This window comes from Fructobacillus ficulneus (genome assembly GCF_001047075.2).
Classification (GTDB): Bacteria; Bacillota; Bacilli; order Lactobacillales; family Lactobacillaceae; genus Fructobacillus; species Fructobacillus ficulneus.
On the sequence record NZ_DF968000.1, the window covers coordinates 42,858 to 97,776 of the forward strand.

53 protein-coding genes, 1 tRNA gene and 1 other annotated feature are annotated in these 54,919 nt (G+C 43.7%); of the genes, 43 read left to right on the forward strand and 11 right to left on the reverse strand.

Annotated elements, in window-relative coordinates; all coding sequences use genetic code 11:
* On the forward strand, positions 1–1,411 hold a 1,411-nt coding region (gene uvrA / locus AOQ29_RS07880), incomplete at its 5' end, for an excinuclease ABC subunit UvrA (RefSeq protein ID WP_083989229.1).
* An 86-nt stretch (positions 1,412–1,497) separates the two neighbouring features.
* On the opposite strand, the gene AOQ29_RS02460 is transcribed toward uvrA, so the two are convergent.
* From AOQ29_RS02460 to AOQ29_RS02470, 3 genes are all read right to left on the reverse strand, one after another.
* Positions 1,498–2,169, reverse strand: coding sequence for an HXXEE domain-containing protein (locus AOQ29_RS02460; RefSeq protein ID WP_061992964.1), 672 nt, complete (start codon positions 2,167–2,169; stop codon positions 1,498–1,500).
* A 524-nt stretch (positions 2,170–2,693) separates the two neighbouring features.
* Positions 2,694–3,656 (reverse strand): thymidylate synthase, encoded by a 963-nt coding sequence (locus AOQ29_RS02465; RefSeq protein WP_061992965.1) that lies wholly within the window; start codon positions 3,654–3,656, stop codon positions 2,694–2,696.
* 89 nt (positions 3,657–3,745) lie between these two features.
* Positions 3,746–4,225: a deoxycytidylate deaminase gene (locus AOQ29_RS02470; RefSeq protein ID WP_061992966.1), complete on the reverse strand. Its 480-nt coding sequence runs from the start codon at positions 4,223–4,225 to the stop codon at positions 3,746–3,748.
* A gap of 100 nt (positions 4,226–4,325) precedes the next feature.
* Between AOQ29_RS02470 and AOQ29_RS02475 the strand changes: the two genes are divergently transcribed.
* The 12 genes from AOQ29_RS02475 to AOQ29_RS02530 all read left to right on the forward strand — a co-directional run bounded on the left by AOQ29_RS02475 (position 4,326) and on the right by AOQ29_RS02530 (position 13,676).
* The gene (locus AOQ29_RS02475) at positions 4,326–5,177 is read left to right on the forward strand and encodes a bifunctional 5,10-methylenetetrahydrofolate dehydrogenase/5,10-methenyltetrahydrofolate cyclohydrolase (RefSeq protein ID WP_061992967.1); all 852 of its coding nucleotides are present in this window, start codon (positions 4,326–4,328) and stop codon (positions 5,175–5,177) included.
* Positions 5,178–5,285: 108 nt separating this feature from the next.
* Complete coding sequence (locus AOQ29_RS02480; RefSeq protein ID WP_083989231.1) at positions 5,286–6,236, forward strand: ATPase, T2SS/T4P/T4SS family; 951 nt, start codon at positions 5,286–5,288, stop codon at positions 6,234–6,236.
* Between the two features lie 2 nt (positions 6,237–6,238).
* Positions 6,239–7,270, forward strand: a complete 1,032-nt coding sequence (locus tag AOQ29_RS02485; protein WP_061992968.1) for a type II secretion system F family protein — start codon at positions 6,239–6,241, stop codon at positions 7,268–7,270.
* Positions 7,267–7,587 carry a competence type IV pilus major pilin ComGC gene (gene comGC, locus AOQ29_RS02490; protein ID WP_061992969.1) on the forward strand — a complete coding sequence of 107 codons (321 nt, stop codon included), beginning with the start codon at positions 7,267–7,269 and terminating at the stop codon, positions 7,585–7,587. The genes AOQ29_RS02485 and comGC overlap by 4 nt, the downstream gene beginning before the upstream one ends.
* On the forward strand, positions 7,571–7,969 hold the full coding sequence (locus AOQ29_RS02495) for a type II secretion system protein (RefSeq protein ID WP_061992970.1): 399 nt from the start codon (positions 7,571–7,573) through the stop codon (positions 7,967–7,969). The genes comGC and AOQ29_RS02495 overlap by 17 nt, the downstream gene beginning before the upstream one ends.
* Before the next feature lie 4 nt (positions 7,970–7,973).
* Positions 7,974–8,171, forward strand: coding sequence for a type II secretion system protein (locus tag AOQ29_RS02500; RefSeq protein WP_061992971.1), 198 nt, complete (start codon positions 7,974–7,976; stop codon positions 8,169–8,171).
* 10 nt (positions 8,172–8,181) lie between these two features.
* A complete protein-coding gene (locus tag AOQ29_RS02505) occupies positions 8,182–8,619 on the forward strand; it encodes a hypothetical protein (protein ID WP_061992972.1) in 438 nt (145 codons plus the stop codon).
* The gene (locus tag AOQ29_RS02510) at positions 8,606–8,920 is read left to right on the forward strand and encodes a hypothetical protein (protein WP_148666479.1); all 315 of its coding nucleotides are present in this window, start codon (positions 8,606–8,608) and stop codon (positions 8,918–8,920) included. The genes AOQ29_RS02505 and AOQ29_RS02510 overlap by 14 nt, the downstream gene beginning before the upstream one ends.
* 37 nt (positions 8,921–8,957) lie before the next feature.
* On the forward strand, positions 8,958–9,962 hold the full coding sequence (locus tag AOQ29_RS02515) for a class I SAM-dependent methyltransferase (protein WP_061992974.1): 1,005 nt from the start codon (positions 8,958–8,960) through the stop codon (positions 9,960–9,962).
* A 40-nt stretch (positions 9,963–10,002) separates the two neighbouring features.
* Complete coding sequence (locus tag AOQ29_RS02520) at positions 10,003–11,235, forward strand: acetate/propionate family kinase (protein WP_061992975.1); 1,233 nt, start codon at positions 10,003–10,005, stop codon at positions 11,233–11,235.
* A 164-nt stretch (positions 11,236–11,399) separates the two neighbouring features.
* Positions 11,400–12,611: an endolytic transglycosylase MltG gene (locus AOQ29_RS07885; RefSeq protein ID WP_061992976.1), complete on the forward strand. Its 1,212-nt coding sequence runs from the start codon at positions 11,400–11,402 to the stop codon at positions 12,609–12,611.
* Between the two features lie 120 nt (positions 12,612–12,731).
* Complete coding sequence (locus tag AOQ29_RS02530) at positions 12,732–13,676, forward strand: GRP family sugar transporter (RefSeq protein WP_061992977.1); 945 nt, start codon at positions 12,732–12,734, stop codon at positions 13,674–13,676.
* Positions 13,677–13,925: 249 nt separating this feature from the next.
* On the opposite strand, the gene greA is transcribed toward AOQ29_RS02530, so the two are convergent.
* Together greA and AOQ29_RS02540 are read right to left on the reverse strand one after the other, a co-directional pair.
* Entirely contained in the window at positions 13,926–14,411 is a 486-nt protein-coding gene (gene greA / locus AOQ29_RS02535) for a transcription elongation factor GreA (RefSeq protein ID WP_061992978.1), read from the reverse strand.
* A gap of 87 nt (positions 14,412–14,498) precedes the next feature.
* Positions 14,499–17,087 carry a YfhO family protein gene (locus tag AOQ29_RS02540; RefSeq protein ID WP_061992979.1) on the reverse strand — a complete coding sequence of 863 codons (2,589 nt, stop codon included), beginning with the start codon at positions 17,085–17,087 and terminating at the stop codon, positions 14,499–14,501.
* A gap of 113 nt (positions 17,088–17,200) precedes the next feature.
* Here AOQ29_RS02540 and AOQ29_RS02545 point away from each other — a divergent pair, with 113 nt between their 5' ends.
* Positions 17,201–19,270, forward strand: a complete 2,070-nt coding sequence (locus AOQ29_RS02545) for a peptidoglycan D,D-transpeptidase FtsI family protein (protein WP_061992980.1) — start codon at positions 17,201–17,203, stop codon at positions 19,268–19,270.
* Between the two features lie 81 nt (positions 19,271–19,351).
* Here the strand turns inward: AOQ29_RS02545 and AOQ29_RS02550 are convergent, their stop codons facing one another.
* Entirely contained in the window at positions 19,352–19,750 is a 399-nt protein-coding gene (locus tag AOQ29_RS02550) for a Fur family transcriptional regulator (RefSeq protein WP_061992981.1), read from the reverse strand.
* 131 nt (positions 19,751–19,881) lie between these two features.
* Here AOQ29_RS02550 and AOQ29_RS02555 point away from each other — a divergent pair, with 131 nt between their 5' ends.
* The 5 genes from AOQ29_RS02555 to AOQ29_RS02575 all read left to right on the forward strand — a co-directional run bounded on the left by AOQ29_RS02555 (position 19,882) and on the right by AOQ29_RS02575 (position 24,286).
* The gene (locus AOQ29_RS02555; protein ID WP_061992982.1) at positions 19,882–20,556 is read left to right on the forward strand and encodes a VIT1/CCC1 transporter family protein; all 675 of its coding nucleotides are present in this window, start codon (positions 19,882–19,884) and stop codon (positions 20,554–20,556) included.
* A gap of 12 nt (positions 20,557–20,568) precedes the next feature.
* Positions 20,569–21,285, forward strand: coding sequence for a VIT1/CCC1 transporter family protein (locus AOQ29_RS02560; RefSeq protein WP_242977380.1), 717 nt, complete (start codon positions 20,569–20,571; stop codon positions 21,283–21,285).
* A gap of 123 nt (positions 21,286–21,408) precedes the next feature.
* Positions 21,409–22,770, forward strand: coding sequence for an FAD-dependent oxidoreductase (locus tag AOQ29_RS02565; RefSeq protein ID WP_061992983.1), 1,362 nt, complete (start codon positions 21,409–21,411; stop codon positions 22,768–22,770).
* Between the two features lie 75 nt (positions 22,771–22,845).
* Positions 22,846–23,709 (forward strand): YihY/virulence factor BrkB family protein, encoded by an 864-nt coding sequence (locus AOQ29_RS02570; protein ID WP_061992984.1) that lies wholly within the window; start codon positions 22,846–22,848, stop codon positions 23,707–23,709.
* On the forward strand, positions 23,693–24,286 hold the full coding sequence (locus AOQ29_RS02575; RefSeq protein WP_061992985.1) for a DUF1054 family protein: 594 nt from the start codon (positions 23,693–23,695) through the stop codon (positions 24,284–24,286). Before AOQ29_RS02570 ends, AOQ29_RS02575 begins: the two co-directional genes overlap by 17 nt.
* Positions 24,287–24,358: 72 nt before the next feature.
* On the opposite strand, the gene AOQ29_RS02580 is transcribed toward AOQ29_RS02575, so the two are convergent.
* Entirely contained in the window at positions 24,359–26,431 is a 2,073-nt protein-coding gene (locus AOQ29_RS02580) for a cation:proton antiporter (protein ID WP_061992986.1), read from the reverse strand.
* Positions 26,432–26,619: 188 nt separating this feature from the next.
* Here AOQ29_RS02580 and AOQ29_RS02585 point away from each other — a divergent pair, with 188 nt between their 5' ends.
* Positions 26,620–29,175, forward strand: a complete 2,556-nt coding sequence (locus AOQ29_RS02585; RefSeq protein WP_061992987.1) for a M1 family metallopeptidase — start codon at positions 26,620–26,622, stop codon at positions 29,173–29,175.
* A gap of 90 nt (positions 29,176–29,265) precedes the next feature.
* Here AOQ29_RS02585 and AOQ29_RS02590 read toward each other — a convergent pair whose 3' ends face one another.
* Positions 29,266–30,111 carry a hypothetical protein gene (locus tag AOQ29_RS02590; RefSeq protein WP_061992988.1) on the reverse strand — a complete coding sequence of 282 codons (846 nt, stop codon included), beginning with the start codon at positions 30,109–30,111 and terminating at the stop codon, positions 29,266–29,268.
* A 153-nt stretch (positions 30,112–30,264) separates the two neighbouring features.
* Between AOQ29_RS02590 and AOQ29_RS02595 the strand changes: the two genes are divergently transcribed.
* Positions 30,265–30,822 carry a TetR/AcrR family transcriptional regulator gene (locus AOQ29_RS02595; RefSeq protein WP_061992989.1) on the forward strand — a complete coding sequence of 186 codons (558 nt, stop codon included), beginning with the start codon at positions 30,265–30,267 and terminating at the stop codon, positions 30,820–30,822.
* Positions 30,823–30,855: 33 nt separating this feature from the next.
* Here the strand turns inward: AOQ29_RS02595 and AOQ29_RS02600 are convergent, their stop codons facing one another.
* Positions 30,856–32,202 carry an HD domain-containing protein gene (locus AOQ29_RS02600; RefSeq protein ID WP_061992990.1) on the reverse strand — a complete coding sequence of 449 codons (1,347 nt, stop codon included), beginning with the start codon at positions 32,200–32,202 and terminating at the stop codon, positions 30,856–30,858.
* Between the two features lie 80 nt (positions 32,203–32,282).
* Between AOQ29_RS02600 and AOQ29_RS02605 the strand changes: the two genes are divergently transcribed.
* From AOQ29_RS02605 to AOQ29_RS02615, 3 genes are all read left to right on the forward strand, one after another.
* Positions 32,283–32,723, forward strand: coding sequence for a DUF1934 domain-containing protein (locus AOQ29_RS02605; RefSeq protein ID WP_061992991.1), 441 nt, complete (start codon positions 32,283–32,285; stop codon positions 32,721–32,723).
* Between the two features lie 25 nt (positions 32,724–32,748).
* Positions 32,749–33,312: a DNA-directed RNA polymerase subunit delta gene (gene rpoE, locus AOQ29_RS02610; RefSeq protein WP_061992992.1), complete on the forward strand. Its 564-nt coding sequence runs from the start codon at positions 32,749–32,751 to the stop codon at positions 33,310–33,312.
* Positions 33,313–33,393: 81 nt separating this feature from the next.
* Positions 33,394–33,467: transfer RNA gene (locus tag AOQ29_RS02615), tRNA-Lys, on the forward strand.
* A gap of 145 nt (positions 33,468–33,612) precedes the next feature.
* Here AOQ29_RS02615 and nadE read toward each other — a convergent pair.
* Positions 33,613–34,437, reverse strand: coding sequence for an ammonia-dependent NAD(+) synthetase (gene nadE / locus AOQ29_RS02620; protein WP_061992993.1), 825 nt, complete (start codon positions 34,435–34,437; stop codon positions 33,613–33,615).
* Complete coding sequence (locus tag AOQ29_RS02625; RefSeq protein ID WP_061992994.1) at positions 34,434–35,876, reverse strand: nicotinate phosphoribosyltransferase; 1,443 nt, start codon at positions 35,874–35,876, stop codon at positions 34,434–34,436. The genes nadE and AOQ29_RS02625 overlap by 4 nt, the downstream gene beginning before the upstream one ends.
* A 287-nt stretch (positions 35,877–36,163) precedes the next feature.
* On the opposite strand from AOQ29_RS02625, the gene nrdD reads away from it, so the two are divergent.
* The 19 genes from nrdD to AOQ29_RS08350 all read left to right on the forward strand — a co-directional run bounded on the left by nrdD (position 36,164) and on the right by AOQ29_RS08350 (position 54,810).
* Positions 36,164–38,374, forward strand: coding sequence for an anaerobic ribonucleoside-triphosphate reductase (gene nrdD, locus AOQ29_RS02630; RefSeq protein ID WP_061992995.1), 2,211 nt, complete (start codon positions 36,164–36,166; stop codon positions 38,372–38,374).
* A complete protein-coding gene (gene nrdG / locus AOQ29_RS02635; RefSeq protein WP_061992996.1) occupies positions 38,310–38,891 on the forward strand; it encodes an anaerobic ribonucleoside-triphosphate reductase activating protein in 582 nt (193 codons plus the stop codon). Before nrdD ends, nrdG begins: the two co-directional genes overlap by 65 nt.
* Before the next feature lie 184 nt (positions 38,892–39,075).
* Complete coding sequence (gene sufC / locus AOQ29_RS02640; RefSeq protein WP_061992997.1) at positions 39,076–39,867, forward strand: Fe-S cluster assembly ATPase SufC; 792 nt, start codon at positions 39,076–39,078, stop codon at positions 39,865–39,867.
* A gap of 11 nt (positions 39,868–39,878) precedes the next feature.
* Positions 39,879–41,072, forward strand: a complete 1,194-nt coding sequence (sufD, locus tag AOQ29_RS02645) for a Fe-S cluster assembly protein SufD (RefSeq protein WP_061992998.1) — start codon at positions 39,879–39,881, stop codon at positions 41,070–41,072.
* Entirely contained in the window at positions 41,053–42,273 is a 1,221-nt protein-coding gene (locus tag AOQ29_RS02650; protein ID WP_061992999.1) for a cysteine desulfurase, read from the forward strand. The genes sufD and AOQ29_RS02650 overlap by 20 nt, the downstream gene beginning before the upstream one ends.
* Entirely contained in the window at positions 42,266–42,709 is a 444-nt protein-coding gene (gene sufU / locus AOQ29_RS02655) for a Fe-S cluster assembly sulfur transfer protein SufU (RefSeq protein WP_061993000.1), read from the forward strand. Before AOQ29_RS02650 ends, sufU begins: the two co-directional genes overlap by 8 nt.
* The gene (gene sufB, locus AOQ29_RS02660; RefSeq protein ID WP_061993001.1) at positions 42,710–44,140 is read left to right on the forward strand and encodes a Fe-S cluster assembly protein SufB; all 1,431 of its coding nucleotides are present in this window, start codon (positions 42,710–42,712) and stop codon (positions 44,138–44,140) included.
* Positions 44,137–44,451 carry a metal-sulfur cluster assembly factor gene (locus AOQ29_RS02665; RefSeq protein WP_242977381.1) on the forward strand — a complete coding sequence of 105 codons (315 nt, stop codon included), beginning with the start codon at positions 44,137–44,139 and terminating at the stop codon, positions 44,449–44,451. Before sufB ends, AOQ29_RS02665 begins: the two co-directional genes overlap by 4 nt.
* Before the next feature lie 292 nt (positions 44,452–44,743).
* Entirely contained in the window at positions 44,744–45,913 is a 1,170-nt protein-coding gene (locus tag AOQ29_RS02670; RefSeq protein ID WP_061993002.1) for a 2-isopropylmalate synthase, read from the forward strand.
* Positions 45,913–47,013: a 3-isopropylmalate dehydrogenase gene (gene leuB, locus AOQ29_RS02675; RefSeq protein ID WP_061993003.1), complete on the forward strand. Its 1,101-nt coding sequence runs from the start codon at positions 45,913–45,915 to the stop codon at positions 47,011–47,013. Before AOQ29_RS02670 ends, leuB begins: the two co-directional genes overlap by 1 nt.
* On the forward strand, positions 46,971–48,338 hold the full coding sequence (leuC, locus tag AOQ29_RS02680; protein ID WP_061993004.1) for a 3-isopropylmalate dehydratase large subunit: 1,368 nt from the start codon (positions 46,971–46,973) through the stop codon (positions 48,336–48,338). Before leuB ends, leuC begins: the two co-directional genes overlap by 43 nt.
* Positions 48,339–48,351: 13 nt before the next feature.
* Complete coding sequence (leuD, locus tag AOQ29_RS02685; RefSeq protein ID WP_061993005.1) at positions 48,352–48,936, forward strand: 3-isopropylmalate dehydratase small subunit; 585 nt, start codon at positions 48,352–48,354, stop codon at positions 48,934–48,936.
* 8 nt (positions 48,937–48,944) lie between these two features.
* A complete protein-coding gene (locus AOQ29_RS02690; protein WP_061993006.1) occupies positions 48,945–50,231 on the forward strand; it encodes an MFS transporter in 1,287 nt (428 codons plus the stop codon).
* Positions 50,232–50,285: 54 nt separating this feature from the next.
* Positions 50,286–51,074 carry an L-threonylcarbamoyladenylate synthase gene (locus AOQ29_RS02695; RefSeq protein WP_061993007.1) on the forward strand — a complete coding sequence of 263 codons (789 nt, stop codon included), beginning with the start codon at positions 50,286–50,288 and terminating at the stop codon, positions 51,072–51,074.
* Between the two features lie 87 nt (positions 51,075–51,161).
* A complete protein-coding gene (locus AOQ29_RS02700) occupies positions 51,162–52,184 on the forward strand; it encodes a HoxN/HupN/NixA family nickel/cobalt transporter (RefSeq protein WP_061993008.1) in 1,023 nt (340 codons plus the stop codon).
* A gap of 186 nt (positions 52,185–52,370) precedes the next feature.
* Positions 52,371–52,594 (forward strand) — a binding site (T-box leader).
* A gap of 59 nt (positions 52,595–52,653) precedes the next feature.
* On the forward strand, positions 52,654–54,039 hold the full coding sequence (locus tag AOQ29_RS02705) for an amino acid permease (protein ID WP_061993009.1): 1,386 nt from the start codon (positions 52,654–52,656) through the stop codon (positions 54,037–54,039).
* A 235-nt stretch (positions 54,040–54,274) separates the two neighbouring features.
* The gene (locus AOQ29_RS02710; RefSeq protein ID WP_061993010.1) at positions 54,275–54,469 is read left to right on the forward strand and encodes a hypothetical protein; all 195 of its coding nucleotides are present in this window, start codon (positions 54,275–54,277) and stop codon (positions 54,467–54,469) included.
* Positions 54,470–54,471: 2 nt separating this feature from the next.
* Positions 54,472–54,612, forward strand: coding sequence for a hypothetical protein (locus AOQ29_RS07670; RefSeq protein ID WP_158530739.1), 141 nt, complete (start codon positions 54,472–54,474; stop codon positions 54,610–54,612).
* A gap of 75 nt (positions 54,613–54,687) precedes the next feature.
* Positions 54,688–54,810, forward strand: coding sequence for a hypothetical protein (locus AOQ29_RS08350; protein ID WP_275936573.1), 123 nt, complete (start codon positions 54,688–54,690; stop codon positions 54,808–54,810).
* Positions 54,811–54,919: the final 109 nt, after the last annotated feature.

Consider the following 54,919-nt stretch of genomic DNA (forward strand, 5'->3'; position numbering starts at 1 on the left):
ACGGTCGGCTTCAACTCTTTCTGGTGGGGAATCCCAGCGGATTCGCTTGGCCACTCAAATTGGGTCCAACCTTTCGGGTGTTCTCTATGTCTTGGATGAACCATCAATTGGTTTGCACCAACGTGACAACGATAAGTTGTTGGCCTCGATGCAATCGATGCGAGACCTCGGCAATACCCTGGTCGTCGTCGAACACGATGAAGACACGATGGCCGCGGCCGACTACCTGATTGATGTCGGCCCTGGGGCCGGTGCCTTGGGTGGTAAGATTATGGCCGCTGGGACGCCCAAGGAAGTCGAGGATAACCCGAATTCCTTGACCGGTCAGTACTTGGCCGGTAAACGCTACATTCCGGTACCGAAGACCCGTCGCAAGGGTAACGGCGAGGAAATCGTCATCCGTGGGGCTAAGGAAAACAACTTGAAGAACGTGACGGCTAAGTTCCCATTGGGGAAGTTTGTTGCCGTGACTGGGGTTTCAGGGTCTGGAAAATCAACCTTGGTGAACTCCATCTTGAAGCGGGCCTTGAAGCAAAAGTTGAACAAAAACAGCAACAAGCCCGGGGCCTACCGGGCCATTGAGGGGGTTGAAAACCTCGAACAAGTTGTTGATATCGACCAGTCCCCAATCGGTCGAACACCACGGTCGAACCCGGCCACTTATACCGGGGTCTTCGATGATATCCGTGATTTATTTGCCCAAACGAATGAAGCCAAGTTACGCGGATATTCTAAGGGTCGGTTCTCCTTCAACACCAAGGGCGGTCGCTGTGAAAACTGTCGCGGGGATGGGGTCATCAAGATTGAGATGAACTTCTTGCCCGACCTCTATGTTGCCTGTGAAGTCTGTGGTGGTACTCGCTATAACTCTGAAACCCTGGAAGTGGCCTATAAGGACAAGACGATTGCCGATGTCTTGGATATGACGGCCAAGGAAGCCCTCGACTTCTTTGCCCCAATTCCTAAGATTGCTCGGCGCTTACAAACCATCAATGATGTTGGCCTGGGCTACGTTAAGCTCGGTCAATCAGCGACGACCTTGTCCGGTGGGGAAGCCCAGCGAATGAAGTTGGCCTCTGAATTGCACCGTCGGACGAACGGAAAGACCATCTATATCCTGGATGAACCAACAACCGGTTTGCACACCGACGATATCGCTCGCTTGTTGAGCGTTTTGAACCGCCTGGTTGATGGTGGGAACACCGTTGTCGTCATCGAACACAACTTGGATGTCATTAAGTCGGCCGATTGGTTGATTGATTTAGGTCCAGAAGGTGGTGCTGGTGGTGGAAAGATTTTGGTGACTGGGACACCGGAAAAGGTGGCCAAGAATACCGAGTCTTACACGGCTAAGTATTTGAAGAAAATCATGGACCGGGACTTGGCTCGCCAAGCCCGTGATGAAAAATAAACAGCTGGTTTGAATTCCAAAATTTAGTCCGCTGAACGCAAAAAAAGACTGACATTAATTTGTCAGTCTTTTTGCGTGCATTGATTTTACTTTGTATACCGTTGGAAGTAGAAGCCTTCACGTGGTTCTTGGTCGTAAACGTAAGGAGTGTTGCGGTTAGCAAAGGCCAAGAATGGGAGGGCAAAGCCGAAGATGAAGTAAGCGACAAGGATGCCGACTGTCCACCACCAGGCATTGCCGGTCATCAAGTTGTTGTCGACTAGCTTGTAAATTAAGACAATCCCGAAGGGGGCGAAGAAGACCCAGCTGGTAAAGGACCCGGGGAAGTAAATCGTTTCCTTACCTTGGTCCTTGAACTTCATTAAAGCCATAGTTCCAAAGAGGATGTGGATAACGACTTCGATCATGGCGAAGATGGCAAAAATCATGGCCATCGAAGAAGTGTAGTGCCAGTACAAGAATGGCGCTGAGATAAACATGGCAAAGACATCAACGAAGACTGCTGACAAGCGGTTACCAGGGTAACGGTCAGGCATATCCGAGTTCAAGGCCACGGTATTTTGGCCCCAGACGAAGCCACCGGGGAAACGATATTCTTCGAGTTGGTGAAGACACATTCCAAAGAACAAGACGTAGGCCAGCTGGTGGTCAACGGTCAAGGATGACCATTCCAAGAGCATGAAGCAGGCGGTAACGACAAGTAAGATGACGTCGACGTAAAAGTGGCTCAGTAAGAGCCGTTTGATAAATTTAACCATGATGGTCCTCCAAATGAAAAGCAATAACTAGATTTATTTTACGGTTGTCGGTAATAAAGAGCAAGAAACAGTTCGAGGTTGAGTGTTGGTTAATTACTGAAATTAGAAAGTTAATTTTAGTACGTTTGACCGTCTAATCCTGATGAGGTGCTGAGGTTATGCACCGAGAAAGGAGGTCATAATTTTGAACGTTTTATACATCATTATACAATTGCTTCAAGCTGTGCTGACTGCGGTACTTTCGCACTTGGCAGTAACTTTGTTGCAAAAGTGGCTAGATCATATGAAATAGTCACATGCGCCTCGTTCTACCAAACGGGGCTTTTTAAATAAAAAAGAAAGACCAATTGCCTACCAACAATGGTCTTTCAAGAGAACGTATATAGTTCTATACATCATATCTAATTATAACATGAATTTTACTATTTGTTAAAAATGCAGGAGAAATTTAGATTTAATGAAAAGGACTGCCGACATAAATCTTTGGGACTGTTTTAGTTAGTAAGCCGGGCGATGACTTTAAATTAAACCGCCACAACCGCCTTGATGGCTGGTTCTGATTCATAGTCTAAGACCTTGATGTCATCCATCGTGTAGTCAAAGATTGACTTTACTTCTGGGTTCAACCAGAGCTTTGGCAAGGGATGCATTGGGCGTGAAAGTTGTTCGTTGATTTGGTCGACGTGGTTCTTGTAGATATGGGTATCGCCAATCGTATGAACAAATTCACCAACTTCAAGGCCTGTTTGGGCCGCCAACATGTGGATCAACAAAGAGTAAGAGGCAATGTTGAAGGGCACGCCGAGGAAGAAGTCACCAGACCGTTGGTAGAGTTGGGCTGAGAGCTTCCCGTCGCTGACGTAGTACTGTGACAAAACGTGGCAAGAAGGCAATGGTGCCTGTGGTGTTGTTTCGGCATTCCAGGCGGAAAGGATCATCCGGCGGGAATTGGGGTTATTTTTGATTTGGTCCAAGAGGTTACCAACTTGGTCGGTTGTTTGACCATCGGGCAAGACAGACGCCCATGATCGCCAGAGCTTCCCGTAGACGTCGCCGACGTAACCAAACTTTTCCATGAAGTCGTCATCGTTTAAGATGCGGTCAACGAAGATGGCTTTTTGTTCCAAATACAGTGCCTTGAATTCGGGGTCTGATTCGGCACGAAGGCCAAAGTCGGTCATATCGGGGCCATCATATTCGTCGGATTCAACCCAAGTCTTAAAGGGCCATTCGTCCCAAATATGGTTGTTGTTTTGGAGGAGGAAGCGGATGTTGTTGTCACCGCGCAAGAACCAGAGGAGTTCTGACTTGATTAATTTGAAAAAGACCTTTTTGGTGGTCAAAAGGGGGAAACCTTCTTGCAAATCAAAGTGCATCTGCGTGCCAAAAATAGAGTAAGTTCCCGTTCCTGTCCGGTCATCCTTGTAGTGGCCTTCGTTAATAATTTTGGCGGCCAGGTCTAAGTAGGTTTGTTCATTTTGACTCATGGTTTTTCCTTTTCTTTTTGAAATTACTATCAATTCAGTATAGCAAAAAAGCCGGCTGAGCCGGCTAAAAATTCGATGAGGTTTTTGCCTTAGTCCTGAATGAATTGGGCCAAGTTAATTTGTTCGGCCGTTGCTTCTTCAAAAGGTACTTGGACCAAGTCTACGCCCTTTTGCGCCAGGAGTTCTTCGGCAAAGGGGTCGTTACGGTAGTCACGCATAAAGTTAATTTGGCTGATACCGGCTTGGAGGAGAAGTTTGGTACACTGGATACAAGGAACGTCTGTCACGTAGACTTCGGCACCGGCGACGGCAATGCCCATTGAGGCTGCTTGCATGAGGGCATTTTGTTCGGCATGGACGGCCCGGATGCAGTGTCCGTCAACCAGGTAGTCACCGACTTCGGTACAGTGAGCAGTGCCAGAAACAGCCCCGTTATAGCCCGATGCAATGATGCGGTGGTCCTTAACAACGATGGCACCGACATGACGGCGGGTACAAGTTGACCGAGTTGATAAAATTGCGGCTTGGGCGATAAAGTATTGGTCCCAAGAAATTCGTGTATCTGACATAAAACTGACCTTTCTGTTAACAAAACTCATTATTATTCTGATAAAATAGAATATATCAAATATTTATAACTTAATGTTCGTAAAATCCTAGGAGGATCACATGGGAACGATTTTAGATGGTAAGACCTTAGCAAAAGATTTAAAGGCAGAATTAGGCAAGAAAGTTGCCGATTCCGGCCTTCATCCGAAGTTAGCGGTGGTCTTTGATCCAGAAAACGACGGATCACGTCTCTATGTGGGTATGAAGCAACGTGCTGCTGCCAAAGTTGGCATTGCTACTCAAGACATTGCCGTTCCAGCCGATGTCACGAACGAAGCTGTCTTAAAGATTGTAGCAGATTTAAACGCCGATGACAGTGTCACGGGTATTTTAGTTCAAGCCCCATTGCCAGCAGCGGTTAATGACCAAGAAATTTTTTCAGCCATTGCACCAGCTAAGGATGTTGACGGACTAGGTGCTTATAACCAGGGGATGCTCTTTGGTGACCAGGAGGGTGAATACGCAGTTGCCGCCACACCCCAGGGAGTCATGACTCTCTTGGACCATTATAATATTGATTTGAAAGGCAAGAAGGCCCTCGTGATTGGTCGGTCACAACTCTTTGGTCGGCCAATGTCGGCCTTGCTGAATAACGCTGATGCAACCGTTACAATTGCCCACCGCTATACGCCAGCCGAAATGTTGGCCGCAGAACTTAAGACCGCCGATGTTGTTGTCGTTGGGGTTGGTATTCCAAACTTTATCACGGGGGACCAAATTAAAGACGGGGCCATCTTAGTCGATGTCGGAATGAATGTTGTTGATGGACAGGCTACCGGTGATATCGATTATGACTCAGCTGCTGACAAGGCTAGCTTTATCACCCCAGTTCCGGGTGGGGTTGGTCCGATGACCATTGCCACACTCTTGGAAAGTACTTTCCAAGCAGCCTTAAACCAGGTTGGAAAATAAATAATTTACTGATGAAACAAGCAAACAAAAAAGTTTGCTTTTTTTTTTGATTTTTTTGGATTTTTTGAGGATTTGTTCCGTCTAATTGGGCAACAAGGAGATAAGAATATGGCAAAAGAAATTCGTAATTGGCCAATAAAAAATCGAGCGGATCCGAATGGCTGGTTGACTAAAATTTTAGCCTGGGGTCAAAGCCATCAAGTAAATGATTTTTACTTTTTACCGGGTGCCAATGATTATGTATTGAAGGGACAGGTCAAAGGACGATTGGAGCTTCTTGACCAACTTGATAATGAATTCGCTCAGCGAGTTTTAGCAGTTATCAAGTATCGGGCCGACCTTAATTTAGCAGAAAATCGTCGTCCCCAATTAGGCCGCTTTGATTTTGAAAAAATTTTTGTCCGAGTTTCGACCGTGGGGGACTTTTTAGGGCACGAAAGTGCCGTATTGCGGTTAGTCATCAGCAATTTGTCTCACCTCCGTTGGTTTGATGATGGCCTCTGGCAAGACTTGATTAAGACAAGACCGGGAAGTGGACTATACGTTTTGGCTGGGCCGACTGGGGCTGGGAAAACGTCAACTCTTTACCGGCTCCTAGAAGATTGGTCAGTCGGTCAGGTAGTTTTGACAGTGGAGGACCCCGTGGAAATCTATCGTTCACAGTACTTACAACTGCAAGTCAATGACCAAGCGGGCATTGACTATCAAGCGCTGATTAAGGTTGCCTTGCGCCATCGACCAGATATTTTGGTAATTGGTGAGATTCGGGATTTCAAAACTGCCCAGGCCGCCCTGCAAGCTGCCCTTTCAGGTCACCTCGTCCTAACAACAGTCCACGCTAACTCCGAACTGGCAGTTTTAGATAGGCTAGAGGATTTGGGCTTAGACCGGCAGTTAGTGGGGCAAGCCTTGGTGAAAACGGTTTATCAGCAATTACTAGTAGAGTCAGGCGGCGGATTAGCAGTTGTGGCCGGGGTGGCGAGTTGGCAGGCGGGTCAAGTTGTAAACCACCTGCCATACGAAGACGGTTACGAAAAATTTATCGGAAGGAATCGGTAGGAATGTTGAAAAAACGGGAAAGGTTATCGGAGACTGACCAAGTTTTATTTCTGAGTGAATTGGGCGAGTTAATCGGCTCAGGCTATTCCTTGGGCCTAAGTTTAGATATTATGGCCAGTGCCCACCAAGCATGGGCTGAAAGGTTAGTGACGATTCAAAGGCAACTAAGTCAGGGACAAGGGCTAACAACTAGCTTAGGTAAAATTTTACATCCAGGGGTTAGTGCCTATTTAGAATTAGGCCAAGCGCATGGTCATTTTGATCAAACACTGCAATCCTTAGGACAAAATTTTGACCAAGTTCTGACCTACAAGCGTCAAATTCATCATGTCTTAGCTTATCCGTTATTCTTACTTGTCTTTTTGATTGGCTTGGTTGCGGCCTTAGAGACGTACTTGTACCCGATTTTTACGACATTGGCTGGTGCGGGAAATGACCCAGAACAAAATAACCCAGCCTTGTTTTACCTCCATGGTTTAGCAGTAGTTGCCGGCGGACTATTTTTGACGTGTTTGCTGAGTGGTATTTGGCTGAAAAGGTTAAAACCATTGACTCGAATGACTCTTTTAAGTCGGTTACCACTGGTAGGACGATTAGTGCGAACCTTAATGACTTATTTAATTGCCGAACACTTGGGCATTCTGTTAGCTGCTGGGCTGACATTGCCGGCCATCATTAACAGTTTTGCCCAAACATCGATAGAAAGCCGGCATTCAGCCTTAGTGGTTGAGATGGCCACTTCGGTTCAAAGAGCAATGCAAAGTGGTCGATTACTAAAAGACTGGACTATCCAACAAAAATATTTGAAGCCGACCCTGGCAACCTATTTTGACCGAGGGTTTACTGGTCCAGTTTTGGGAACCTATTTGACCTACTACGCTAAGAATGAAATGACTCAATTTGACCGGCAAATGAAATCGGTACTGGCAATCATTCAACCAGTATTTTTTACCCTAATCGGCTTGACCATCGTCTTGCTTTACTTGGCGATGCTATTGCCTCTTTATAAGAACTTAGGAGGAATGACGATATGAATAATACTAAGAAGATTGGTCAAAAGCAATCAGCCTTTACTCTGATTGAAGCAACAGTTGTTCTCTTTATTATCGGTTTGCTGATGTTGTTGATTTTGCCGAACCTCACGCAGCAAAAAGATAAGGCCCAGCAAACCCATGCTCGGGCGATGGTTGCGACTGTACAAACCCAGGTTGATTTGTTCCTGAACGACCACCCACACCAAGACAAGGTCAGCCTTGATGACTTAGCCAAGGAAAATTATTTAACAAAGGAACAAATCGATAAGGTCAAGGCGTTAAAGATTTCAATCCAGGGCCATGAAGCCAAAATTTAGTGCTTATACGCTAGTCGAATCATTATTCGTCTTGGGAATTACGGCCATTTTATTAACGCTGGCACTTTCATTTCAGCTCCGTCCACCGGGTCAAACAGTCAGTGGCTTTGAAAATCAGTTTACTGCTGTCTTTCAAAAGCAACGCTTGCAGAGTCAAAATACTGGGAAAGACGTTCAACTTGAATTTACCAAACACCGATTGGTTGTTGACCAAGAATCGGTACCGTATCCTGCTGGTTATTCAGCTCAAACAGAGAAAATTGTCGTTATTAAAGCCAGCGGTTACGTAGCCCCGGGCCATATAATTTTTGAAAAGGGAAAAGAAATATTAAAGTTAATATTTCAGTTTGGAGGTGGGTCTTATCGTTTTGAAAAGGAATAAATCAATGGCCTTTACCCTTGTTGAAGGACTAATGGTCTTAACGTTAGTCACAAGTGTGGCTGTGATTGAATTACAAATCTATCAACGTTTTCACCATCAGGAAGAACAGTTAAAACGACGGAATAAGGCTGCTAACCAGGCAAAGAGGCAAGCACTAGAGAGATGGGCAGTCTTCGTTAAGAATTCCGACCATAACCAATAAGGGATTGATTATGAAGCAATATTCTTTCTATCAGACCGGTTTTACGTTATTTGAGTCTTTGTTGTCGTTGCTAGTGGCTGCTTTGATTTTTGAAACTTTAGTAATCCTAGCCCCGCAGTCCCACCGCACTGTTCGAGATGCCGAGTTGGATTTTCAGTCAGCGCTGACCCAAATTAGCCGACAACATTACCAATTAAAAGAAGTATTAGACAATGCCTTAGTGTTGGAAAAGGCAAAGGGGGAAATCGTGTATTTTATGATCAAGCATCACTGTCTCGTTTTAGCTGGTAAGATTCATGGCGAAATTATTTTAATGAAAAATGTCCGATGCATGCACTGCCGAGATTGTCACTCCTATCAAAGTATTACAATCAACAATATTCAAATTGGAAACATCTCCGGAACGATTTTGATTACAAAACAAAAGAATGAAAATGGGGAGGACTAGGCGAATTGGCAAGGGGACTTCAGGGTACCTACTCTTGCCAACTATTATGATTTTGACTGTCATTGGATTTAACTTTTATGTTCAAACCCAAATCATCGATCAAAAAATCAAAAGTATTGTCTTAATTAACCAAACTTTGATTGTTGATCGATGCCAGGTAGACGCCTCCCTTGACTATTACCAAAATCATAAATTATCTGGAACTATTGCTGAGGCTGAATATCAAATTAATTCAGATCAGGGATTAATTGAAATTAAGTATCAAAAACAGGTTTATCAGCGACCACTTTTACTGCCTTAGCCTTGTTAACTCAGGAAAAAGAGTCTAAAATAGCATTATGATAAATCAACGAATTCCTGAATATTTTGAAAAAATTTTTACTGTTACCACTGCAGTCAAAAACAATGAAGAAGCAACATATCGGCAAGCTCTCGTGCAAACATTGGCAACCCTAATTGCTGGTGAACTGAGCCAAGCAGATATCGAACAACTGAGTTCTGATAGTCAGACAGCCTTGTCTGATTTGCAGACAGTCGATTGGTCTTCCTTGTCATTTAGTGACCGTCGTAATATTTTACAATTGTTGGTGTTAAAGGCTGACCGTGAGGATAAAACCCCTGCTAACCAGCAATTAACACCCGACGGTATTGGCTACCTACTGGGTGAACTAATTTACCAAACTACCCAAATCAAAGAAGACGCTCGTGTTACGGATATGGTTGTTGGGACTGGAAACCTCCTATGGACGGTTGAAGAAACACTAAACCGACATGAGCTAAAAATGATCGGAACTGGGATTGATAATGATAACCAGCAATTAGCGCTAGCTTCAGTGACTGGTGAAGCCTTACATGACCAAGAATCTGCTTTGTTTTTAGGGGATGTAGTAGATTTGGCCGCAGATGCTATAACACCTGCACCGATTGTGATTGGTGATTTGCCAATTGGCTATTATCCGCAGGCTGCACCGACAGGGTTTGTTACGTCGCTGTCCAGTGAGGCTGGTAAATCTTATGCCCACTATTTGATGATTGAAAAGTCATTGGACTTGGTAAGTGATGATGGCTGGATTTACTTGGTTGTTCCGGCGGATTTGTTAGCTGGCCCTAATCATGAAGCCATTTTAAAGTTATTATCGCAAAAGGCTCAGTTAAAGGCGTTTTTAGCTTTGCCAAGCGAGTACTTTAAAAATCAAGAACGAGCAAAGGCGCTCTTAGTTTTGAGAAAACCAGGAGTTGGACCAAAAACAGAGGTCTTGATGGGCCAATATCCATCAGTCAAAGACCCACAGGCTTTGCAAGAATTTTTGCAAGATATTGCTGCCTGGGGTAAACTAAAGTAAGTTAGAAATGTGATAAAAAAAGAATAGGTGGATTTTTTTCATGGCAAAGATTATGGCAGTTAACGCCGGTAGTTCTTCATTGAAGTTTCAGCTCTTAGAGATGCCAAAAGAGCAAGTAATCGCTCAAGGTTTGATTGAGCGAATTGGAATGGATGATGCGATTGTAACGATTAAGTTTACAGCAAATGATCAAGCAGCTAAGAACGCAGAAGTCGAAGTTTCTGGTGAAAAGGCGAAATTCAAGACTGTCACAGCAATTAAAGACCACCAAGTGGCCATTAACTTGATGTTAGAAAAGTTGTCAGAATTAGCAATTATTGCTGACTTTAATGAAATTGTGGGTGTCGGACACCGTGTTGTTGCTGGTGGAGAATACTTTGACAAGTCAGTCTTAGTAACACCTGATGTTTTGAAAAAGATTGATGAATTGGCTGATTACGCACCATTGCACAACCCAGCCAATGCTTTGGGAATTCGAGCTTTCCAAGCTTTGTTGCCAAATGCAGTATCCGTTGCTGTCTTTGATACATCATTTCACCAAACAATGCCAAAGGTGAACTACCTTTACTCATTGCCATACGAATACTATCAAAAGTATGGTGCTCGTAAGTATGGTGCCCACGGAACTTCACACCGTTATGTAGCTGGACGTGCTGCTGAAATTTTGGGTAAGGACTTAAGTGAATTAAAGTTGATTACCCTACACCTTGGTGCAGGTGCCTCAATTACTGCCGTTAAGGATGGAAAGTCATTCGATACATCAATGGGCTTCACTCCGTTGGCTGGTGTTACGATGGCAACTCGTTCAGGTGATGTTGATGCATCATTGGTTAACTTTATTCAAACAAAGGAAAACCTTTCGAACGAAGAAATGTTGACTGTCTTGAACAAGCAATCAGGTTTACAAGGAATTTCACAGCTATCAAGCGATATGCGTGATTTGTTGGCTGCTCGTGAAGAAAATGAACAGGCTGATTTGGCTATCAAGATTTTCGTTGATCGTGTTGTTCGTTATGTTGGTCAATACATCGCTGAAATGGGTGGGGCGGACGCCTTGGTCTTTACGGCTGGTATCGGTGAAAATGCTGATTGGGTTCGTGAAGAAGTCATTGATCGCTTAGGTTACTTTGGTATTACTATCGATAAGGCTAAGAACGATGGCTGCCGTGAAGAAGCAGATGTTTCAGCTGCTGATGCGAAGATTAAGACTTTGGTTGTTCCAACTGATGAAGAATTGATGATTGCACGTGACGTTCAATCATTGATGGCATAATTTTGCCGATATTTAGTTAAACCTATTTTTGGACATAGCGAGAATACTCGCTATGTTTTTTTATTAATTTTAAAAAGTAGTATACTAGTAACATAAGTTAACTGATATTGCTAATTAGTCCTGGACTGATTACCAAAGAATAATATGATAGGAAAGTACCTTTGATGGAATTTAAGAAACGACGTCGCCCACAGAAAAAACATAAAAAATGGCCCAGGCGGATTTTTGCGTTATTGTTGATTCTCGTAGTGGCTGCTGCAGGATGGTTTTACTACGATAATTGGACTTACCAAGCTAAGAATCCGAATGACACAACCGTTACGATGGTCACGATTAAGAGCAAAGAAAGTCCTAAAGCAATTGGTCAGCAGTTGAAGCAGGCGGGTCTAATTCGATCAAGCCAGGCCTTTGAAAAGTACGCTAAGCAAAATGGATCAGATTCTTTGCTTGCTGCCACTTATCCAGTTTCGCCTGTCCAGAGTATTGCCCAGATTTATGACGAATTGACGCAAGGATCGGGGGCAACACCAGTTTTGTCGTCTGAATATACCTTTATTTCAAATGATAAGACAGCCGATCAAAGTGCGACAACGTTAGAACGAGCAGCTGGGATTAACAAGGATGCCCTTTTATCTGCGTATACGAATCAAGATTTGATTAAAAAAGCTCAGGCCAAGTATCCAACGCTATTTTTGAATTCAAAGACTGTTAAAACCCTATATGACTTTGTTTATCCAGGTATTTATAAGTTCAAAAAAGAAAAGTCAGCTGATGATTTTGTAATGACCTTGTTGAAGGAGTCAAATAAAAGCTTGCAACCTTATTATGCTGAATTAAAGGCTAATAAGATGCCGGCTTCGACTGCTATCCTATTAGCTGAAAATGGTGGTAAAAAGGAATTTGACCGCCGTCTAGCCTTTATTAAAAAAATTGCGCCATACAGTCAAGAACTTCAAAAGCAATATGGCATCTTAGCATCAATTTCGATTGCTCAAGCTATTCATGAATCAAATTGGGATGATTCTGTTCTATCCTCAAAGTACAACAATTACTATGGAGTCAAAACAGATGATACGACTGCCGGTAAATCGGTTGTCCTTCAAACCCAAGAAGTTGAAAATGGTCAAACGGTAACTAAAAATGCTCGGTTCGCGGCCTATGACTCTTATCAAGATTCAATGAAGGCCCACGCCAAGACAATTGCGAATGGAAATACTTGGAACGCCAACCAGTTCGCTGATGTCTTAGCAGCTAAGACATATCAAGATGCAGCCCAGGCGCTTTCGACAGATGGTTATGCCACAGACCCAAGTTATCCAAAGCTTATTATTCAAATTATTGAAAATTGGAACTTGAGTCAGTATGATCAAAATTAAAAAAAGGCCCGTTTAACGGGCTTTTTTACTAACATGAAATCTTTTTGAAAAAAATGTTGTGTAACCGTTTACATTCGTGTAGAATATAGCTTGTAAGATAAGTGAAAGGAAGTTAATCGAATGAATATTGCACTTGTAATTGCTTTGCTACCAGCTCTCTTCTGGGGGTCTGTTGGTTTAGTTTCAACTAAGATGGGTGGATCAGCTGCCCAACAAACATTCGGAATGTCAATCGGAGCATTAATTTTCGGAATGGTTACGCTTTTTGGCTTTGTTATTCCACAAGGCTTCTATTTAGGACAAGAAATCTGGGTCGTTGGAATTTTATCTGGATTGGTTTGGGCTATGGGAATGGTCTTCCAATTCTTGCTCTTTAAGCAAATGGGTGTTTCATTGGGAATGCCATTGTCAACCGCAGGTCAAATTATTATGAACGCCTTGTTAGCTGCAACACTCCTTGGTGAATGGAGCAACGTAGCAATGTGGATTGTTGGGATTGTTTCGATTGCTTTGGTAGTTACTGGAGCTACATTGATTTCTAAGCCAGACAAGTCAAATGCTGGAGCAGCAAAGATTGATGCTAAGGGAATTTTCTACTTGGTGATGTCAACAGCTGGATTTATGTTGTACTTCGTCTTGCCAAACTTCTTATCAAAGATTGGCTACATCAGTTCAAACATTAAGGAAGCTGGTCATGGTCTGAACTACATGACAGCGATTGTTGGACCACAAGCGATTGGTCAAGTTGTTGGAGCAACAATCATTGTGCTCTTTGTCTTCCGCGAAGGGAAGCAAATGTTTGCTTTACCAACTTGGAAAAACTTGACCACTGGATTGGTTTGGGCTGTTGGAAACATCTTCATGTTTATCTCATCAGCCAACCCTGATGTTGGACAAACAATCGCGACAGCCTTGTCACAGTTGAGCATCGTTGTTGGAACTTTCGGTGGTATCTACATCTTGCACGAAAAGAAGACTTCAACTCAGATGAAGTTTGTTATTGCTGGAACACTTTTCGTTCTTGTTGGGGCCATCCTGATTGGTAATATCCATTCCTTTGCTTAAGTTTTAATCAATATAAAATATACCTAAGGGACGTCATCTTGACGTCTCTTTTTTAGTTAAAATTTTCAGTTTTAATTTACGTCAATCTCGATTATGAAAAGTTGGGGGATAGTTGATTGTTCATTCATAATTCTTGGTGAATAGGTGAATCATGCTTTTAACTAGGGGGTTCTTAATTGGTTCATAGATTAAGCTTTAGTATAAAAGCACAGAAAAAGCGTTCCTGAGTTAATCAGGAACGCTTTTGTCTTACTTAGTCTTTACAGACAAGATTTCAACTTCAATTTCAATATTGTTAGGAAGTGGAACCTTTACAGTTTCACCGACATGCTTACCAATCAAAGCTGCCGCCATTGGTGATTCGTTTGAAATCTTACCGGCCATTGGATCAGCTTCAACTGAGCCAACGATTGTATAAGTTTCAGGTTCTTCATCTGGAAGTTCCTTGAAGGTTACTTCTTTACCAAGAGTAACCTCATCTTCAGCTGAATCGCTAGCTGAAATAATTACAGCGTTTTCAATCATCTTGCGAACGGTAATAATCCGTCCTTCGACAAAGGCTTGTTCGTCCTTTGCTGATTGGTATTCAGAGTTTTCAGATAAATCACCGTAAGAACGAGCGATTTGGATTCGTTTTGTGATTTCTGGACGTTGTTCAGCGATTAGACTATCTAATTCTGCCTGCAACTTATCACGGCCTTCAGCCGTCATTGGAAATGTTTTTTCTTCTGCCATGGGCAATCTTCCTTTCAGTGCCAACCGGCACAAAAAATACAGCAAAATGAATATATCACGGTCCAACCTTTGGTGCAAGGGCTGGCCTTATTTCTTTTTAAAATACCAGGTCAAAACTAGGCTGGTAACTGTCAAGATTGAGATACTAAAGCCTAGTGTAAAGAGAGGTGGTGTATAAGTCAAAACAAGGTGATGATGGCCAGGCTTTGTCTTAACAGCCAGGAGACCGCCAGCAACCGATACAGTCTTAACACGCTTGCCGTCGACCTTAGCATGCCAACCTGGGTCGCTAGGGATGCTAGTCATGATAAGTGATTGGTCAGTTGTTGTGGTTATAGTCCCCTCGATTTTTCGAGAATTTGATTTGGTCATTTTGATTTGATGTTGATGGAGCGTTTTTAGGTCTTGATCGATTACGTCTTGGTTGTATGAATAGAGGCTAAATCCGTCCAAGAATCGTGAGCTGGCACCATCTAGTAGGGTAATAGTTAAGGTTTGTGGGATACCCTTCTGGTTACGAGCAACGTTAAGGGCAACGGTGTTGTTACCAGCGTTGGATTGCGTGAAAGATTTTCCGTTTAGTGAGAAATTAACATTGTCCAAATCAAAGTAGCTACCAATTTTAAGATAGTAAGGATCATTGGTAATTGGAGTGAAAGTTAAGGTTAAGACACCCGGATTGCTATTATTAATTTTGGCAACCGTTCCGGCAAAAATCTTACCGGTCATTGTTAAGTTGTCGAGACTCTTAACAGACATGTCAGCCAAACCAATAATATTTTTGTTTGAATGACCTGCTAAGCCATTTAATAATAACTCTTGGTTAGTGAGTGGATAGTTGGAAGAATACTTCATGGTCAGAGCCTTCGTAGAGCCAGCATAGGCAAGGCCAAGCGCACTAGTGTTTTCTTTTAAAATCCAGTCCGAACCTTGGCTAACGGTTGGTGCTTGCTGGTAGTCGGTTCGGACAGTGCTTTGAGCACCACTTTGGACAGCGGTTGATTTTGCTTGAACAAAGTATTTAAAGCCGAGCAAAGAATCTGTAATGGTTGAACCGTTACTATAAAAGATACGCGAGTCACCATGAATTTGGCCAAGATTTTGATAGAGGAAGGAGTTTTGTGACGAAAGTAGTGATGAAAAGTGGTTACCTGAACTAAAGTTTCCCAAGAACCCGTCATTACTTGTCCGCGTCAAACCCTCATTGATGCGGTACCAGGATTGGTCATGTTTAGATGCCGCCGACTTGATTGCCAAAACGCGGTTAGCCCCCGATTCATATGAATCCTTAGTTAGGTAGGACAAGTGGTCGAGGGTTTTGCTAGCGTTGAAAATTAAGAATGCAACCGTAATGGCTCCCAGAAAAAAGGTCTTAATGACGTTTGCGGGTAAGATGATTAGGAAGAGTAAGGTCAGCAAGTAGGCAAACAAAAATCCTAGGATTTCAAAGCGGTCGAGGTAGGCGGCTGTTGAAATTTTATTGGCTGACCAGCAGGTAATCACAACGATAGCGGCCAAAAAGAGAATTCGTGTAAAGATACCAGGTTTCCATTCGACGTGATAGCTTTTGGCTGCTAATAAGATAAAGAAAAAAGAAATGATAAATGAAAAACGGGCTGGATACCAAACTGGGTATTGGCCACCGTGAAATAAGAGTGTCAAAGGAGCAAAACAAGTCGCCAAGAATAAAATGGCGACAATTAAAAAGGCGAAGGTTCTTTCTGTCCATTTGAACTTCTTACTAGTAAAGTAGCCCCAGAGTGCGATAATGACGATCGGTGCCACCAAGAAGTTAGCTTGACCAAATTTAAGTTGGTCAAAGTCAAAGGAACCTGGAATTAATTTTAAGAAAAGTAAGAGGGGATTATTGTCAAAGTGAAGTGACCAAGATGAATTGTGGGTTGTTTTACCTGCTTTAAGTTGGGCATAGGTTGGGAGCCAGAGCCAGGCGGTTAAGAGAACGCTTACGAGTCCACCTTTGATAAAGTTAAACAAGAGATGGCCGCGGTGATGCTTAGTCATAGGGTCTAGGAAACGCCAGGGAAGGTACATTAATAAGAAGAGACCAATCATCCAGGCGATGTAGTAGTTCGTCAGGATGACGCCGACGAGGGCCAATGTAAATGCCCCCCATCCCTTACCAGCTAATAGTCGTTCCAAAGCAAGAATTAGAAGTGGTAGGAGGGCCGCGGTGTCTAACCACAAAAGATTTAAGTCATTGGCGATGAACCAAGCTGACAATGGATAATTGATGGCAAAAATGGTGATCCAATACCCTTGCTGCCAATTCATTTTCTTAATCAACCAGGCCATTGAAAAGCCAGCGAAACCAAGCTTTAAAACAGTGACTAATAAAATCCAGGCGGGGATGGATTTGGGTGTGGCTAGCAAGAAAATTAAATTGAATGGTGACATCAAGTAGTAGGACCACTCGCCCAACATATTGCCACCAAGCCCGGAAGAAAATGAGTAAAAGAAGGAAGATGGGTCGGAGAGAAGGGTATGCTTGAATTGAACAAAGTAATCCAGGTACTGCTGACCCAGATCAACTGTTAAAATAGTTGATGAACCAAATGGCATCATTTCACGACCGGCAAAGTAAAAAGTCATGATAATGATTGGTAGCCAGAAGGTTAAGGAGACTGGTGATAAGAATAGATTGTGTAGTCGTTTCATCTGTTTTTTCATAACCTAAGAATAACAAATTTCAAATGAAATTTAGTGAAAAACACTCAAATTATGGTAAAGTAAAGAGAATGAAAACTTTGATTTAATGGAAAGAATCCAACATGAAGCGTAATCCTTATTTAGAAGATCGTGATAAAAATGATGCCCGTGCCAACTTGCCAACTCGATTGAAGTTGTTATTGGGTGTCGTCATTGCTATTTGTTTAGCTTTGATTATTCAATTAGCATTTTTAACAATTAAACAAGGAACATCATATTTAGCTGAAGTTAACAAATCAGACCAAACAGTTGAGCAAGGTAATGCTCAACGAGGATTGATTTACGATAGTACTGGTAAGGTCATTACGGGTAATAAACCCCAAACAGCGATTACTTATACTCGTGGAAAAGCAACAACCGCCACGGAAATTGCTGAGGTAGCCAAGACACTCTCGAAGTACTTGACCATCGATACTAGCCGTTTGAGTGACCGTGCCAAGGCAGATTACTTCCTGGTTATGAATCCGAAGGAAGCAACTAAGATTCAAACCAAGTTGCAAAAACAGTATGGTAAGGTTGCTCAGGCTTGGTCAACGTCAACCTTGAGTACCCAGCAAGCTCAATACGTTATGAAGAATAACTTGGATAAGGACGTCGATGCCAACCAGGCAATGATTTTCCAAAAGATGTCTGGAGCCTATGCTCTTTCAACGACGTATATTCAGGAATCCGGTGTCTCTGACAAGGCCCAGGCCGAAATTGGTGAACGACTTTCTGATATGCCAGGTGTTAAGGTCTCAGAATCATTTGCTCGTGATTATCCTGAAGGGGATGATTTTGAACCGATGGTTGGAAAAGTTACCAATGAATCCATTGGTTTGCCAGAAGACCGTCTCCACACATTATTGGCCCAAGGCTATTCACAAAACCAACCAGTTGGTAGTTTTGCCTTGGAAAAGCAGTATGAGTCATTATTGAAGGGAACCCCTTCACAAACGGTTATTTCATCGATGAACGGTTTGAAAACTTCAAGCATTAAATATGAAGGACAAGCTGGAGATTCATTGAAATTAAGTATCAACTCTGCCTTCCAAAAGAAGGTTCAAGAAATCCTGCAAGAGAATGTACCAACTAGTGGAGATTCGCAGGGAGCTTATGCGACTATTATTAATCCTTATACTGGTGCCATTTATGCCATGGGCGGTGTCAACCGTGATAGTAAGACTGGAACAAAGACGGCCAACCCGCTAGGAAATATTAATCAGGCGATTGTCATGGGATCCGTTGTAAAGCCAGCTCTTTTGGCAACAGGGTTCCAGCGAGGAATTGTTACCCCGACGAGTAACACGATGAACGATCAAGCTATTCGTTTGCAAGGAACACCTGTCATTACGTCTTACTGGAACAAGGGTGGTAATCCAGTTGCCATCGATGCACCAACAGCTTTGGAACGGTCATCGAACACGTACTTTATTCAGTTAGGAATGAAGATTGGTGGCCAAACTTATACACCAGGAGCATCATTGCATCTTCGTTCTGATGCCTTCCAAACGATTCGAAATGGTCTTGCTCAATTCGGTTTGGGCACGAAGACTGGAATTGATATTGAAGGTGAAACTGCCGGAGTTCGTGGTCCAACGACGGGTACCAATATCGGTAATTACTTATACGAATCGTTCGGACAGTATGATTCCTATACAACGATGCAATTGGCTCGTTATGTTTCTGTTATTGCTAATGGTGGTTACCTTGTCCAACCGCAACTCGTTAGCTCTGTTTTGCAAAGTGACGTTTCTGGTAAACTGCAAAAGACAGTTTGGACGGCAACACCACAACTGCAAGGTCAAGTTTCACTAACAACTGACGAATGGAATGTTATTAAAAATGGTATGTACCGAGTTGCCAACGGAACTGATCCGAATAACACCGGTTCTGGATTGCACGGTATCACGCCGCAGGTTTACGCTAAGACGGGAACGGCCGAAACAATCACCAATGGCCATACGACATATACCGAATCAATGGTAGCTTATGTACCGGGCCAACCATTTGCGATGTCTTTGGCAATGCCAGGATTGAACTCATACTTGGATGGAACCAACAGTCGAACAGCCAAGGCGATTATTAATGCCTTCTGGGACATTGTGATGAACAAACCAAGTACAAGTACAACGAATACAAGTACAAAATAAAGAATAAATGAATTTTTTAGAAATTTGTTTGTCAATACAAAAAAGCTGAACTACATATTGTAGTTCAGCTTTTTTGCTTGTTCAGGCTTTGGGGTCGATACCGTAAAGGTCAATCCGATATTCTGTGATTTTTAACCCAGTGGCTGATTCAGCAGCCTTAATCAAGGGTGCTGGATCAAAGTTAGCAGCGTCAATAATATCATTGTTTTGCGTATTAATAACGTGGTAGTGGGGATGTGAAGCAGCATCATAGTGACGCTTGCCATCCGAAATACCTTCAATGACCACCACTAGCTTAGCGTTGACGAACTTTTCCAAAGTATTATAAACGGTCGCCAATGAGATATCAGGTAAGTCGTTATGAATCATTTCCGCAGTGGGATGTGTATCATGACTCATCATATATTCAAGTAGAGTCAGTCGTTGATTAGTAGCTTTTAGTTTATGTTCTTGTAACACAGATTTTAATTGTTCTAGCATATCGCCCCTCCTAATGTATCGATTACATTACAATTATAACACCCCTTTTAGAATAACTCAATTTTTCTTGACAAATATTAATAAATTGTTAAACTAAATTAGAACAATTCTTGCTATATAAGGAGAGAAGAATGAAGAAAAAATCGTTAATGGCCCAAAATAATTTGGTCCGTGCCGGTGTCATGGGCGGTAATGATGGCATTTTGTCGGTGGCCGGGATTATTATTGGGGTGGCTGGTGCAAATCAAGGACTGGATAGCGTTATGCTGGCGGGATTTGCTGGAACTTTGGCTGGAATGGTATCGATGGCCATGGGTGAGTATGTCTCGGTCAAGTCCTCTCGAGATGCTCAGGATAAGGCTAGAAAGACTGAGTCAGTCCGATTACAAAATAATTACGACAAAGAATTCGCCTTTGTAAAAGAAAAGTATCAAAATGATGGTATTTCACCAGCTTTGGCTTTACAGGCGACAAAAGAAATGATGGCACAGGACCCGCTTGAAACGGTTGTCCGAGAACGGTATGGCTTTTCACTAAACTCGAAAGTGTCTGCCGGTGGTGCAGCTATCGTCTCTTTTGTCGCCTTCCCAACCGGAGCGGCCTTTCCGATGACTTTGATGGCCCTTGCTAGCGCTCAATGGCGTATCATGGCAACTTTTTTAGCTGTCCTTGTGGCCCTATTACTGACGGGGTATTTAGCGGCTGTTATCAATGGTGCTAACCGAGTTAAGGGAGCAGTAAGAAACCTAGTCTCTGGAATACTGACGATGGCGGTAACGCTCATTATTGGTTCGCTTTTTCGTTAGGAGGAATGGTTGATGAAAAAATTGATGAAAAATGTATCTGTTGATAAACAACACAACCGTAAGCAACAAACGATGGAAGAGCGGTTGAACGCTATTCGCGCTGGAATTTTAGGCTCTAACGATGGAATTTTGACGGTTGTTGGTGTGGTCTTTTCCGTTGCTGCAGCAACCACGAATCGTTTAGTCATCGTCATCGCAGCTCTATCTGATCTACTAGCCTGCGCCCTATCAATGGGTTCAGGAGAATTTGCTGCTGTATCGTCACAAAGTGATAGTGATCGGGTTACGGTGGACCGTGAAGCGGCAATCTTAAAAGAGGACTTTAATGATCAAGTCACAATCGTGGAGGACTATTACCGAGACCGAGGCGTTGCTCAAAACACTGCGAATGCAATTGCACAGGAATTATTAGCTGAAAAGCCATTAGCCACGGTACTTACGGTTAAACATGATTTGACTTTAGACCATTATGTTTCACCAATCTCTGCCGCTTTCGCCTCAACATTTTCAGCTGCCCTAGGTGGGGCCTTTCCTTTAGCGGCGCTACTTCTGGCACCGATGCAGTATGAATACTTAGCCGCAATTTTGGCAACAGTTGTAGCCGTTTCTTTAACAGGGCTGATTTCCGCTCTTTTATCTCGAGGAATGGTTCAACGAGCAGTTATCAGAAATATTGTGATTGGGCTTTTGACAATTGCAGTCCACTTTACCATTGGTAAGCTGTTTTAAAGGGGTATTACAGTCGCTTTTTGTAATGGTATTGCTCATATTTTTTAAAAAAGTCTTGGCCTAAGTGATAAAATGCACTATAATATGAGTGAAAATACTTTTGAACTTTCAGGAGGAAGAAAAATGAAAATTGTTGTTGTTGGTGCTTCACACGGTGGACACGAAGCTGCTCACGAAGCCTTGACCCGGTATGAAAATGCCGAAGTAACTGTCTATGAGGCAGGTGACTTTGTGTCCTTCATGTCATGTGGGATGCAACTATTCTTAGAAGGAAAAGTTACGGACCGTGATGATGTTCGCAATTTTAAGCCAGCTGACTTGGAAAAGTTTGGCGGTAAGGTCTTAACTAAGCATGAAGTGACCGGAATTGATACTGATGCTAAAAAAGTAACAGTTAAGAACTGGGCCACTGGTGAGAGCTTTGAAGATAGCTATGACAAATTAATCATTTCTTCAGGAGTAACTCCAGCAACCATTCCAGTTCCTGGTAATGATTTGGAAAACGTTTACTTGATGCGTGGTCGCGACTGGGCAACCAAGATTAACGATAAGTTGCACGATGACTCTGTTAAGTCAGTTGTCGTTGTTGGAACTGGTTATATTGGAATTGAAGCCGCTGAAGTATTTGCTAAGGCTGGTAAGAAGGTTACGGTCATTGATTTGATCAACCGTCCTTTGGGAAACTATTTGGATGAAGAATTGGCTGATAAGGTCCGCACAGAATTGGAAGCCAATGGCATTAACTTGCACTTGGGTCACACTGTTGCTGCCTTTGAAGGTGAAGGGACTTTGACTGGTGTCAAGGATGATGCTGGTCAAAGCTTTGATGCTGACTTGGCCATTGTTGCTGCCGGAGTTAAGCCAAACACTAAGTACCTCGAAGGAACGATTGATTTGGACCAACGTGGTTGGATTAAGACTGACCCATACTTGCGTACTTCAGCTAAGGATGTTTACGCGATTGGTGATGCGATTTTACCATTGTTTGCTCCAGCCGGCCAACCTGCTCCAATTGCCTTGGCATCAACTGCTCGTCGTGAAGCTCGCTATGTCATCGAAACAATGACAATGGAAAAGCCAGCCCGGTCATTTGCCGGTGTCAACGGTTCATCAGCCTTGCCAGTCTTTGATTACAACTTGGCAACTACGGGTGTTAATGCTAACAATGCTGAAAAGATGAACTTGAAGATTGCTTCTTCTTTGTATCAAGCAACTGTTCGTCCTGAATTTGTGACAAATGGTAATCCTGAAATTTTGATCAAGTTGATTTTTAATCCAGATACGCATGCCATCATGGGTGGTCAAGTCTTGTCAAAGGCTGATGTGACTGCTCATGCAAACACAATTGCCTTGGCTATTAAAGCTAAGATGACATTGGAAGACTTGGCCGAAGCTGACTTCTTCTTCCAACCAGGTTACGATCGCCAATGGTCTGTTTTGAACTTGGCAGCTCAAACTGCTTTGGGTGAAATTCCATCGGTCTAATGTTTCATTTATGATAATTTTAAAAAAGGCCCTGAAAGGGTCTTTTTTTAATAATTCTATGGCATAATTAAAACTATGAAAGAACGAGTTACAAATTATTGGAATCATTTAGACCAGCGTTATCGTGCAAAATCACTGGTTAAATACTTTTCGCGGGCTCAATTTGCTTTTGTTGGGCCAACTTTTGCGTACTATGTTGTTTTGACACTAATTCCACTTTTAATTATGTTTGTCTTAGCAATTTCAGCCATGAATCTGAATACAGCCAGAGTAATTGGTGCTTTGTCGGATCTTCTACCAACATCTATTTCGAATTTTTTAATTCCCTTGGTTGATTCCGTTGCCCATACTAATACGAATTCATACTTGTCATTGTCACTAATTTTTATTGTTTGGTCGCTATCACAAGTTACAGCTGTTTTGCGCCGAGCCTTTAATCATATTGCCGGTGTCGATGAAGTCGGCCTATCATTACTAACCAGGGCCTGGGCCTTTCTATGGATGATAGTGATGCTTGTTGTAACGGTTTCGGTCATGTTCATTGGTAATATTTTTGCGGTCTTTTTCTACGACTGGACGGGAATGTTTTTCCTGATTTCTCCCAACCGCTGGCTGGTCCTCTTTGCTATTTGGATAATCTTAATTTGGTTGAATTATCGAGTGCCAGCACCTGCGGCCCGGCCATCTATTTTGGCTGTTTTGGTTGGAACATTAATCGATGTGATCCTAGTTTCGGGCTTGAATAAAGTTTTTGTTGCCCTTGCCAATGTTCAATTTCATCGTTCAAGTGTTTCCCAATCGCTGGCGTCAATGGCCGTATTTTTGATTTGGTTGAATTTATTAGCGACCATCTTGATAATTGGCTTTGTGTTGATGACTTGGTTGACGGAATTTCCATGGTTTAGAAAAAGGAGTAAAAAAAGTGTTCTCAAAGTCTGATTTTACAATTTTTGATGATCTAACTTTAGATGGTCGAATGGCTAAAATTCGTGAAGTCATCGACCCGAAATTTGAAGCGTTTGCGGCAGAGGCCTTGCCTATTTTGCAAGCTGATGGACAGGATTGGTACGCCCATGTTGCCAAACATAAGATGCGCAAAACGTACGCACCAGATAACACCTGGGTCGCCTTTGCACCTAACAAACGCGGCTATAAAATGCTGCCGCACTTTGAGTTGGGGCTTTGGGCTGACAACCTCTACCTTTATTTGGCGGTTGAAGAAAATATGAAACCGAAAGCCCTGCCTGAAATTGGGCCGAAGCTTGCCCAGGTTAGTGACCTTGTGGCGGCCTTGCCAGCTGAATACTGTCTCTCTTTGAACCACATGGCTAATAAAAATCAACCTTTGCAAGATTACTCATCAGCGGTTGAACGCTATCGAAAAGTAAAAGCGGCCGAAATTTTAATTGGGCTGAAGATTCCAATTGATTCAGAATTGATTGGTTCAGATGACCAGTTTCCAGTTCTCTTAGCAGCATTGAAAAAGTTGTTGCCAATTTATCAATTACTTCGATAACAGGGTCCTTAACGACAAAAATACCGGTCAACATGTCATAGTGAAATGGCGTGTTGACCGGTATTTTTTGTTTTATTCAGTGGTAATATCCATTAATTGTAAGGTTTGAGCCTGATTAATTTCATGGTAAAGCTGGTTAGCTAAGGCGGAATTGATTTTCTTTTGTACTAGTTGGTTGGAGACAAAGTTATATTCAAAACCAAAGGCTTGGATATACAAAGCCGAAGGAACGCTAACATCGACTCGTTGGTAGTCGTGGGCGACGAGGTCGAAGAACCGGTCTAAAAGATGACGGATACGATCAACATTTTTGGTGTCGGCGTGATGAATCATTTCATCCGCCAGGTGAGTTGCTAGTAAGTGATCTGCGTATGTCTGCACTTCTTTGTTTAAGGCCCAGACGGCTTGACGGTTATCCCGGAAAGAACTGATTTGCTTTCTCTGCTCGGGATGTTGGCTGAGATAGCTTTCTTGGTAGCGTTCGCGTTGCTTACGAGTGAAGGTTTTTGTCTTAAAATGAAACCGAATTTCACGAGCTCGGTGGCGTAATTGTCGATTTAAATTCATGAATGGGTGGCGTTTAGTAGCAGGGTTAGTCAAACCACGTTGAATGATTTTACTGTAGATGGCAATAGTTGTTTCAGAATACCGTTCTTGAATCTGATCACTTTCCAGGTATGCATTCAGCTCATCAACAATGGTGCTAACTAAAGGCAGAAAATCATTGGAAAAGTCATTTCTGTCCAACCGATGGCCCCCAGTAATTTTTTGGGTCTGGAGCGTTTGGCTCAGGGCCTTCTTCAGATTTGAATCGAAATCTTGTTGATCAATTTTTAAGATTGCGGAATCAATCATTAATGTACGAGTAGTGACCAAGTCAGCCTCAGAAAATTCGGCAGTTTCCTTTTCCAGAACTAGTGGTAAGGCTACACTGGCAACTAGGATAGAAATTAAAATCACCAAAGTCGCAACAACTTGAATTTGGTTTAGGAAAGGAAAGGCATGCCCGTGTATCTTAGTGGGTAAGGACATGGCCAAAGAAAGAGTAACGGCACCGTGAACCCCGGCTAAACCAAAAATTCGAGCTCGCTTCTGCCGGTCGGAACTATGGTGGCGACCAAAGAAGTCGGTAGTATGATCATCCCGGCGCATTGTGACCCAGAGAAAGCGACCCAAAAACATGGCTAAATAAATCGCTAGGGCAAGTGTAGCGAGGGTAGTTGAGAGAACCCAGCCAAATGAAACCATCATGTTGAAAATTCTTGGTAATGCTAAACCTAAAATAACAAAGACAATACCATTTAAAAGCGTCGTGATTGTTTTCCAAATAGTAGCTGTGACAATTTGGCTTTCAGTTGAAATTAACTGAAGTTTTGATTTTTCCCAATTATGAACCATTCCGGCTGCTACGACGGCTAAGATGCCGGAAGTACCCAAATGCTCAGCGGCGATGTAGATAACAAAAGGTGTTAAGAGGTTGAGAGGGATGGTTGTTGCTTGGGGAGAAGAGACATGGAAATTTAAGTAGAGGCGTAAGGCGACTAGTAGGTAAGATAAAACGGCTCCAATTGCTAGCCCACCAAGAGCAACAAAAAGGAAGTAGCCAACACCCTCAATAGGTGAGAGCGACCCCTTTGTGAAAAAAGTTAAGGCTAAGTCTAACAAAACCAAGCCGGTTGCATCATTAAATAATGACTCTAGTTCTAGGGATTGGTTAAGCTTTTTCGGCATAGCGAGGCCCTGAGTCATTGAAGAGACGGCAACGGTATCGGTTGGGACAACGATGGCTGCAAGGGCAACAGTTAAGGCGAGAGGCCACCGTGTTTGAAAATTGGAACTGACGAGGGCGACCAAAACGACAGTGAAGAGTGACAAAAAGACGGATAGCTGAATGATTGTTTTACTGTTCTTACGAATCATGTTGTAAGGATGGCTTTGGCCCTCTTGAAACATGATGGGAGCGATAATTAAGAACATGAAAAATTCAGGATTGATTTTATAGTTGTAAAAGATTGGAAATAGGGAAAAAAGCAGGCCGATGGTAATTAAAATAATGGCTTCAGGAATTCGCTTGAAAAAGGGCTGAATGATATTGGCTGTCACGACTGCCCCGATTAATAAGGCGATGGATAGTAAGATCGACATTGATTTCTCTTTCTCATAATTTAGTAGGATTTAAATAGATTCTATTCCTAATAATTATAGAGCTTTCAAAAGTAGGTGGCAAGTTCTGAACTAGAATGGCTTTCACTATCTTTTTGTTAACTTTTTAGTTATAATTATTCTGTTGTTAATTATAAATTAATTAAATTTTAATAAAAGGTAGGTGCCTCATGGCTTCAATTCAACGTTTATATGAAACTTTTCAACCCGACCATTATGACTTATTTTTGGATGTTTCCCGCGAAAATAAGTTGATCGTTGGAAAAACTACAATTCATGGGCACGTAACGACAACCGACTTAGCTTTGCACCAACACGACTTGGTGGTTGAAACTTTGAAGGTTAACGGTCAAGCTGTTGATTTTACAATGAAAAATGACCAAGACCAAGTGGCCTTTAAGGCTGACCAAGCTGGTGAAATCACGGTCGAAGTGACTTACCACGCCCCATTGACTGATAATATGAATGGGATTTACCCTTCATACTACAAGGTTGATGGCCAACCTAAGCAAGTTGTTAGTACACAGTTTGAAACATACTTTGCTCGTCAAGCTTTCCCAAGTGTTGATGAACCAGAAGCCAAAGCAACTTTCTCGTTGGCTTTGAAGTTTGATGAAATGCCTGGTGAAATGGCCATTGCCAACATGCCTGAAACTAAGGTTGAAGAAGGCGTGCACTACTTTGACCAAACAGTTAAGATGTCAACTTACTTGGTTGCCTTTGCCTTTGGTGACTTGCAAGATAAGAAAACTAAAACAACTAGCGGTGTTGAAATTGGGGTTTTTGCTACCAAGGCTCACCCAGCTGACAACTTGGACTTTGCTTTAGACATTGCCAAGCGGGCAATTGAATTCTACGAAGACTTTTATCAAACACCATATCCATTGCCACATTCATGGCAATTGGCTTTGCCTGACTTTTCAGCTGGGGCGATGGAAAACTGGGGCCTTGTTACTTATCGTGAAGCCTGCCTCTTAGTTGATCCAAAGAACTCATCAATGGCCACTAAGCAATACGTGGCTACCATCGTTGCTCATGAATTGGCTCACCAATGGTTCGGTGACTTGGTTACTATGAAGTGGTGGGATGAATTGTGGTTGAATGAATCGTTTGCCAACATGATGGAATACTTGGCAATGGACCACTTGGAACCAGACTGGCACATTTGGGAATCCTTTAACGCTGCTGAAGTTCAAAAGGCTTTGCAACGTGATGCCATCTTGGGTGTTCAACCTGTTCACGTTGAAGTGCAACACCCAGAAGAAATCGATGCCCTCTTCGATCCAGCGATTGTTTATGCCAAGGGTGGTCACTTGTTGGTCATGGTTCGCGCCTTGATTGGTGATGAAGCCATGCGTAATGGTTTGAAGGCTTACTTTGCTAAGAAGCAGTATAGCAATGCTACTGGGGATGACTTGTGGGCTGCCTTCGGTGAAGCCTCAGGTAAGAACGTTGGCGAAATCATGCACTCATGGTTGGAACAACCAGGGTACCCAGTTTTGTCAGTGACTGTTGAAGATGGTCGCGTTAAGGTTTCTCAAAAGCCATTCTACTTTGGTGGTGACAAGTCCGCCGTTGAAAATGCAGACTCACGCTTGTGGCAAGTGCCTTTGGCTGCCTCAGCCGCCTCTGCTCCAGCCTTGTTGACTGAAGCAAGCATGGACTTAGGCGACTATGCTACCTTGCAAGCTGAAAGTGATGGTCCATTCACTTTGAACGTGGGTAACACTGGTCACTATATCGTCCAATACGATGACACATTGTTGGCTGAACAAGTGGAAGCTTTGGCAGATGCCGATGCGATTAGCCAAGCTCAATTCTTGCAAAATGGTTTGCTTTTGGCCCAAGCGGGTCAAGGCTCATACGCTGACTTGCTTTGGGTTTTGCCAAAGTTGGCTGAATCAACATCTGCTTTGGTTCAATCATTGATTTACCAAGTTGTTGGTCAAATTAAGGAATTTGCGACTGACGGTTCTGACTTAGGTAAGAACTTGAAGACAGTTGTTAAGGCTTTGTCAGCTGATCAATTCGCCCGTCTTGGCTTCGATAAGCAAGCAAATGAAAACGTTGATGATGAATTGGCTCGCCCATTAGTGTTGTCAGCAGCCTTGTACGCCAAGAATGAAGATTTGTTGGCTCAAGCTCATGCAACCTTTGAAGACGCTGATGGCGACGTAACTCAGTTACCAGCTAATGGTCGTGCTGTAATTTTGAAGAATGAAATTCAAAACTTCAACTCAGCTGAAAAGTTTGACCAGTTCTTGGCAACTTACCAAGAAACTGCCAACGCCGCTTTGAAGTCAGACTTGGAAGCAGCCTTGGTGACAGCGCCAGAAGTTGCTCAGTTGGAAACCATTGTTGCTAACTACCAAAATGCTGATGTGATTAAGCCACAAGACTTGCGTGGCTGGTTCCAAGGTGTTCTTGGTAATGACAAGGGTCAAGACTTGGCTTGGACTTGGGTCCAAGAAAACTGGGACTGGTTGGAAGACCGTCTTGGTGGTGACATGTCCTTCTCAAGCTATGTGACGGTTATCTCACGAATCTTTAACACCCAAGAAAAGTTAGCTGAATTTACAGCCTTCTTTACACCAAAGTTGGACCAACCAGGGTTGGCCCGTGAAATCGTGATTGACCAAGCAATTATTGCTAGTCGAGTTTTGACAATTCAAGCGCAAAAGGCTGCTGTTGACAGCGCTTTGGCAATGTTAGCTAAAAACGTTTAAAAAATTTTAGTCTTAAATGGCAAATGAAAAACCCAGAACAATTCTGTTCTGGGTTTTTGTGTTGCTAGGTAAAGTTTGAAATAGCGCTAATTAAGCTTGGCTCTTTTTAGCCATTTTCTTAATAGCAGCGCCTAAGATCTGCTTTTGTAACCAGTTAGGGTGTTTGCCAGCAGCGATGTGAAGTCCGTTGTTGAATTCGACCATCAGGTGCCATTTGTGACCCTCGATAATTTCTTCAGGCGCATCGGAAGGGAGGAAGACTCCCAGCTTTACCTTCATACCGTTAGGCTTGTCCTTCAATTGGTGCATTCCAATAATCTTGGTGTCCTTCAATCCGTGCATTAACAAAGTCTGACCTAACATCACCATTGAGGTATCACCATCAACCTTGATTGGCTTCGTGACGTGGTCACCAGGAACCAAGTGAAGGTAGGAAGGGTCTTTGTACATGCCGAAAGTTTCAACAATGGTTTGAGTACCACCCTTACCGGCTTCGAAGTAGTAGTGTTCCGGATGAATCTTAGAAGGCAAGTAGAGGTTGTTTTCTTTAGCTAATGATTGGTTGAAGAGCATGAATTGGATTAATGAAATGTTTTCCGTTTCAACTTCAACGATGGCTTGTTGCATGGGGCCATGAGAGTTCTTGGCAATGTCGGTCCACATTTGGTCGGCATTATCGATTTCCTGGCTGTAGTAAGTGAGCATACCTTCCTTACCAATTTCTTCCTTGGTTTGGGCCAGGGCTTCGCGAGCGTCTTCCAATGATAATTGGAGGGCATCTGCTAATTCGATTATTCTCCCGTTTAGTTTGAGGGGGATGGCCTTTTCGTTAAAGTCGGTAAAGACCTTGTGGTAACGGCTCAGTTCCATTTCGTAAATTTTTGCTTCTGGTACTTGCTGACCGTCAACGGTAAAAGTAATTTTAAAGTTATCCATAATGATTCTCCTTAAATGTCACGTTTGTGACTTTTCCATACCTGTATTATACTGTTAACAGAACAAAAGAAACAAGGGAAATCCAGCAAGTGGCACAAATTTGGAAAAACTATGACAGATATGGTTAGCAAATGTCACAGATGAGGAATGAATATGGCAGATACACCAGTTAAACGCCAACAACAGGTTAACCAAACCGTTGAATTGTTGTGGCAAGGATTGACGAATTTAATGGCGACGACGCCTTATGATCAAATTACAATTAGTGCCTTGACCCAGGAAGCCGGGGTGGCCAGGCGGACATTCTATCGGCACTATCAATCCATTGATGATCTTTTAGTCAATAAAATCAACCAGCTAGTCATTAAACTGTACCAAGATGCCCAAGTGGATGCCGATGACTTTGAGGAATTAATCCGTCATATTTTTTACTTCTTTAAGCCCTATCAGAAATTTTTGCGGGTTTTGCGCGATAATCATAAGCTTTATTTGGTTCAAAGTTCAATCCTTGAATACCGGGACCAAAGTTTGGTTCATTTGTCCGATAATGACCAGAACCAGCTGATTTACTATTTCGGTGCGGGAGGAATCAGTAATATTATTACTTATTGGATTAAAACTGATTTTCAGGCAAGTCCGACCGAAGTGGAAGAGATGGCCCACCAGTTGATTAAGCACCTTCACCACCTTGTTGACACGGATGAAAAATAAAAACCTCACTCAAAGTTTGAGCGAGGTTAGTGGTTAATGATCACCTGGAATAAAGGTATCGTTTTTGATTAGTGAGCGGAAATTTTGATGGACTTGAGAAAAGAGGTCATCGGGTCCATTGTTAAGCATTTCTTTCGGGAAGAAGAATCGCTGGTCTAAGGAAGCTCGCCCCTTAATGGCCGCAACCAGAGCTGAAACCGCAGAAAGTTCGCGGTGACTACCGTCGTTCAAGACAAAGTCAATTTGAGTTCTGGGTTTCTTATCGGTTGGCCGATAGTCATCATAAGGTAAGTCATAGGCGTCATTTTGAGCGGTATAGTAGGCAGGGTCAAAGCCGGCATCCTTAACAATATCCTCAAGTTCAGCGATAAATGGTTCAGACTGTTCGTTAATTTGGATTGATTTGAAGGGCTTACGATTAATAAAACGGCTGGAGAGGTCAGCTAAAATTGGATCTGGATAGTCTTGCCAGCTGTTAATGGCGGCCAGGAAGAGGTTGTCATCCAAACGCAGGTATTCTTGCACCGTTAACTCGTGGTCAACCTCAAAGACAGGAGCTAAAAGAGGGATAACCAGGTCGCTTGACTGGTGTCCAAGTGTTAAGAGTTCCTTGACTCGACCCAAAAGGTGCTCCAAGATGACTTCCATGCCGCGTGAAACAGGGTGAAAGTATACTTGTAAGTACATTTGGTAACGAGAAACGATGTAATCTTCGACGGCGTGCATGCCGGAAATGTCAAAGGTAATACCATTTTTACCTGGTTTCATCGTCCGCATAATGCGGTCGATGTCGAATTCGCCGTAAGCGGCACCGGTATAGTAGGCATCTCGCAACAGGTAGTCCATTCGATCAACATCAAGTTGGCTAGAAATTAACTGGACCACCTGTGGATTAGGATAGGTTTTGGCGATGACGGCTGCGACCTTATTGGGAAAGTCGGGTCCTTGTTGCTGGAGGACTTGGTTGATTTCGGTGTCACCCGTAATGATGGCCTGGGTCATTGCCTCGTGGTTAGTATTGAAGAGGTGCTCAAAGGTGTGGGAAAAGGCTCCGTGGCCGACATCGTGAAGGAGGGCAGCAACAACTGTGACTAGCTGTTCTTCGGGGTTCCACAAACCATCATCAGCTGTTTGGCTTCGGTAATATTGGTCAAAGTAATCCGTAATCCGCCGGGCAAGCTCGTAGGCGCCGACCGAATGACCGAACCGGTCATGGTTGGCGCCGTGGAAAACAAAGGCAGTGACGCCGAGTTGTTCAACCCGACGGAGCCGTTGAAATTCGCTCGTGTTAATCAAATCCAGAATCAATTGGTCTTGGATGTGAATGAATTGGTGGATTGGATCACGGAGAACTTTTTCGTGAGCTAATTTTTCAGTCATATTTGGCCTTTCCCTTCGTATTATTTCTTATTATAATGGAAATCGAGAGTTTGTGCAGGCAATAGGAGTAATTTAAGCAAATGATGAAACAAAATGTTGATGTACGTGTCACCACCCAAGTTTTTCAGGACAATGGTGATGAGCGCTATGATATCCAAGCACCCGGAACGGTTACGTCTCGGGGGATGTCTTTGTATTTAACCTACACAGAATCACTGCCCGACCAACCCGATACGAAGGTCTTGGTCAAATTTAAGGAAAACCAAGTGACGATTACGCGCAAAAGTGCAATTAAGACCCACCTTGTCTTTCGGATTGGTCTGGTGGATAACCAGCCATACCAGACAGCGGCAGGGATGATGATTTTGGCAACGAATACCAGTCAACTGAATATGCAAGTTGTTGGTAACAAAGCGGAGGGGCAAATTCAAATGGCCTATTCACTTTCTGCAAACGGAAGTGTTATTGGTCAATATCTGGTTTCCTTGCAATTTGGTCCAAAATCCAGTATACTCAGCTAGTTAGAAGCTCGAAAGGACGAAAGCCATGTCAAATTTAGAAAACGGTCAAATCAAGGAAGAAATGTCCTTGGTCGAAATCGCTACAGCCATCTTGGCAGAAGAAAAGAAGGCGATGGCCTTTACTGATTTAGTAGCGGCAATTCAAAACTTTTTGGAAGTTGATGCAGAAAGTTTCCGTTCACGCCTGTCACAATTTTATACAGACTTGAACACTGATGGTTCTTTTATTTCCCTAGGAAATAATGAATGGGCCTTGCGTTCATGGTATCCAGTTGATGCCATTGACGAATCAATTCACGAAATCGATGATGAAGAAGAAAAGCCAAAGAAGAAGAAGGCCTCAAAGAAGGTTAACGTCTTTGCTGATTCAGCTTCTGCTGATGACGATGTGATTGATTACAACGATGATGATCCTGAAGATGATGATGACTTTGATGATCTTGAAGGACACAACGCTGAAACTGGTGATGGTAACGATGCCGATGACGACGATGATTCAGAACATGATGAAGCCATCGAAGACAATTTGACAGAGTTAGCCGGTTCAGACGACTTAGATGACTTGTCTGACGGGGATGCTGAAAAGTAATCTTTACAAAAAACTTGTAAAAAGTATTGCTTTTTATTCCAAACTCCAGTAATATATATAAATGTGCTAAGGCACAGGATTGCTTCCGTAACTCAGTTGGTTAGAGTAGGGGATTTTTAATCCCAAGGTCCTCGGTTCGAATCCGAGCGGGAGCACTGAGTTAATCAGGAGACCTTGGGTATTTCCAGATAAAGCAGAATTCTTCGGAATTCTGCTTTTTTCTTTGTCTTAAATTGGAACAAGCAAAAGGCCCGTCTAATCATTGAGATTAGAACGGGCCTTTTTGGCTGAGATTAAAAATTAATAAAACCAAGTATCATAAACCGTGATTGGCTCATGACGTTTTTGTTGGGTATTTAAGTACATCTCTTCAATTTTTTCGGCATCGGTTGTATTGACCTCACGACCTTCCAAATAGTCGTCTATGGTCTTGTAAGAGACTCCTAAGGCGACTTCATCAGGAAGCTGTGGACGGTCATCTTCCAAATCGGCTGTAGGAGTCTTTTCGTAGAGGTGGGTTGGTGCATTGAGCGCTTCCAGTAAAGCCCGTCCCTGTCGCTTGTTTAGTCGCCAAAGGGGGTTAATATCGGTTCCGCCATCACCGTACTTGGTGAAGAAACCGGCGACGGCTTCGGCTCCGTGGTCGGTCCCAATCACAACGGCGTTGTGCTCGCGGGCGACAGCATACTGAGCAATCATTCGCATCTTGGGTTTGATCGATCCCCGACTCATGTCATCAACGACTAAACCAGCAGTCCGTAAAGAGGTGACCATAGCATCCGTGGCCTCTTGGATATTGGTGGTCACAGACTGGTCGGGAGCGATAAAGGTCAGAGCGTCTTGGGCATCACCTTCGTCTTGTTGGCGGCCATAGGGTTGTCGGATAGCAACAAATTGATAGTCGTTTGACCCTGTTTCATCCCGGAGTTCGGTGATGGCCATTTGTCCTAACTTACCAGCGAGTGTCGAATCTTGGCCACCACTAACAGCCATGGCTAAGCCGGTGTAGGAACTGTGGGTCAGGTATTGTTTCAAGAAGTCAATGGACCGGCGGATTTCGGCTTGGGGGTCGATGGTGGGTTGAACATGAAGTTCGGCGATAATTTTAGCTTGTAGGGGTCTCATTTGGACATCTCCTTGACCTGGTTACGGATTTGGTTAATTAATTTCATTTTCCCATCATAAAGGGCTTGGGACAAATCAACGGGATAAGTTTCGGGATTTAAAATTCGCTTGTATTCGTCCCAAAGATTATTGAGGGAATTGTTGGCATATTCCTTAATGGTGAAGATATCTGGTAAGTCGTAGACGAGTTGACCATCAACGAAAATGTCATGCAGAATTGGAGTCGCCTTGAAATCCTGAATATCTTTGGAAATGACGGGATGGTTGGGGTCAAACATATGGAGAGTTTCGAGGTTGCGGGGATCATCATCGCTGGTTGTTAGATAATCACCCTCAGACTTGCCATCCTTTTTGTCTGTGATCCGCCAGATTTGCTTTTTACCAGGTGTTGAAATTTTTTCGACGTTATTTGAAAGCTTAATCGTGTCCTGACCATCAATACTAACCATTTTGTAAACGGCACCCAGGGCGGGTTGGTCAAAGGCGGTAATCAGCTTAGTACCAATACCCCAGACATCAATTTTGGCACCCTGAATTTTCAAATTTAAAATGGTGTTTTCATCTAGGTCGTTGGAAGCGTAAATTTTGGCATCTTGGAAACCGGCTTCATCCAGCATAGCTCGAACCTTCTTTGATAAGTAGGCCATATCACCGGAATCGATTCGAACTCCCTGGAAGTTAATTTGATCGCCAAGTTCTTTGGCTACACGAATGGCTGTTGGGACGCCAGACTTTAAGGTATCGAAAGTGTCAACCAAGAAGACCACGTCGTGATGGGTCTGGGCGTAAGCCAAGAATGCGTCGTAATCATTTTGGTAGGCTTGAACTAAGGCGTGAGCATGGGTTCCGGATATGGGAATATTAAAGAGTTTTCCGGCCCGGACGTTTGATGTGGCATCGAAACCACCGATAAAGGCCGCCCGTGTTCCCCAAAGGGCGGCATCGAGTTCTTGGGCACGCCGGGTTCCAAACTCGAGTAATGGTTGCCCAGTTGTTACTGAAGCAATCCGGGCAGCCTTAGTTGAAATGAGAGTTTGAAAATTAATAATGTTCAATAATAATGTTTCTAATAATTGGGCATCAACCAAGGGACCATCAACCTGAAGAAGGGGTTCATGATTAAACATCACTTCCCCTTCGTAGGCTGAACGGATGGTAGCTGTGAGATGCCAGTTTTTCAAATATGTTAGAAAGTCAGGTTCATAGGTCTCCAATGAGGCCAAGTACGCCAAGTCATCGGCACTAAAGTGCAAGCCTTGTAGGGCCTTAACTAACCGCTCTAAACCAGTATAGACAACGTAACCGTTGTTAAAAGGCATTTTGCGGAAGTAGGCTTCGAAAACCACGGGCTTTTGATCGAGTCCTTTTTTCCAATAGGTGTAAATCATATTAATTTGGTAAGCATCGGTATGCAAAACCAGTGAGTCATCTGAATACATAGACCTGTCCTTTTTTTTCAATGGGTTACTCCTTATTATACTAAGAATGAAGAAATTGTTAAAAAGGAATTAACAAGAAAAGTAACATAACATTTTGTTGAATATTGATTGCCGAATTTCTGAAGAATGTAACCAAATGGTAATTAATTTTCTTATCGCTAATGCCTCTAAGAGCGAGAACAATTTACCCTCGTTTTTTCACAAACGAACACCTGTTCTAATTCTAAAAAAGGTTGTACTATTTGTAGTGCACCTCAAAAAGACAAAAAACAGGAGGGTAATTTAGAATGAAAAATATCATGAAAATAAATCGCCTAGCGGACTTAATTGTTGTTAAAAAGAGCGGCGAGGAAATGCCATTTTATAGCTATAAAATCAGTTATATCTTGGATAACCTTGATTTGCCAGATGACTTATCAGAAGTGATTGCTGACGACCTTGCGACCAGATTGGACCAAAACAGTCGGGTCACTACTGATGAAATTCGGGCACTTTTGACCACTAGTTTAGAAAACCATGGTCAAGAGGATGCGGTAGCTGCTTTGGAAGCTTACCACCAAAAAGACAAACAAAAGTTCGCTGACGCCTCCAACGTTCAAAAACGGATTGAGAAGCTCTTTGACCAAGACGCCGATGTGGTCCATGAAAATGCCAATAAGGATAGTCGGGTCTTTAATACCCAGCGTGATTTGGAAGCCGGAGCTGCTAGTCGGGCATTGGGAATGCAAATGCTCCCACCAATGGTTGCCAAGGCGCACATGCGTGGGGATATCCACTGGCACGACTTGGACTATTCCCCAGTCACGCCGGCCACAAACTGCTGTTTGATTGATTTTGATAACCTTTTGAATAATGGTTACAAGATTGGAAATGCTTGGGTTGATAGCCCTAAGTCAATTCAAACGGCCACGGCTCAGATGTCACAAATTATCGCCAACGTCGCTTCTTCTCAATATGGTGGCTGTTCTGCTAACCGAATTGATGAATTATTGGCACCCTTTGCTCAAAAAAACTACGACAAGCACATTGTTGAAGCTAAAAAGTGGGTTTCTGAAGACCAACAAGAAGCCTATGCTAAAGAAAAGACCCAAAAAGATATCTATGATGCCATGCAGGCCTTGGAATATGAAATTAACACTTTGTATTCATCCCAAGGACAAACACCCTTTACCACAATTAATTTTGGTTTAGGAACGAACTGGTTCGAACGCGAAATTCAACGGGCCATTTTGGAAATCCGTATCAAAGGTTTGGGTAAGGAAGGCCGGACGGCCATCTTCCCGAAGTTGATTTTCACCATGAAGAAGGGGTTGAACTTCGCTCCTAACGATCCCAACTACGATTTGAAGCAATTGGCTTTGGAATGTTCAACGAAACGGATGTACCCGGATTTGTTGATGTACGACAAGATTGTTGAAATCACGGGAAGCTTCAAAACGCCAATGGGATGCCGGTCATTCTTGCAAGGTTGGCACGATGAAGAAGGTAAGGAAGTTAACTCTGGTCGGATGAACCTTGGGGTTGTGACGGTTAACTTGCCACGTATCGCCTTGTTCTCTGCTGGTAATAAGGAAGAATTCTGGCAAATCTTTGATGAAAAGATGGCCTTGACTCACCAAGCCTTGGCATACCGGATTGAGCGGACCAAGGAAGCTGTTCCAGAAAATGCGCCATTGCTCTATATGTATGGGGCCTTTGGTAAGCGGTTGAAGGCGACCGACAGTGTTGATGAAGTATTCAAGGATGGTCGAGCAACAATTTCGCTTGGTTATATCGGTCTTTATGAAACATGTACCGCTTTCTATGGCTCTCATTGGGAAGACTCACAAGAAGCCCATGACTTTGCTGAAGAAATCGTTAAGCGCATGCGCGACTACTGTGTGGAATGGAAGAAGGAAAGTGGTTACCACTACAGCCTCTATTCAACTCCAGCCGAATCATTGACGGATACCTTCTGTGAAGCTGATATCGATAAGTTTGGCAAGATTGAAGACATCACTGATAAGGAATACTATACCAACAGTTTCCACTTTGATGTCCGGAAGCACCCAACGCCCTTTGACAAGATAGCTTTTGAAGAAGTCTTTCCAAAGTATGCCTCAGGTGGCTTTATCCATTATTGCGAATACCCAAACTTGAAACAAAATCCTCAAGCCTTAGAAGCCGTTTGGGATTGGGCCTATGACCATATCGGTTACCTCGGAACGAACACTTGTATCGATAAGTGTTTCAAGTGTGGTTTCTCAGGTGACTTTGAGGCCACTGCCCGGGGCTTTGCCTGTCCTGACTGTGGTAACCATGATCCACAAATGTGTGACGTGGTTAAAAGAACCTGTGGTTACCTTGGTAACCCACAACAACGCCCGATGGTCCATGGCCGTCACGTTGAAATTGCATCACGAGTTAAGCACTTAACAAAGGAGATGATTACCGATGTCGCGGACCATCAAAGAACCAAACAATCCGATGCCCAAAGAATGGAAGGCGTCCGAGCTTAGTCAAAACTTTATCGCCGACTATAAGGCCTTCAACTTCGTTGATGGAGAAGGGGTGCGTTGTAGCCTCTATGTCTCTGGTTGTAAGTTTATGTGCCCCGGCTGCTATAACGTTGTTGCCCAAAACTTCCACTATGGTCAGCCCTATTCACAAGAATTAGAAGACCAAATCATTGAAGATTTGAGCAAGGACTATGTCCAGGGACTGACCCTCTTAGGTGGGGAACCTTTCCTTAATACCGACGTTTGTATCCAGCTGAGCCGTCGGATTCGTAAAGAATTTGGTCACACCAAGGATATTTGGTCATGGACTGGTTATACCTGGGATGAATTACAAGTTGAAACGGAAGACAAATTAGAATTACTTTCATTAATTGATGTTTTGGTTGATGGACGATTCTTAGAAGCGGAAAAGGATCTAACCTTGCAATTCCGCGGAAGTGCTAACCAACGCATTATTGATGTACCTAAGTCATTAGCTCAAGACGAGGTTGTGATTTGGGATAAGCTTGTCCGTTAACGCCTGGTATTTTTAGCAGAACGCAGTAAATGAATTAACTTAAGTGATAAAAATGCAGGTTCTGACTGGCAGCTAGGTAAGCCTGAAAGAATCTGCATTTTTTATTTATTTTAATTCTTGTTTATAGTATTATTAGATAATTATTAGTTTTTTATAATTATTTATTTAAGATTGGATATATGAGATGAAGACATTAGAGATTATTGATTTACACGTAACTGTTGAAGGTAAAGAAATTTTAAAAGGCGTTAACTTAGTCGTCAATACAGGCGAAATTCACGCGATTATGGGCCCTAACGGGACGGGGAAATCAACCTTATCGCAAACGATTATGGGCCATCCAGCCTACGAAATAACGCAGGGAAAGATTATTTTAGATGGCCAAGACTTGGCTGAAATGTCAGTCGATGAACGAGCACGAGCTGGTTTGTTTTTGGCCATGCAGTATCCCGCTGAAATTCAAGGAATTACCAATTTTGAATTCATGCGATCAGCCGTTAATGCTCGTCGTGCCGATGATGACCAGGTTAATTTGATGGACTTTATCAAGGAACTCGATGAAAAGCGAGAATTCTTATCGATGAGCAATGAAATGGCGAACCGTTATTTGAACGAAGGCTTTTCTGGTGGGGAAAAGAAGCGTAATGAAATTTTGCAGATGATGATGATTCACCCCAACATCGCTATTTTGGATGAAATTGATTCTGGTTTGGACATCGATGCCCTAAAGGTTGTTTCAAAGGGTGTTAACAGTATGCGGTCAGATGACTTTGCGACACTGATGATTACCCACTATCAACGCTTACTAGACTATATTGTGCCGGACTTTGTTCACGTCATGATGGGTGGTAAGGTTGTCAAAACTGGTGGTCCTGAACTGGCTAAACGCTTGGAAGGCGAAGGCTACCGGGCTTTACGTGACGAACTTGGCCTCGATATTGCTTTGACCGACGAAGATGCTGACCTGATGGTCTAAGGAGGCTTTGAATGATTAAATACGCAGAAAAAGCCGACCAAGCCTTAGAACTTCCGGTCTTTGATAAGGTCCGCTATGACCACTGGGGGCTTGATGAAATTCAACCGGGCCAAGGACAAAGTGATCAAACCTACTATGCTCAAGGCGAAGAAGTTGGTCTTGAAGTTGTCGGACAAAGCGCAACATACCTTTATTTGACAAATGAAATGAAAAAAGCTGGCGTCTTAGTGATGCCCATTAAAGATGCCAAACTTCGTTATCCAGAAATGGTTGATTTGGTGCAGGGCAAGGTTGCTACTGCTGACCAAGATCGATTGACAGCGGCCAATGAATTGGACCATACAACGGGAATTTTTGTCTATATTCCAAGCAAAATCAAAGTTGAGCCAAAAATCCATCTCTACCTCAACCACCTAGTTGAAGCTGGTGATTTGTCTGCCCGGGTCTTGGTTTATATGGGTGCCAATAGTTCAGCAGAAGTTTTGTTGGAAACTCATACGGTTGGTGAAACGGCCAGTAAGGCCACCATTGTTGTTGAAGTCATGGCTGAATCCCAATCTAAATTAACTTTCGCTAACTTTGATGATTTGTCAGCACGAACGAACGCCTTTATTAACCGCCAAGCAGTGGTGAAAAACCAAGCCAAGGTTGACTGGATTAACGCCGCCTTTAGCGATGGCAACATTGTCAGTCAGGTTTCTAGCCGGTTAATCGGCGAGGGGGCAGCTAGTGCTGTTAAGGTGGCTGCCTTTACCAATCAAAAGCAGGTCCAGGGTTTTAATACCGAGGTCCAAAATATCGGCCGCCATACGATTGGTCATATTTACCAACGTGGGGTCATTCTCAACTCATCAAGCTTGGTCTTTAACGGACGGGGCACAATTATTAAGGGTGCCAAGGGGTCAGATGCCCAACAAGAATCCCGTGTTTTGATGCTATCAGAACGAGGACGAGGTGAAGCCAACCCGCTCCTACTAATTGATGAAAGTGATGTCACGGCTGGTCACGCCGCTTCGGTCGGACAAGTCGATGAACAACAGCTGTACTATTTGATGAGTCGTGGTCTTCCTGAACATGTTGCCCGTCGTTTGGTGGTCCGTGGTTTTGTTGGTGAAGTCCTGGCGAAGTTGCCAGATGTTGACCTGCAAAACCGAGTCATCGCCGCGATTGAAAGAAAGCTGGCTTATGAAAACCGTTCGCTCTGATTTTGAAATCTTAAAGAAAACAATTAATAACCAGCCATTGACTTACCTGGATACGGCGGCAACGAGCCAAAAGCCCAACCAAGTTTTAGCAGCAATCCAAAACTACTATCTGAAAGATAATGCCAACGTCCATCGTGGAGTTTACACCTTGTCAGAACAAGCCACTCAGGCTTATGAAGACGCGCGGACCAAGGTAGGTCACTTTCTTAATGCGCCTAGTGCTAGAAATATCGTCTTTACTCGGTCGACAACTGAATCGCTGAACTGGTTGGCCCAGAGTTTTGGCCCAGGCCAGGTTGAGGCGGGGGATGAAATTTTACTAACCTACCTGGAACACCATTCCAACATTGTTCCTTGGCAAGTGCTGGCTCAAAAGACCGGCGCTAAGTTGAAATATGTTGGTTTGACCGAAGACGGACAAGTTGACCTGGTAGACTTTGCTGACCAGTTGACAACCAAGACGAAAATCGTCAGTTTTGCCCACGTTTCCAATGTTTTAGGAACCTTAGCCCCAGTTAAAAAAATGGTGGCGATGGCTCATGAAGTTGGTGCAAGGGTAATTGTTGACGGAGCCCAGGCCGTGGCCCACCTGCCTGTGGATGTGCAAGACCTGGATGTTGATTTTTATGCTTTTTCTGGCCACAAGGTTTACGGACCAACGGGAATTGGGGTCTTGTATGGTCGGACTGAATTGCTTGAAGCGATGGAACCGGCCCAGTACGGTGGGGAAATGATTGAAAAGGTCGGGTTGGAAAGCTCGACTTTTCAACCAGCTCCCTGGAAGTTCGAGGCTGGGACGCCCAACATCGCTGGTGCGATTGGCCTGGGTGCTGCCCTAGACTATATGCAAGAACTTGGCTTAGCCCAGGTCAGCGATTATGAGACAGATCTCATGGAAGAAACAGTAACTAAGTTACTAGCCATTCCTGGCCTGACCCTCTATGGTCCACAAAATGGCCATGACCGGTATGGGGTTGCGGCCTTTAATTTGGCAGGTGTCCACCCCCATGATGTCGCCACGATTTTAGACCAAGAAGGGGTCGAGGTCCGAGCAGGCCATCATTGTGCTCAGCCACTAATGGCCTACTTGGGCTTACCAGCCACTGTGCGAGTGTCTTTGGGCGTGTATAACAATTCCGCCGATATTGACCGATTGTGTGCCGGTTTGCATCAAGTTAGGGAGTACTTTGCCAATGACTAATGCCAACTTAGACAATTTATACAGGCAAGTCCTGATCGACTATGCCAAAAATCCCCACAACTATCAAAAGCCCTTACCAGCTGATGCTGTTCAGGTTGAAAAGTATAATCCGTCCTGTGGCGATATCATTCAAATTAAGGCCCAAGTGGTCGCAGATACGATTGAAGATATCAGCTTTGATGGGAACGGTTGTGCAATCTCAATGGCTGCTGCTTCAATGCTAACGGACTTGTTAAGGGGTGAAACTTTAGCTGGCGCCAAAGAGCTCTTAGAAAAATTTTCGGCGATGCTGGTGACTGATGAAGAAGCAGACCCAGCTCTTGGTGAGCTGGCTTTGATGCAGGGAGTCCGTAAGTTTCCCACTCGGATGAAGTGTGCGACTTTAGCCAGTCATGCCACCTTAGCCGTCATTAACCAAGTTGAGGAGGAACAATAGATGGAAATTGATCGACACGAAGCCCTGGCTAATACTCGGGCAGCCATTGGTGCTGATGAAGAATATGCCCATGGTTTTCACGATGACTATCAAGCGGTTTACACAACGGGTCAGGGATTAAGCGAAGATGTTGTTCGCAAGATTTCTGCTAAGAAAAATGAACCCGAATGGATGCTGGAATACCGCCTCCAGGCCTACCAAGCCTATTTGGAAATGCCAATGCATGATTGGGGTCCAGATTTAAGTGACTTAAATTTTGATGAAATTTATTACTATAATAAGCCCACTGACGGTAAGTATCGGGACTGGGATGATGTTCCCCAAGAATTAAAGGATACATTCGAACGTCTTGGTGTGCCTGAGGCGGAACGAAAGTGGCTGGCAGGTTCATCAGCCCAATATGAGTCCGAAGTGGTTTACCACCGGATGAAAGAAGAATTTGAAAAGACTGGGATTGTCTTTACTGACACCGATACAGCCGTTCAGGAATACCCAGAATTGGTCAAGGAATACTTTGGTTCTTTGGTTAAGCCAACCAATAACAAATTAGCGGCTTTAAATGCCGCAGTCTGGTCCGGTGGAACCTTTATCTACGTTCCTAAGGGAGTCCATGTCACGACACCAATTCAGTCCTACTTCCGGATTAACACGGAAAATGAAGGCCAGTTCGAACGAACATTGATTATCGTTGATGAAGGGGCCCATGTTGACTACGTTGAAGGATGTTCGGCACCGACCTATTCTAACGATTCGCTCCATGCTGCTGTTGTGGAAGTCATCATCAAAAAAGATGGCTACTGTCGGTACACGACCATTCAAAACTGGTCGAATAACGTTTACTCATTGGAAACCAAGCGATCAGCGGCGTATGAAAACGCCACGATGGAATGGGTTGATGGAAACTTTGGGTCGAAAACGACGATGAAGTATCCTTCTGTTTATTTGAACGGTGAGGGAGCACGGGGAACCATGCTATCGATTGCTGTGGCCGGGGCAGGGGTTAATTTGGACTCCGGAGCCAAGATGATTCATAACGCACCAAACACGTCCTCATCGATTGTTTCTAAGTCGATTGCCCATGATGGTGGGTCAACCGATTATCGGGGAACTGTCAAGTTTGGTCGCAATTCAGCGGGGTCCTTTGCCCACGTTGAGTGTGACACAATTTTGGTCGACGACCAATCGTCAGCGGATACGATACCATACAACACTGTTTTGAATGGTAACGTTTCAATGGAACACGAAGCCAAGGTTTCCAAAGTTTCGGAATCGCAGCTGTACTATTTAATGAGTCGAGGGATTTCGGCTGAGAAAGCCACCGAAATGATAGTGATGGGATTTGTGGAACCTTTTACTAAGGAATTGCCAATGGAATATGCGGTCGAATTGAACCGTTTGATGAAATTTGAAATGAGTGGATCAGTCGGATGACTATTAGTAACGAAAAAAAAGAAGAAATAATGGCCACCTTGGCCACCGTGATTGACCCGGACTTTCGGATTGATATTGTTAATTTGGGCTTTATTAACTCTGTTGACCTGGACGACCAGGGGCAGGTAGTCATTGACATGACATTAACCGTGATTGGTTGTCCGATTATGGGCCAGCTGGAAGAAATGGTTGAGGATGCTTTGAAAATAGTTGAAGGAGTCCATTCTGTCCAGATTACTTATACCTGGGACCCAGCTTGGTCAATCGAAAGGATGACACCATACGCCAAAGCCTTTTTAGGTCTAAGTTAGAAAACAATTAAAAAATAATGTAAAAAACATTGACAAAAAATGAGCATAGTATTATGATTATCACAACAAATATTCATGAAGGAGAAAGATTATGATGAAGTACAGCGTAGTGATGATTATTACAATGCAAAACGCAAATCTTCTTGGCTTGTTGGGGAACCCCTAACTGGCCGAGTTTTTGACGCTGGCCATTAGGGGAGATCTTAATGGCTGGCCGCAGAAACATAATCTTTTCCTTGCGGACTAGTCATTTTGATTAGTCCGCTTTTTTATTCACATAAAAGGAGAGATTATGAAAAATAAGATTAGAATGTACGACACAACATTACGTGATGGTGAACAAACAATCGGTGCGAACTTCTCGGTTGCTGAAAAAGTTCAAATTGCTCAAGCCTTGGAAGATTATGGGATTGATGCGATTGAAGCCGGTTTCCCAGCCGCTTCTGAAAAAGACTTTGCAGCTGTTCAAGCAATTAGCCGCCAAATTAAAAAAGCCACAGTCGTCGGCTTGGCACGAATGGTCCGCAAGGATATCGATGCCGCGGTCGAATCGACGAAGGAAGCAGCACACCAAGCCGTCCACGTCTTTATTGCCACTTCACCGATTCATCGGGAAAGCAAGTTGAAGATGACAAAGGAAGAGGTCTTGGACAAGATTGCTGCCGATGTGGCTTACACTAAACAATACGTTGATGACATCATTTTCTCACCTGAAGATGCAACTCGAACGGAAACGGACTTCTTGATTGAAAGTGTGCAAACGGCCATCGATGCCGGTGCAACGACCATCAATATTCCCGACACCGTTGGTTACACAACCCCCGAAGAATTCGGCCAAATCTTTGATGATTTACGCCAGGGAATTCCTCAATTTGATCAAATTTCTTGGTCAACCCATACTCATAACGACTTGGGTATGGCCAACGCTAACGCTTTGGCCGGTATCGAACACGGTGCCAATGAAATTCAAGGAACGATTAACGGCATCGGCGAACGAGCTGGTAATGTTGATTTGATCGAAGCGGCCGTAGCAATCTACGTTCGTCATGATAAGATTGCCCGACCTACTACCATTGATTTGAAACAATCAAAGAAAATTTCCAACCTGGTTGCCCGCCTGTCAAAGGTTGCCACAGCTGCCAATAAGCCAATTACCGGCCGCAACGCCTTTGCCCACGAATCAGGTATCCACCAAGATGGCTACTTGAAAAATCCAAATACCTACCAAATTATCGCTCCTGAAATGGTTGGAGCCCACGTATCCTTGCCACTTGGTAAGTTGTCTGGCTCACATGCCGTTCACGACAAGTTGGTTGATTTGGGTTATGAAGTTCACTCTGCTGAGATGCCAGCCATCTTTAAGGCCTTTAAGAGGGTAGCAGAAGGAACGAGCGTTGTTAGCGACAAACAAATGGAAGCAGTTGCCGATATGGTAATTAAAGAAAAGGTGGCTCAGGGTTAATGGAGAAGAAAAAAATTGTTGTGCTCCCAGGTGACGGAATCGGGCCAGAAATTATGACGGCCGGTTTAAAGGTCTTGGAAGCAGCTAGTAACAAATTTGATTTCAAGTATGAACTTGACTACCAACCCTTCGGTGGGGCCGGCATTGACGAAGCTGGTGACCCATTGCCAGAACAAACTGTTATTGCTGCTAAGGCGGCCGATGCCATTTTGCTCAGTGCAATTGGTGGCCCTAAATGGGATGACTGCCCTAGGCGTCCAGAAAAAGGTCTGCTAGAAATCCGTTCTGCTCTTGGCTTGTTTGCTAACATTCGACCCACGACAGTCGAAGATATTCAAATTGACCGGTCACCTTTAAAAGCCGACCGGGTCCAAGGCACAGACTTCGTGATTGTTCGCGAGTTGACCTCTGGAGCCTATTTCGGGGAACCACGGTCATTGGCTGATGACAAAGCCATCGATACTATTTTCTACAGCCGGGCTGAAATTGAACGAATTATGAAAATTGGTTTCGATATGGCAGTTAAACGAAGTAACCACGTCACCATCGTTGACAAATCAAACGTCTTGGCCACTTCAAAATTATGGCGACAAATTGCCGAAGAAGTAGCACAATCCTATCCAACTGTAACGGTTGATTACCGCTATGTTGATGCAATGGCAATGGCCATTATTGCTGACCCAAAACAGTTCGATGTTGTCATTACGCCCAACCTTTTCGGTGACATTTTAAGTGATGAAGCCGCTGAAATTACTGGTTCAATTGGCCAAATTCCATCGGTTTCCGCGGGAAGTGCCGGGGTAAACCTTTACGAACCAATTCACGGTTCTGCACCTGATATTGCTGGTCAGGGAATTGCTAACCCAATTTCGATGATCAAGACGGTCGCCATGATGTTAGACCAAAGCTTTGATCGATCAGACATGGCTCAAGCAATTATTACCGCAGTCAATCAAGTGATTGAAGATCAGGTCGTCACCGCCGATATGGGTGGTGAATTTGGAACCGCAGCCGTGACGGATAAAATTATCGAATTTATAAATGGGGGAACAGCACAATGGGAACAACGCTCTTTGATAAAGTCTGGAACACACATGTAATTACAGGTGAGATTGGAGAGCCACAACTCTTGTATGTTGATCTCCACTTAATTCACGAAGTAACATCACCACAACCCTTCGAGGGTTTGCGTGAAGCCCACCGGAAACTTCGTCGGCCGGACTTAACAATTGCAACGATGGACCACAACGTGCCGACCAAGGATATCTACAATGTTAAGGACCAGATGTCACGGCTGCAGATGGATGCACTGGAAAAGAACTGCCGGGACTTTGATTTGCCATTGGCTTCCGTCGGGGATGACAAACAAGGAATTGTTCACGTTGTTGGTCCCGAGCGAGGGGCAACCCAACCCGCGAAAGTGATTGTCTGTGGTGATTCCCACACGGCGACCCATGGGGCCTTCGGAGCAATTGCCTTTGGAATTGGAACTTCGGAAGTTGAACACGTGATGGCGACCCAGACGATTTGGCAGGTTAAGCCGAAGACGATGGGCATTAAAATAACGGGGAAATTACCAAAGAACACCTATTCAAAAGATATCATCATGGCCATTATTGCCAAGTATGGGGTTTCCTTTGGGACTGGTTACGCCATCGAATTCTACGGTGAGACGATTGAACAATTGTCAATGGAAGCCCGAATGACAATGTGCAATATGTGTATCGAAGCGGGTTCTAAAACTGGCATGGTTAAGCCAGACCAAACGACTTACGACTACGTTGCTGGCCGTGAAATGGCTCCCAAGGATATGGCAGCCGCCGAAGAGTATTGGTCACAATTCTATACCGATGACGAAGCCGACTTCGATGAGCGAATTGAATTTGATGTGACTGACTTGAAGCCAATGATTACCTGGGGAACCAATCCTGGGATGGCGATGGCAGTTGATCAGAAAACACCAGCCATTCAAGATAAAAATGACCAGGCAGCTTACGACTATATTGGTTTGACACCTGGGACGAAGGCAGAAGATATTCCCTTGGATTACCTCTTCATTGGTTCGTGTACCAATTCCCGTTACGAGGACCTAGTGGAAGCAGCCGCGATGATGAAGGGCAAACATTTGGCACCAAACATTACTGCCTGGATTGTTCCCGGTAGCCGTGAAATTCGGAACCGGGCGATGGCGAGCGGAATTGCCAAAGTCTTTGAGGATGCTGGTTGCGAATGGCGCGAACCAGGGTGCTCAGCCTGTCTAGCTATGAACCCGGATAAGATTCCAGCAGGGAAGCACGCTGCCTCAACTTCCAACCGTAACTTTGTTGGTCGGCAGGGGGCCGGGTCACGAACACACCTGGCTTCACCAGCAATGGTGGCAGCGGCAGGAATTGCCGGTCACTTTGTTGATGTGACAGCGATGTAGGGGGAGAGAAGAGATGGATGCCTTTATTCGAGAAGTAGGAACAACAGTTATTATTCCGGACAACGATATCAATACCGATATTATCTTGCCCAAACAATTTCTAAAAAATATTTTGAAAACTGGTTTTGGTAAGTACTTGTTCTTTGATTGGCGGTACTTAGCTGATGGTCAGCCGAACCCGGACTTTATTTTAAATAAGCCCGAACATGCCGGTGCTTCAATCTTGATCACCGGAACCGGGTTTGGAAGTGGATCATCCCGGGAACATGCAGTCTGGTCCTTGAAAGACTATGGCTTTCAAGTTGTCATTGCCGGGGGCTTTTCAGATATTTTTTACATGAATGCGACTAAAAACGGCCTCTTGCCAATTGTGTTAGGAGAAGATGAACGAAAGATTTTACGACAAGCCCAAGCTGACGAAAAAGTTAGTGTTGACCTGCCAGAACAAACAGTGACTTATGGTGACCATGTCTTCCATTTTGATATCAATCCTCAATGGAAAGAAAAGTTTATCAAGGGTGAAGATGATATTGATCACACGCTTAAATTTGAGAAGCAAATCACTGCGTTTGAACAAAAGCGACCAAGCTTTGGATAGGAGTGGCAATGGATCAAGTGAATGCTTTACAAAATCGAATGAACAGAACGGTGGCAACCCCCTTGTTTTACAAGGTCTTTGCCATGGTAGCAGCAGGAATGATTTTGGATGGGGCCGACGTGTACTTAGTGAGTGCCGTTAACTCAGTCTTGATTCAGAATCATTTTGCGACTTTGAGTCAGGGTTCAATGTTTCTTTCAGCCGGATTTTTAGGACTCTTTCTTGGCTCGTTGTTGGCTGGTTACATTGGTGACCATTTTGGTCGACGGGCTTCTTATCAAATTAACTTGTTGATTTTCGGAGCATTTACGGTCTTTGGTGGGTTTGCTCCAAATATTTGGGCATTGATTGTCTTACGATTCATCGCCGCAATTGGCTTGGGAGCTGAAATTGTGACTGGTTTTGCCATGATTAATGAATTTGCTCCGGTTAAAAGTCGTGGGAAGTGGTCAGCGAGTGTTTCTGTGATTGCCAACACAGCAGCACCACTAACCTTAATGATGTCTGCCTTTGTGATTCCTCGCTATAGTTGGCGAGCAATGTTCATGATTGTTGGTGGAGCAGCCATGGTGCTTTGGTTTATCCGCCGCAATTTCCCCGAATCACCGCGGTGGTTGATTGATCAAGGCCGGTACGAGGAAGCGGAAGAAATTATTAATCAAATGGAAGGCGATTGCCACGACTACACTGAAGAAGATCAAACGCCACAACCCGTTCACCAAACCAAGATTGGAACTGGGCTGCTTGTTGCAATCTTTGCCGTTAGTGCCATTAACTTAGTGCAATATACCTTTACCTCATGGATGCCAACTTTGTTGGTGAAGCAAGGAATTGAAGTTGCCCATTCATTAACATTTTCAGCCGTGATGATGGCCGGGGCGCCATTGGGAGCGATGATTGGAGCAACGCTGGTCGACCAGTTGGGAAGGAAAAAAGTCATTGTTTCAACCTTTATCTTTGCAGCCATTGTCGGTTTGATTTACGCCCAGCAGCGGTCAGTTAAGCCAATCTTGATTGTCGGCTTTATCTTAGTTACCAGTATTTATGTTTTGATGGCATCAATTGTTAGTGTTTATGTGCCTGAGCTATTCCCAACATCATTCCGCTTCCGCGGAGCCGGGATTGCCAATGGGGTCGCCAAGATGTTAACGGTCTTGACTCCCTACATCGCAGCTTGGGCCTTAGCACGAATGAGCAGTATTATTATCTTTGAATTTATGGCCAGTGTTGCCGTAATTGCGGCCATCGTCGTCTGGATCTTTGGACCAGAAACAAAGAAGCGTACGATTCGTTAATTTAGTCGTTAAGCGGATCATTGAACTTAGTAGTTAAACAGAGGAGAGAAATAAATGATTGAAACAGTAACAAAGACAGTGCAATGGAATAAGGGCGTCCAACCTGAAGCGATTGAAATTTTAGAGGGCCAGGGGGGGATGATTGTTAGTCCTACCAAAGTTGGCTATATCATTATGACTTCTGACAAAGCTGGTTTGGAACGGAAGTTTGCCGCTAAGAACCGTCGTCGTAACAAACCAGGGGTTGTCTTGTGTGGGTCAATGGAAGAGCTAAAGGCTTTGGCTAAAATGAATCCTGAAATCGAAGCAATGTACCAACGCCATTGGGATGAAGATATCTTGTTGGGCTGCATCTTGCCATGGAAAGATAGTGGTAAGGAAATGTTGCCAGATGACGGTAGCCAGGAATTAATGATGGACCGTCGGGATACCAGCTGTTTCGTGATTAAGTTTGGCAAGCCAAGCGAAAATATTGCTAAGGAATTGTGGGAAAAGGAAGGCAAGTTCTGTTTTGCTAGTTCTGCCAACCCATCTGGCCAAGGAAACCGTGGTTTGGTAACTGGGATTGGTGAGCAAATCGAGGAAGCGACTGATTTGATTGTTGAAGCTGATGACTATGTGGCTTCAATTCAACCCGATAAAAATATTGAAACACGCTACGAACAAGGTGTGATGGTTTCAATGGTGGATGACCAAGGAAACTTGATTCCTGAACAAAACGGTACAGTTGGTATTCAACCAGCACCAATTGTTATTCGCAAGGGTTTGGATGTGGATAAGATTATGGCGATTATGTCTGATATCTTTGTGAGCTGGGATTACCGCCACGGCTTTTACTACTAAAATGAACAGGTTAACGATGATGAAGTTGTCCAAGCAGATGTTGACAATGTACTAAGTAAGATTTGAAATTATAGGAGACGAAAATTCATGACAGACGGTCACAGTTGGAAATTTGATATCACCCGGTATGGCGCCTTTATTATTTTGATTTTGGCTATGGGAACAGTATTTTTGAGTACTGGAATCCGCCAGTACCCACAATTGTTGGGGATGGCTGGAATTTCATTTACCTTTGGCTTGCGGCACGCCTTTGACGTGGACCACATTGCGGCCATTGATAACATGACCCGTAAGATGCTTAATGATGGCAAAAATACTCGCGGAGTTGGGTTTTCCTTCTCGTTTGGTCACTCTTTGGTGGTTTTGATTTTGACAATTATGACTGTCTTGTTTGTTGAATGGGCCGACCATTCAATGCCGGTTTTTGAATCTGTTGGTGGGATTTTTGGAACGATGATTGCCGCAGTGATGCTTTTGATGTTGGCCTTCTTTAATACTTATATTTTGACGGGGATTTGGAAAAACTTCCGGAAGATGCGCCAGCAAACTATTGATCCCGACGACAAACAATTGGCCGCAGAATCAAAAATTTACCGAATTTTCATGAAGCTTTTGAACCTCATTAACCACAACTGGCAAGTTGCCATTGTCGGCTTCTTGTTTGGTTTGGGCTTTGATACGGCAACCCAGGTAGCCGTTTTGGCAACTTCTGCCACAGCAACCTCTGCCGGTGTTCCATGGTATTCAATTTTGTCTGTACCGCTGTTCTTTACGGCCGGTATGTGTCTGATGGATACCTTAGATGGGTTCTTCATGTCAAGTACCTATAACTGGATCATTTCAACGTCTTACCGTAAGGTGTACTTCAATTTGATTTTGACCAGTATTTCAATTATCGCGGCCGGCTTCATTGGTTTTGTGGACTTAGTTCAATCATTAACTGCTACCTTTGATTGGCATAATCCACTTAGCCAGTGGGCTGCTAGCCTGGACTTTAACGAATTGGGTATTATCTTAGTTGTTGTCTTTGTCCTAGCTTGGGCAGGTGCTTTGCTAATCTGGCGTTTGATGAATTTGGGCCAGTATGACCGCGAAGGGAAAATCGAGTAATTGCTGCTGAGTTAACTTCCAGTTTAGTTTTCAATTTAGGTCCCAACCGTAAAAGTTGAGACCTTTTTGATTGGATTTTTATGATTGAGAAAGGCTGATAACCCTGCGATTTTTGAAATTCAAGAGAGTCATAAAATTAATTGAAAATAAAAAGTTCTTGCAATTTTGAAAAGAACGCCTTAAACTAATTAGTAATTCATGAGGACGAGTAATTGTTTTCGGGCGTAACAAGAGACATCACGGTTGGTGAAAGTGGTGACCCCAGACAATGAAAACTCCCTCAGTTGTGGCCTTTGAGTAATGCGTGAAATGAAGCCCGGTTCCCAACCGTTATCAAGGATAAAGAGTGTTGTTCGAGTCTTTTTGCTTGAGCAAAACACGGGTGGTACCACGCAATTAGCGTCCCTAGATATATAAGTCTAGGGACGCTTTTTTTCTTGGCATCAACCTGCGTCAGAGGAGAAGTAAGATGGAAAATGGAAATGGAAAAGAATTAAAGCGGTCGCTTTCATCGTTTCAGATGGAAATGATCGCCCTTGGTGGAACAATTGGTGTTGGACTCTTCATGGGTTCAGCCTCAACTATCAAGTGGACCGGAACTTCGGTCTTGTTAGCCTATATCTTAGCTGGTTTGGTTTTGTACATTGTGATGCGCGCCCTGGGTGAAATGCTTTACGTCAAGCCCATCGTCGGTTCATTTGCCAACTACGCCACAGAATATATTCACCCAGTTGCCGGGTACCTTACCGTCTGGGCCAATGTCTTCCAGTGGTTAACCGTTGGAATTTCGGAAACGATTGCCGTTGGTGACTATATGCATTACTGGTGGCCGGGTGTTCCAACCTGGGTCACTGGGGTCATCGTTTTGATCTTGTTGACGTTGACTAACTTGGTGACGGTTAAGGCCTATGGTCGGTTGGAAGCCTGGTTCTCATTGGTCAAGGTCTTGACGATTGTCTTTATGATTATCTTGGGCTTGCTGATGATTCTCTTTGGCTTTGGTAACCACGGTCATGCCATTGGTTTCTCAAACCTTTGGGCGCACGGACCATTCTTTGCTCACGGAATTAAGGGCTTCATGTTTGCCTTGTCAATTGTCGTGACATCATACCAAGCCATTGAAATTATCGGAATCACTGCCGGTGAAGCCGAAAACCCACAAGAAGCAATTGTTAAATCAATCAAATCAATCGTGGCTCGAATTTTGATTTTCTACGTCGGCGCCATCTTCGTGATTATCACGATTTACCCATGGAACCACTTGGACACAGTTGGGTCACCATTCGTTGAAACCTTTGCTAAGGTTGGGATTACGGCCGCCGCTGGAATCATCAACTTCGTGATGTTGACAGCCGCTACTTCAGCCTTGAACTCAGGTTTGTTCTCATCATCACGGATGTTGTACACGTTGGCCCAACAAAAGGAATTGCCACCGGTCTTCTTGAAGCTTTCAAAGAACCGCGTTCCCGACGTTTCCGTTATGGCAATGTCATTGGGAATCTTAGTTGGAATCATCATCAACGGGGTCTTGCCATTGTTCTGGAAGGGCTCAGCCAACATCTTCGTCTTGGTTTACTCGGCCTCGACGTTGCCAGGAATGGTGCCATGGTTCGTGATTTTGATTTCACAAATTAAGTTCCGTCGTGAAAACCCTGACTTGATGAAGGGCCACCCCTTCAAGTTGGCCTTGTCACCATGGTCAAACTACTTCGCAATTCTCTTCTTAATCATGACTTTGGTCTTCATGGTGATTAACCCAGATACGCGGGTGCCATTGGCCATCGGCTTTGGCTTCCTAGCCTTCATGGCTGCCTTCTACTTCTGGACCCATCGTGGTAAGCAAGTTGAAAAATAAAGCATTAAAATTAATCAGCTGAGATAACTCAGTTTGGTGGCAAGCTCGTCTTGGTGCATTAGTACCGGGACGGGCTTTTTGCTTGGAACAGTTTTTGAAGGACAGACTTGTCCTTTTAAAGTTGAGAATTGTTACAGTTTATGATTTATTTGTAATATTTCCTGACAAATCCATTGAATTATCAAATTGCAGTGCTAGAATGAAGGTAATAAATATAGAAAAAGGGGTAATGCTTATGTCAACTTTACGTGATGGATCAGAAGAGAACCGAGAATCATTCGAAAAGGCCAAGGATAAGCAGGCGCAAGACCATGCTGCTGAAGCCCACGAAGATAAAAGAGAAGACGGCCTAGAGCATGCCGAACATAAGGAAGCTCGTCATGAAAATGAAGATTTCGAAGCCGAGAAAAAGGAATTTGAGGGGGAATAATCATGGAGAAGAAGCATGAATTTGAAGCCGCAGATGCCCGCGAAGTTGAGGATGCCAAGCGCGAAGAAGAACGTCTAGCCAAGCAATCCGAATTTGAAAAGTCTTCACATGAAAGCCGGGAAAAGGCTGACCAAGAAAAGTAGCCAAAAAGACCCCAGCTTGTAGTAATGGGATCCTTTTATCTTACAAACAAGTATTTCGAAAAGGGGAAGTTGAAAATGTCAAAGCAACCAATGCACACTAGTCACAATCAAGACATGGCAAACGACCGGACTTGGTCCATCGCCCTTGATGTTCTTGTTGAAGTTTGCCTGGTTGGTTATACAGCCTTGCTGTTTTAATGAAAGCATGGTGAGCTGGGGCTCATCGTGTGGCTACAATTTAATATGTATGAGTTAAGTAATATTATATAGAAGAAAAGTAGAGTTAATCTCTGCGTATGAAAAGGCC

Bases quoted from the DNA above. Each gene is read 5' to 3' on its own strand.
- AOQ29_RS02460 (WP_061992964.1), bottom strand. From the start codon at position 2,169: ATGGTTAAATTTATCAAACGGCTCTTACTGAGCCACTTTTACGTCGAC.
- AOQ29_RS02465 (WP_061992965.1), bottom strand. From the start codon at position 3,656: ATGAGTCAAAATGAACAAACCTACTTAGACCTGGCCGCCAAAATTATT.
- AOQ29_RS02470 (WP_061992966.1), bottom strand. From the start codon at position 4,225: ATGTCAGATACACGAATTTCTTGGGACCAATACTTTATCGCCCAAGCC.
- AOQ29_RS02475 (WP_061992967.1), top strand. From the start codon at position 4,326: ATGGGAACGATTTTAGATGGTAAGACCTTAGCAAAAGATTTAAAGGCA.
- AOQ29_RS02480 (WP_083989231.1), top strand. From the start codon at position 5,286: ATGGCAAAAGAAATTCGTAATTGGCCAATAAAAAATCGAGCGGATCCG.
- AOQ29_RS02485 (WP_061992968.1), top strand. From the start codon at position 6,239: ATGTTGAAAAAACGGGAAAGGTTATCGGAGACTGACCAAGTTTTATTT.
- comGC (WP_061992969.1), top strand. From the start codon at position 7,267: ATGAATAATACTAAGAAGATTGGTCAAAAGCAATCAGCCTTTACTCTG.
- AOQ29_RS02495 (WP_061992970.1), top strand. From the start codon at position 7,571: ATGAAGCCAAAATTTAGTGCTTATACGCTAGTCGAATCATTATTCGTC.
- AOQ29_RS02500 (WP_061992971.1), top strand. From the start codon at position 7,974: ATGGCCTTTACCCTTGTTGAAGGACTAATGGTCTTAACGTTAGTCACA.
- AOQ29_RS02505 (WP_061992972.1), top strand. From the start codon at position 8,182: ATGAAGCAATATTCTTTCTATCAGACCGGTTTTACGTTATTTGAGTCT.
- AOQ29_RS02510 (WP_148666479.1), top strand. From the start codon at position 8,606: ATGGGGAGGACTAGGCGAATTGGCAAGGGGACTTCAGGGTACCTACTC.
- AOQ29_RS02515 (WP_061992974.1), top strand. From the start codon at position 8,958: ATGATAAATCAACGAATTCCTGAATATTTTGAAAAAATTTTTACTGTT.
- AOQ29_RS02520 (WP_061992975.1), top strand. From the start codon at position 10,003: ATGGCAAAGATTATGGCAGTTAACGCCGGTAGTTCTTCATTGAAGTTT.
- AOQ29_RS07885 (WP_061992976.1), top strand. From the start codon at position 11,400: ATGGAATTTAAGAAACGACGTCGCCCACAGAAAAAACATAAAAAATGG.
- AOQ29_RS02530 (WP_061992977.1), top strand. From the start codon at position 12,732: ATGAATATTGCACTTGTAATTGCTTTGCTACCAGCTCTCTTCTGGGGG.
- greA (WP_061992978.1), bottom strand. From the start codon at position 14,411: ATGGCAGAAGAAAAAACATTTCCAATGACGGCTGAAGGCCGTGATAAG.
- AOQ29_RS02540 (WP_061992979.1), bottom strand. From the start codon at position 17,087: ATGAAACGACTACACAATCTATTCTTATCACCAGTCTCCTTAACCTTC.
- AOQ29_RS02545 (WP_061992980.1), top strand. From the start codon at position 17,201: ATGAAGCGTAATCCTTATTTAGAAGATCGTGATAAAAATGATGCCCGT.
- AOQ29_RS02550 (WP_061992981.1), bottom strand. From the start codon at position 19,750: ATGCTAGAACAATTAAAATCTGTGTTACAAGAACATAAACTAAAAGCT.
- AOQ29_RS02555 (WP_061992982.1), top strand. From the start codon at position 19,882: ATGAAGAAAAAATCGTTAATGGCCCAAAATAATTTGGTCCGTGCCGGT.
- AOQ29_RS02560 (WP_242977380.1), top strand. From the start codon at position 20,569: ATGAAAAAATTGATGAAAAATGTATCTGTTGATAAACAACACAACCGT.
- AOQ29_RS02565 (WP_061992983.1), top strand. From the start codon at position 21,409: ATGAAAATTGTTGTTGTTGGTGCTTCACACGGTGGACACGAAGCTGCT.
- AOQ29_RS02570 (WP_061992984.1), top strand. From the start codon at position 22,846: ATGAAAGAACGAGTTACAAATTATTGGAATCATTTAGACCAGCGTTAT.
- AOQ29_RS02580 (WP_061992986.1), bottom strand. From the start codon at position 26,431: ATGTCGATCTTACTATCCATCGCCTTATTAATCGGGGCAGTCGTGACA.
- AOQ29_RS02585 (WP_061992987.1), top strand. From the start codon at position 26,620: ATGGCTTCAATTCAACGTTTATATGAAACTTTTCAACCCGACCATTAT.
- AOQ29_RS02590 (WP_061992988.1), bottom strand. From the start codon at position 30,111: ATGGATAACTTTAAAATTACTTTTACCGTTGACGGTCAGCAAGTACCA.
- AOQ29_RS02595 (WP_061992989.1), top strand. From the start codon at position 30,265: ATGGCAGATACACCAGTTAAACGCCAACAACAGGTTAACCAAACCGTT.
- AOQ29_RS02600 (WP_061992990.1), bottom strand. From the start codon at position 32,202: ATGACTGAAAAATTAGCTCACGAAAAAGTTCTCCGTGATCCAATCCAC.
- AOQ29_RS02605 (WP_061992991.1), top strand. From the start codon at position 32,283: ATGATGAAACAAAATGTTGATGTACGTGTCACCACCCAAGTTTTTCAG.
- rpoE (WP_061992992.1), top strand. From the start codon at position 32,749: ATGTCAAATTTAGAAAACGGTCAAATCAAGGAAGAAATGTCCTTGGTC.
- nadE (WP_061992993.1), bottom strand. From the start codon at position 34,437: ATGAGACCCCTACAAGCTAAAATTATCGCCGAACTTCATGTTCAACCC.
- AOQ29_RS02625 (WP_061992994.1), bottom strand. From the start codon at position 35,876: ATGTATTCAGATGACTCACTGGTTTTGCATACCGATGCTTACCAAATT.
- nrdD (WP_061992995.1), top strand. From the start codon at position 36,164: ATGAAAAATATCATGAAAATAAATCGCCTAGCGGACTTAATTGTTGTT.
- nrdG (WP_061992996.1), top strand. From the start codon at position 38,310: ATGTCGCGGACCATCAAAGAACCAAACAATCCGATGCCCAAAGAATGG.
- sufC (WP_061992997.1), top strand. From the start codon at position 39,076: ATGAAGACATTAGAGATTATTGATTTACACGTAACTGTTGAAGGTAAA.
- sufD (WP_061992998.1), top strand. From the start codon at position 39,879: ATGATTAAATACGCAGAAAAAGCCGACCAAGCCTTAGAACTTCCGGTC.
- AOQ29_RS02650 (WP_061992999.1), top strand. From the start codon at position 41,053: ATGAAAACCGTTCGCTCTGATTTTGAAATCTTAAAGAAAACAATTAAT.
- sufU (WP_061993000.1), top strand. From the start codon at position 42,266: ATGACTAATGCCAACTTAGACAATTTATACAGGCAAGTCCTGATCGAC.
- sufB (WP_061993001.1), top strand. From the start codon at position 42,710: ATGGAAATTGATCGACACGAAGCCCTGGCTAATACTCGGGCAGCCATT.
- AOQ29_RS02665 (WP_242977381.1), top strand. From the start codon at position 44,137: ATGACTATTAGTAACGAAAAAAAAGAAGAAATAATGGCCACCTTGGCC.
- AOQ29_RS02670 (WP_061993002.1), top strand. From the start codon at position 44,744: ATGAAAAATAAGATTAGAATGTACGACACAACATTACGTGATGGTGAA.
- leuB (WP_061993003.1), top strand. From the start codon at position 45,913: ATGGAGAAGAAAAAAATTGTTGTGCTCCCAGGTGACGGAATCGGGCCA.
- leuC (WP_061993004.1), top strand. From the start codon at position 46,971: ATGGGAACAACGCTCTTTGATAAAGTCTGGAACACACATGTAATTACA.
- leuD (WP_061993005.1), top strand. From the start codon at position 48,352: ATGGATGCCTTTATTCGAGAAGTAGGAACAACAGTTATTATTCCGGAC.
- AOQ29_RS02690 (WP_061993006.1), top strand. From the start codon at position 48,945: ATGGATCAAGTGAATGCTTTACAAAATCGAATGAACAGAACGGTGGCA.
- AOQ29_RS02695 (WP_061993007.1), top strand. From the start codon at position 50,286: ATGATTGAAACAGTAACAAAGACAGTGCAATGGAATAAGGGCGTCCAA.
- AOQ29_RS02700 (WP_061993008.1), top strand. From the start codon at position 51,162: ATGACAGACGGTCACAGTTGGAAATTTGATATCACCCGGTATGGCGCC.
- AOQ29_RS02705 (WP_061993009.1), top strand. From the start codon at position 52,654: ATGGAAAATGGAAATGGAAAAGAATTAAAGCGGTCGCTTTCATCGTTT.
- AOQ29_RS02710 (WP_061993010.1), top strand. From the start codon at position 54,275: ATGTCAACTTTACGTGATGGATCAGAAGAGAACCGAGAATCATTCGAA.
- AOQ29_RS07670 (WP_158530739.1), top strand. From the start codon at position 54,472: ATGGAGAAGAAGCATGAATTTGAAGCCGCAGATGCCCGCGAAGTTGAG.
- AOQ29_RS08350 (WP_275936573.1), top strand. From the start codon at position 54,688: ATGTCAAAGCAACCAATGCACACTAGTCACAATCAAGACATGGCAAAC.